The organism is Halodesulfovibrio sp., from assembly GCF_025210605.1.
GTDB lineage: Bacteria > Desulfobacterota > Desulfovibrionia > Desulfovibrionales > Desulfovibrionaceae > Halodesulfovibrio.
The window spans coordinates 1-50,893 of sequence record NZ_JAOARI010000030.1 but is presented as its reverse complement, the minus strand read 5'-3'; the positions used below and the strand labels follow the sequence as shown (position 1 = coordinate 50,893).

General features: G+C 44.3%; 35 protein-coding genes, 4 tRNA genes, 3 pseudogenes and 2 CRISPR repeat arrays. Of the genes and pseudogenes, 26 read left to right on the top strand and 16 right to left on the bottom strand.

Annotated elements, in window-relative coordinates; all coding sequences use genetic code 11:
• From N4A56_RS11505 to N4A56_RS11485, 5 genes and pseudogenes are all read right to left on the bottom strand, one after another.
• The coding region (locus N4A56_RS11505; protein ID WP_295547432.1) for a flagellin at positions 1-393 on the bottom strand (393 nt) is incomplete at its 3' end.
• Positions 394-1,440: 1,047 nt separating this feature from the next.
• Positions 1,441-1,863, bottom strand: a pseudogene (locus tag N4A56_RS11500) (flagellin); the annotation flags it as partial.
• A 431-nt stretch (positions 1,864-2,294) separates the two neighbouring features.
• Positions 2,295-2,600 (bottom strand): annotated as a pseudogene (locus N4A56_RS11495) (flagellin); the annotation flags it as partial.
• A 1,218-nt stretch (positions 2,601-3,818) separates the two neighbouring features.
• A pseudogene (locus N4A56_RS11490) lies at positions 3,819-4,241 on the bottom strand (flagellin); the annotation flags it as partial.
• Between the two features lie 236 nt (positions 4,242-4,477).
• Positions 4,478-5,077, bottom strand: coding sequence for an RNA polymerase sigma factor (locus tag N4A56_RS11485; RefSeq protein WP_295547431.1), 600 nt, complete (start codon positions 5,075-5,077; stop codon positions 4,478-4,480).
• Positions 5,078-5,360: 283 nt separating this feature from the next.
• Between N4A56_RS11485 and N4A56_RS11480 the strand changes: the two genes are divergently transcribed.
• The 9 genes from N4A56_RS11480 to N4A56_RS11440 all read left to right on the top strand — a co-directional run bounded on the left by N4A56_RS11480 (position 5,361) and on the right by N4A56_RS11440 (position 14,975).
• Positions 5,361-6,071: a response regulator transcription factor gene (locus N4A56_RS11480; protein ID WP_295547428.1), complete on the top strand. Its 711-nt coding sequence runs from the start codon at positions 5,361-5,363 to the stop codon at positions 6,069-6,071.
• A gap of 577 nt (positions 6,072-6,648) precedes the next feature.
• Positions 6,649-6,978, top strand: a complete 330-nt coding sequence (locus tag N4A56_RS11475; protein WP_293668327.1) for a 4Fe-4S binding protein — start codon at positions 6,649-6,651, stop codon at positions 6,976-6,978.
• A 2-nt stretch (positions 6,979-6,980) separates the two neighbouring features.
• Positions 6,981-8,126: a 2-oxoacid:acceptor oxidoreductase subunit alpha gene (locus tag N4A56_RS11470; RefSeq protein WP_295547425.1), complete on the top strand. Its 1,146-nt coding sequence runs from the start codon at positions 6,981-6,983 to the stop codon at positions 8,124-8,126.
• Positions 8,127-8,133: 7 nt separating this feature from the next.
• Positions 8,134-8,949 (top strand): 2-oxoacid:ferredoxin oxidoreductase subunit beta, encoded by an 816-nt coding sequence (locus tag N4A56_RS11465; protein ID WP_293668331.1) that lies wholly within the window; start codon positions 8,134-8,136, stop codon positions 8,947-8,949.
• A 5-nt stretch (positions 8,950-8,954) separates the two neighbouring features.
• On the top strand, positions 8,955-9,581 hold the full coding sequence (locus N4A56_RS11460; RefSeq protein ID WP_293668333.1) for a 2-oxoacid:acceptor oxidoreductase family protein: 627 nt from the start codon (positions 8,955-8,957) through the stop codon (positions 9,579-9,581).
• A 192-nt stretch (positions 9,582-9,773) separates the two neighbouring features.
• Positions 9,774-10,064 (top strand): hypothetical protein, encoded by a 291-nt coding sequence (locus N4A56_RS11455; protein WP_293668335.1) that lies wholly within the window; start codon positions 9,774-9,776, stop codon positions 10,062-10,064.
• A gap of 141 nt (positions 10,065-10,205) precedes the next feature.
• Positions 10,206-10,823, top strand: coding sequence for a TetR/AcrR family transcriptional regulator (locus N4A56_RS11450; RefSeq protein ID WP_293668337.1), 618 nt, complete (start codon positions 10,206-10,208; stop codon positions 10,821-10,823).
• A gap of 12 nt (positions 10,824-10,835) precedes the next feature.
• Positions 10,836-11,921, top strand: coding sequence for an efflux RND transporter periplasmic adaptor subunit (locus N4A56_RS11445; protein ID WP_295547422.1), 1,086 nt, complete (start codon positions 10,836-10,838; stop codon positions 11,919-11,921).
• Positions 11,922-11,930: 9 nt separating this feature from the next.
• Complete coding sequence (locus N4A56_RS11440; RefSeq protein WP_295547419.1) at positions 11,931-14,975, top strand: efflux RND transporter permease subunit; 3,045 nt, start codon at positions 11,931-11,933, stop codon at positions 14,973-14,975.
• A 160-nt stretch (positions 14,976-15,135) separates the two neighbouring features.
• On the opposite strand, the gene N4A56_RS11435 is transcribed toward N4A56_RS11440, so the two are convergent.
• On the bottom strand, positions 15,136-16,944 hold the full coding sequence (locus N4A56_RS11435; RefSeq protein WP_295547416.1) for a DegV family protein: 1,809 nt from the start codon (positions 16,942-16,944) through the stop codon (positions 15,136-15,138).
• Positions 16,945-17,346: 402 nt separating this feature from the next.
• Between N4A56_RS11435 and glpA the strand changes: the two genes are divergently transcribed.
• The 4 genes from glpA (at position 17,347) to N4A56_RS11415 (ending at position 22,415) form a co-directional block, all read left to right on the top strand.
• The gene (gene glpA / locus N4A56_RS11430; protein ID WP_293667870.1) at positions 17,347-18,891 is read left to right on the top strand and encodes an anaerobic glycerol-3-phosphate dehydrogenase subunit GlpA; all 1,545 of its coding nucleotides are present in this window, start codon (positions 17,347-17,349) and stop codon (positions 18,889-18,891) included.
• A gap of 8 nt (positions 18,892-18,899) precedes the next feature.
• On the top strand, positions 18,900-20,183 hold the full coding sequence (gene glpB, locus N4A56_RS11425; protein WP_295547413.1) for a glycerol-3-phosphate dehydrogenase subunit GlpB: 1,284 nt from the start codon (positions 18,900-18,902) through the stop codon (positions 20,181-20,183).
• 61 nt (positions 20,184-20,244) lie between these two features.
• Positions 20,245-21,756 (top strand): glycerol kinase GlpK, encoded by a 1,512-nt coding sequence (glpK, locus tag N4A56_RS11420; RefSeq protein WP_295547411.1) that lies wholly within the window; start codon positions 20,245-20,247, stop codon positions 21,754-21,756.
• A gap of 128 nt (positions 21,757-21,884) precedes the next feature.
• Positions 21,885-22,415, top strand: a complete 531-nt coding sequence (locus tag N4A56_RS11415) for a type 1 glutamine amidotransferase domain-containing protein (RefSeq protein WP_295547409.1) — start codon at positions 21,885-21,887, stop codon at positions 22,413-22,415.
• Between the two features lie 54 nt (positions 22,416-22,469).
• On the opposite strand, the gene N4A56_RS11410 is transcribed toward N4A56_RS11415, so the two are convergent.
• The 5 genes from N4A56_RS11410 to N4A56_RS11390 all read right to left on the bottom strand — a co-directional run bounded on the left by N4A56_RS11410 (position 22,470) and on the right by N4A56_RS11390 (position 28,811).
• Positions 22,470-23,642, bottom strand: a complete 1,173-nt coding sequence (locus N4A56_RS11410) for an MFS transporter (protein WP_295547407.1) — start codon at positions 23,640-23,642, stop codon at positions 22,470-22,472.
• Positions 23,643-24,084: 442 nt separating this feature from the next.
• Entirely contained in the window at positions 24,085-24,687 is a 603-nt protein-coding gene (locus tag N4A56_RS11405; RefSeq protein ID WP_295547406.1) for a 3D domain-containing protein, read from the bottom strand.
• 403 nt (positions 24,688-25,090) lie between these two features.
• Positions 25,091-25,513 carry an rRNA maturation RNase YbeY gene (gene ybeY / locus N4A56_RS11400; RefSeq protein ID WP_295547405.1) on the bottom strand — a complete coding sequence of 141 codons (423 nt, stop codon included), beginning with the start codon at positions 25,511-25,513 and terminating at the stop codon, positions 25,091-25,093.
• A gap of 5 nt (positions 25,514-25,518) precedes the next feature.
• A complete protein-coding gene (locus N4A56_RS11395) occupies positions 25,519-27,801 on the bottom strand; it encodes an HDIG domain-containing metalloprotein (RefSeq protein WP_293667858.1) in 2,283 nt (760 codons plus the stop codon).
• Between the two features lie 11 nt (positions 27,802-27,812).
• On the bottom strand, positions 27,813-28,811 hold the full coding sequence (locus N4A56_RS11390) for a PhoH family protein (protein ID WP_293667857.1): 999 nt from the start codon (positions 28,809-28,811) through the stop codon (positions 27,813-27,815).
• A gap of 419 nt (positions 28,812-29,230) precedes the next feature.
• On the opposite strand from N4A56_RS11390, the gene N4A56_RS11385 reads away from it, so the two are divergent.
• From N4A56_RS11385 to cas6f, 12 genes are all read left to right on the top strand, one after another.
• Positions 29,231-30,331 carry a glycosyltransferase gene (locus tag N4A56_RS11385; RefSeq protein ID WP_295547402.1) on the top strand — a complete coding sequence of 367 codons (1,101 nt, stop codon included), beginning with the start codon at positions 29,231-29,233 and terminating at the stop codon, positions 30,329-30,331.
• 84 nt (positions 30,332-30,415) lie between these two features.
• Complete coding sequence (locus N4A56_RS11380; RefSeq protein WP_295547400.1) at positions 30,416-31,438, top strand: low specificity L-threonine aldolase; 1,023 nt, start codon at positions 30,416-30,418, stop codon at positions 31,436-31,438.
• A gap of 474 nt (positions 31,439-31,912) precedes the next feature.
• Entirely contained in the window at positions 31,913-32,860 is a 948-nt protein-coding gene (locus N4A56_RS11375) for a J domain-containing protein (protein WP_295547398.1), read from the top strand.
• Between the two features lie 37 nt (positions 32,861-32,897).
• The gene (locus N4A56_RS11370; protein ID WP_293667851.1) at positions 32,898-33,227 is read left to right on the top strand and encodes a chaperone modulator CbpM; all 330 of its coding nucleotides are present in this window, start codon (positions 32,898-32,900) and stop codon (positions 33,225-33,227) included.
• A gap of 44 nt (positions 33,228-33,271) precedes the next feature.
• On the top strand, positions 33,272-35,884 hold the full coding sequence (gene clpB, locus N4A56_RS11365) for an ATP-dependent chaperone ClpB (RefSeq protein ID WP_295547396.1): 2,613 nt from the start codon (positions 33,272-33,274) through the stop codon (positions 35,882-35,884).
• Positions 35,885-36,044: 160 nt separating this feature from the next.
• On the top strand, positions 36,045-36,539 hold the full coding sequence (locus N4A56_RS11360) for a peptidylprolyl isomerase (RefSeq protein WP_293668138.1): 495 nt from the start codon (positions 36,045-36,047) through the stop codon (positions 36,537-36,539).
• Between the two features lie 373 nt (positions 36,540-36,912).
• A complete protein-coding gene (cas1f, locus tag N4A56_RS11355) occupies positions 36,913-37,869 on the top strand; it encodes a type I-F CRISPR-associated endonuclease Cas1f (protein WP_295547394.1) in 957 nt (318 codons plus the stop codon).
• Between the two features lie 140 nt (positions 37,870-38,009).
• Positions 38,010-38,938: direct repeats of the CRISPR family, unit length 28 nt; unit sequence GTTCACTGCCGCACAGGCAGCTTAGAAA.
• Between the two features lie 351 nt (positions 38,939-39,289).
• Complete coding sequence (gene cas3f / locus N4A56_RS11350; protein ID WP_295547392.1) at positions 39,290-42,538, top strand: type I-F CRISPR-associated helicase Cas3f; 3,249 nt, start codon at positions 39,290-39,292, stop codon at positions 42,536-42,538.
• 14 nt (positions 42,539-42,552) lie between these two features.
• Positions 42,553-43,884 carry a type I-F CRISPR-associated protein Csy1 gene (gene csy1 / locus N4A56_RS11345; protein ID WP_295547390.1) on the top strand — a complete coding sequence of 444 codons (1,332 nt, stop codon included), beginning with the start codon at positions 42,553-42,555 and terminating at the stop codon, positions 43,882-43,884.
• Positions 43,881-44,795, top strand: a complete 915-nt coding sequence (csy2, locus tag N4A56_RS11340; RefSeq protein WP_295547386.1) for a type I-F CRISPR-associated protein Csy2 — start codon at positions 43,881-43,883, stop codon at positions 44,793-44,795. The genes csy1 and csy2 overlap by 4 nt, the downstream gene beginning before the upstream one ends.
• Positions 44,796-44,816: 21 nt before the next feature.
• Positions 44,817-45,809 (top strand): type I-F CRISPR-associated protein Csy3, encoded by a 993-nt coding sequence (csy3, locus tag N4A56_RS11335; protein ID WP_295547384.1) that lies wholly within the window; start codon positions 44,817-44,819, stop codon positions 45,807-45,809.
• Between the two features lie 3 nt (positions 45,810-45,812).
• A complete protein-coding gene (cas6f, locus tag N4A56_RS11330; RefSeq protein ID WP_295547383.1) occupies positions 45,813-46,370 on the top strand; it encodes a type I-F CRISPR-associated endoribonuclease Cas6/Csy4 in 558 nt (185 codons plus the stop codon).
• 128 nt (positions 46,371-46,498) lie between these two features.
• Positions 46,499-47,848: a CRISPR direct-repeat array (repeat unit 28 nt; unit sequence GTTCACTGCCGCACAGGCAGCTTAGAAA).
• A gap of 238 nt (positions 47,849-48,086) precedes the next feature.
• On the opposite strand, the gene N4A56_RS11325 is transcribed toward cas6f, so the two are convergent.
• The 3 genes from N4A56_RS11325 to N4A56_RS11315 form a co-directional block, all read right to left on the bottom strand.
• Positions 48,087-48,163 (bottom strand) — tRNA-Pro (locus N4A56_RS11325).
• A gap of 181 nt (positions 48,164-48,344) precedes the next feature.
• Positions 48,345-48,421 (bottom strand) — tRNA-Pro (locus N4A56_RS11320).
• A gap of 181 nt (positions 48,422-48,602) precedes the next feature.
• Positions 48,603-48,679, bottom strand: a tRNA-Pro gene (locus N4A56_RS11315).
• Positions 48,680-49,087: 408 nt separating this feature from the next.
• On the opposite strand from N4A56_RS11315, the gene pcp reads away from it, so the two are divergent.
• Positions 49,088-49,756, top strand: coding sequence for a pyroglutamyl-peptidase I (pcp, locus tag N4A56_RS11310; RefSeq protein WP_295547380.1), 669 nt, complete (start codon positions 49,088-49,090; stop codon positions 49,754-49,756).
• Positions 49,757-49,912: 156 nt separating this feature from the next.
• Here pcp and N4A56_RS11305 read toward each other — a convergent pair whose 3' ends face one another.
• On the bottom strand, positions 49,913-50,596 hold the full coding sequence (locus N4A56_RS11305; RefSeq protein WP_295547377.1) for a DUF554 domain-containing protein: 684 nt from the start codon (positions 50,594-50,596) through the stop codon (positions 49,913-49,915).
• A gap of 160 nt (positions 50,597-50,756) precedes the next feature.
• Positions 50,757-50,833: transfer RNA gene (locus N4A56_RS11300), tRNA-Pro, on the bottom strand.
• Between the last annotated feature and the right edge of the window lie 60 nt (positions 50,834-50,893).

Genomic DNA, 50,893 nt, shown 5'->3' with positions numbered 1-50,893 from the left:
CTGCTGCTTGTTGAATTCAGTCATTTCAGTTGCGACATCTACATCAGAAATGCGTGATTCAGCAGCCTGAAGGTTTTCTTTCTGGATAGAGATGTTTTCAATAGTAGCGGTCAGGCGGTTCTGGGTAGAGCCGAGTTGAGCACGGATTTCATCTTTTTTGCTAATTGCAACTGTGATATTTTCCAAAGCCTTTCTAGCATTTTCTTGAGTTTCGATATTGTCACCTGCTTCTTGTCCAACACCAAGAGATTTTGCTGTAGCGGTGTTGATCTCAGCATCGTAACTATCTGTTTCTTGACTGCTTGTTCCAAAGTGCAGGCTAACTGTTACTAAATCTTCGGATTTAACTTCCAATTGAGTTGAAGATTTTTGTGCTTCTGAACCACTTTTCATGCCAATGGAAAGACCGTTGTTTGTCTTGGTGAGTGTAAATCGACCACCAGTGTTGTTGGAAATAGTGTCGCGGGTTTTTTGACCATCAGCATACTCTGCAGTGATGCGGAATTTGTTAGCGTCATCCATGATGTCAACTGTGGAACCAGTTTTTTCACCAAGAACAACTTCATCCCAAGTGTTTGTTTCGTCATTGAAGACTTCTATTTTGTAATCTTGAACTGGTTTTTTTTCTGTGCCGTAAGTATTCTTAAGCTCAGATTCAACAGATTTGATGTCGGTGATTTTTCCTGTTTTAATATTATGGGTAAACTCAGCTTTTGCACCAGCGACAGATGCAGAGTTGTCTTCAAAATGAGTCACTGCATCCGTAGTAACTGTTAAGCCAGACTGTGCAGTGTGTTCAAATGCTTTTGTTGCTGCGACTTCAGAGTGTACCTGAATTGCTGTGGTAGAGGCTGTGGCTGTTTCGATTGTAAAGTGGTTGGGTGCAGCTTTTTTTAAGGTGAATTTGCTGGAGGTGTTTGTGAATGTGTCACGAAGTAATTCCCCATCGTTGCTTTCTACTGTAATTCTTACCTCGTCACCTGCAGTTGCAGTTGCAGTGCCTGCGGCAGTGATGGTGGCAGTGATGTCCTTCCATTCGCCACCAGATGTGCGGGTTTCAATTATAACGTTAGCACCTTTATAAACGTTTGATGCAGCAGCCATAGTCGAACCTGTTGCAGAAAGGTCGATGTCTTTTATTTCTCCAGTCTTTGTGTCAATAGTACCTGTATCAATTGCGGCTTTCATACTGTTAACAACTGTCGCAAGCCCACTTCTTGATTTGTAAGTGAGTGTGTCGATTGTGCCGTCAGAAGTTACAGTTTGGATACCGTTTTTATCGGAGGGGCCACTTTTTTTGACATGTGTACTTTCAGTCACAGCTTCGTTTTTAAGCTGTTGGTTTCTCCATGTTTCGGTGTTGCCATAGGTCGAAACAGTATTTGCTTCGCGGGAACCTCCATTTTGGGCAACGCTTTGTTCAACTTTAGTTTCTTGGCCGCTTCCTGCTAGAAGCTTTCTGCCGTTGAAGTCAGTGTCAGAGGCGATACGCGTAATTTCGTCTGCCATCAACTGGTATTCTTTATTGATCATTTTACGTTGAACGTCAGTATATGTTCCGGAGGATGCCTGTTCGGCAAGCTCTTTCATACGGATGAGTTTTGCGTCAATAACACCGAGTGCTCCATCAGCTGTTTGAATCATGGAGACACCGTCGTTAGCGTTTCGAACACCTTGACCAAGGGCGGCTATATCAGCACGCATGAGTTCGCGGATTGCGAGACCTGCTGCATCATCTGAAGCAGAGCTAACACGAAGACCGGAAGACAAGCGCTGGGTAGATTTATTAAGCTTACCGTAATGTGTCTGGAGGTTACGGGTAACGTTGTTAGACATCAAGTTGTTGTTAATTGCTAAAGCCATAATAACTTCCTCCGTGAAGATATTAAATAATATTAGGTTTTTGACTCTCATCCATGAGCGCCGTGTTATGTACCTAATCGTCTATCGTTGGAAAAGGTTTAAGGAAAATAGTATTTTTTTTATTGATTATTGAAATTGATATAAAAATCACGTTTAAAAGTTTTAAAGTAAAACTTTTTGTTAATCAAACAAAAAAGATGTGTCTCAGGTTTTAAAGTAGTAAATTCAGAGTATTAAGACAGTATAGCTGATGTTTTGATAGTGATTTTAAAACAACATAATGAGCTGTAGTTATTTTGTGGGAAAGTGTTATCTAATAAATGTTATCAGATGTTGTTCTCCTTTTGCCGTTGTACCGTGCAATAAAAAAGAAGACCCCCTGTCTCATTCGAGACAGGGGGTAGGCTAGCATGTAAGAGAACTAAGGCGTATTAGCCAAGAAGTTTCTGAGCCATTTTTGGCAAGTTGTTTGCCTGAGAAAGCATGGATACTGCTGCGTTAGCAAGAATCTGCTGCTTATTGAATTCAGTCATTTCAGTCGCTACGTCTACATCAGAGATGCGGGACTCAGCAGCCTGAAGGTTTTCTTTCTGGATAGAGATGTTTTCAATGGTAGCTGTCAGGCGGTTCTGGGTTGAACCAAGCTGTGCACGAATTTCATCTTTTTTACTGATTGCAACTGTGATGTTTTCCAATGCTTTTCTAGCATTTTCTTGAGTTTCGATGTTGTCTCCTGCTTCTTGTCCAACACCGAGAGCTTTTGCAGTTGCTGTATTGATTTCAGTATCGTAGCTATCTGTTTCCTGGCTGCTCGCCCCGAAGTGCAAGCTAACTGTGACTAAATCTTCGGATTTAACTTCCAGTTGAGTTGAAGATTTTTGTGCTTCTGAGCCAGTTTTCATGCCAATGTCAAGACCATTGCTTGTCTTGGTGAGTGTGAAACGGCCACCAGTGTTGTTGGAAATGGTATCGCGGGTTTTCTGGCCGTCAGCATATTCAGCGGTGATGCGGAATTTGTTTGCGTCGTCCATGATGTCAACAGTGTCACCGTCTTTTCCACCAAGAACAACTTCATCCCAAGAGTTTGTTTTTTCGTTAAAGACTTCAATTTTGTAGTCTTGAACTGGTTTTTTCTCTGTTCCGTAGCTGTTTTTGAGTTCGGATTCAACGGTTTTGATACCGTCAATCTTCCCAGTTCGAGCATTGTGAGTTAACTCAGCTGTTGCACCTGATACAGACGCGGAGTTATTTTCGAAATGTGTTACTGCATCTGTAGTGACTGTTAATCCAGACTGTGCAGTGTGCTCAAATGTTTTTGATGCCGCAACTTCTGATTTTACCTGAATAGAGGTGTTAGATGCCGCTGTTGTTTCAATTGTAAATGTATCAGCAGCTGTCTTTTTTAAGGTGAATTTGTTGGCATTATTTGTAAATGCATCACGAATTATGCTACCATCAGCTTGTTCAACAGAGATTCTAACGTCGTCCCCGTTGTTGGCAGTGTCAACGCCTGCTGCTGTGATGGTGGCGGTGATGTCTTTCCACTCGCCGCCTGCTGTGCGAGTTTCAATTTTAATGTTAGCGCCCTTGTAAGTGTTGTCAGCGGCTGCCATTGTTGACCCACCAGCAGCAAGTGTAAGGCCTTTTACCTCACCGGTCTTAGTGTCAATGCTGCCTGTAGCTGCTGTTGTTCCGATATTGTTTACAACTTTTGCCAGACCACTTCTTGAGTCGTAAGTAAGTGTGCCTGCAGTGCCGTTTGCAACAATGGTTTGTATACCGTCTTTATCAGTGGCGCCGCTTTTTGTAATATTGGCGTCACCTGTTACTGCTTCTTTTTTAAGCTGCTGGTTTCTCCATGTTTCGGTGTTACCATGTGTAGAAACTTTGGTTGCTTCGGCTGTTCTAGTAGTGCTGTCTTGTGCAACACTTTGCTCAACTTTAGTGTCTTGGCCACTACCAGCAAGAAGCTTTCTGCTGTTGAAGTCAGTGTCAGAGGCAATTCGAGTGATTTCATCAGCCATCAACTGGTATTCTTTGTTGATCATTTTACGCTGAACATCGGTGTAAGTACCGGATGATGCCTGTTCGGCAAGCTCTTTCATGCGAATGAGTTTTGCGTCAATAACGCCGAGTGCGCCATCAGCGGTTTGGATCATGGAAATACCGTCGTTAGCATTGCGAACTCCCTGACCTAAAGCAGCAATGTCCGCACGCATCAGTTCGCGAATTGCGAGACCTGCTGCGTCGTCAGAAGCAGAACTAACGCGAAGACCTGAAGATAATCTTTGCGTGGACTGGTTGAGTTTGCCATAGTGCGTCTGAAGGTTGCGAGTGACGTTGTTAGACATCAGGTTGTTGTTAATTGCTAAAGCCATAATAACTTCCTCCGTGAAGATATTGAATAAAGTTTATAATCGGCTCTCATCCATGAGTGCCGTACTATTATATCTTATCGTCTTCATTTAAAAAAAATTAAAAAAAAATTATTTTATTTTTAAATCCAAAGTAATTTTTAATATCAATATGTTATGTTGACGGTAACGTAAAAAAGCTCCTGTTTTATTAAACAGGAGCTTTTTTTGTAAGATGACGTAATCGAGAAGTTTAATTTTTAATGAAACATGGTCGCACGAAGCTTTTGTAGAGCCGTGTGGTGGATGCTGCGAACAGTCTGAGGATGGATGTCGAGCTTTTGTGCAGCCTCTACTGCGGTAAGCTCCTCTCCGTATAAGCATCGAAGAACACTTTTTTGCCGAGTTGAAAGAATGTGAAATGGCACTTCCGGAAGATCAAGCAGGTTTGACATCTCTGTGCTAAGTTCTGGCTGCTCGTCAATTGCATCATATAAATAAGTGCGGTCTGTCCGGATGAAATCAATAGCTGCGCTTCGGGATACAACCGCAAGCCATGTCTTTAAACTACCGCGTGAGCTATCCCAGCTTTGTAAGAGTTTGCATTCAGATTTAATGAGGCGGAAAAAAATGTCCTGTACAACATCATCCTTTGCGGCTGTTGATGCACCATGATGATTCAGAGTCCATGATACTGCATGATTGATGATAGCGCTGTAATCAGCCACAAAACGATTCCATGCGGTTTGGTTACCCTCAAGGCATAATTTAACAAGACGCTCATCCGCTGTATTGTTTTTAGCGGTTGTGGTGCACTGAGTAGGAGCAGCAGGCTGTCTCGCAATAATAGTAGTTTCCATATAAACCTCCAAGTGTGTTCTTTCCTAAGAAGGCGGCGGAAAAATTTGCCACACGAGAGGTGAAATTTAGAATTACTGTGAATAAAGCATAGAGTGTGCCAAAAATGAGGGTTCTTTCTCTTTTCTTTTTGTTAAGACTTCATTACAAGCCTAACTCAGTGGTTATCGAGATGTTTGCGTATATATAATGATACGATAATGTGCTTGAAACCACTTGGCATCGATTTTGTATAATTAAACATAGAAGGCGGGTGACGGAAAAAAGTGCCCACAAGGAATAAATATGTACTCTCTATTGTTGGTTGATTCAGAAATCGAAGCGCGGAACGCTTATGTCCAATCATTAAAGGATGAGCGTTTTACTTGTACCATATGCGAAAGTGCGACAGAGGTTGCAGCATTGGAGCTTACCGGTGCGTATGATCTGCTGATAATGGATATGGATTTACCAGATACGAATGGATTTGACTTTTTGGCATCGTTACGTAGTCAGTCGCATATTCCTATTGTTGCCTTGTCATCACGATCTGAACTTGTTGATAAGATTGTCGCGCTGGAAATGGGAGCAGATGAGTATCTACTGAAGCCTGTTCACGAAAGGGAATTAATTGCCCGCGTTCGAAGTCTTCTTCGAAGAAGCCGTACAAAATATGTTGGCTCAGTTGCCCGCAGCCGTACTTACGTATTCGATGGTGTCGAAATTGATACCAGTGCACGGCTTGTTCGGCGTGATGGGGAGAGTATCGGGCTGACGCAGGTTGAATATGTTATTTTTGAAATGTTGATTGATGCTGCGGGGCAAACTGTTTCTCGTGAGATGATTTCTCTTAAAGCTTTAGGAAAAGAGCTTGAGCCATATGATCGCAGCATTGACGTCCATATAAGCAAGCTTCGAAAAAAACTCGGAAACGTTTCGGATCGATCCGAACGTATTGTAACCGTTCGCGGTGTCGGCTACTTTTATAGCATGCCACAAGAAAAAGCTGCTGGATAGCTGCGCATGGAAGCCTGTCTGGCTTGCATGTTTCTCAGGTGGAGCAACTTGCTGCTTCGTACATATAATTACCTGTGCTTGTTGCTTCACGTTACAGCAATAGTTTATCTCTTTGAATTTTCATTAAACTGAAGGCTTGATAATTTTTATAATCACGCCTGTATATATAATGTTACAATACTGCGTATAAGCTGAGGATGATCGTCCTCAGCTTTTTTGTTTTTCTGCTTTTGGTGCGAAACAAGTAGTAAGGAGCATGAGCACAGATCGTATTTTATTGTTTGATACAGTTATCGCACTTGCATCTGGCTGGAACATGTTGGGTGTGAGTGGTTGATAGATCAAACACCATTGGGGCATGTGCTTAGGTATAAAAGTGTATTATGACTGACAAAAATACATGAATTTTCTTGCAGTGAATGTAAGCAGCATGTAACTGCCTAAGTAAGTATTTTATTTACCCTGTGTAAGATAAGGCTGTTAGCCTTGAGGCATCTTTCTACTTGCACACGGCGGGTGGAGAGCGTGGGTGTAACGGTGGCGATGCCACCACAATTTACAGGTTTCCGGTGCGGCAATGCCAAAGAAGAATAAAGGCCAAACTCTTGTGTGTGTGTATCCGGATTGGTGTAAGGGATGCGGACTATGTGTTGCATTCTGTCCGGGTAAGGTTCTTCAACTTAATGCGCTTGGCAAGGCAGAAGTAGTTCAGCCGGAAGAGTGTATTAACTGTGGTTTTTGTGAACTTCATTGTCCTGATTTTGCAATTGCGGTCAGACCAAAATGTAGCAGTAACGGTATGCATTGTAGAACCAGCTGTGAGCCGGGTGAAACTGGTGGTGCTGGGGTGGCAAGCGAATCGAGCGAATCCGAGAAAATTCCACAAAAAGCAGTAGCAGAGGGCTAGGTATGGCTCACAAAAGGCGTAGAAAAAGAAAAGAATTATTCGCACAAGGCAACGAGGCTGTTGCTCAGGGCGCATTACTGGCAGGGTGCACATTTTATGCGGGATACCCTATTACACCGTCGACAGAAATAATGGAGATTATGGCGCAACGCCTGCCACGGACTGAAGACGGTGTTTTTTTACAAATGGAAGATGAGATTGCCAGCATGGGAGCGGTAATTGGCGCTTCTTTGACTGGTCGCAAAGCGATGACAGCAACGTCTGGTCCGGGGTTTTCCCTTAAGCAGGAGCTGATCGGATACGCGTGTATGGTTGAAGCTCCGCTTGTGATCGTCAATGTTATGCGTGGCGGACCAAGTACTGGCTTACCGACGTCACCTGCTCAGGGAGATGTACAGATGGCGCGATGGGGAACCCACGGTGACCATCCAGTCATTGTGCTTTCAGCCTCAACCGTTCCTGAATGTCTGGAAATGACAGTCGTTGCTTTTAATATGGCAGAGAAATATCGCACTCCTGTAATTCTGCTTATTGATGAAGTGACTGCCCATACAAGGGAAAAAATTACCATCCCGTTCGAAGATGAACTGGAAGTGTTGTCCCGCATGCAACCAGCTGTGCCGCCTGAATGGTTCAAGCCGTATGCGGAAGCTGCTCGTGGTGTGCCTGCCATGGCTGCCATCGGGCAGGGATATCGCTGTCATGTTACTGGGCTTACTCACGATCAAATGGGCTACCCGACTTCACGACCAGATGAGGTTAATGAGTTTATGACCCGTTTGTTCCGAAAAATTGATAATTACTACCATGATGTCATTTTAGTTGATGAATATTGCCTTGAGGACGCTGAATATGCTGTTGTCGCGTATGGCTGTGTTGCCCGCTCTGCTCATCATGCTGTGGATCAGGCTCGTGAACGAGGGTATAAGGTGGGATTGCTGACACTAAAAACGCTGTTCCCGTTTGCCCGTCCGGCTGTAGAAAAGCTGTGTATGCAGTGTGGGCATTTGCTGGTTCCTGAAATGAATATGGGACAGATTTCTCGTGAAGTGAAACGAGTAAACAACGGACATACCCGTATCCGTACACTTAATCGTGTAGATGGGCAGATTATTACTCCGTCTGAAATTCTTAAAGCAATATTGTAGGTATGATATGTCTGACGTTACAAAACTTATTCACGACTATTTGCGGCATAACAAAAAGTTTCCGCATGTGTTCTGTGCTGGTTGCGGACATGGCATTGTTCTTGGGTCACTTGTACGCAGCGTACATGCCTTGCAGCTTCATAAAGACAATGTGGTCATAGTTGCCGGTATCGGCTGTTCTGGTCGCATGGCGGTGTATGTTGATTTTAACACTGTGCATACCGCACACGGGCGTGCTCTTACTTTTGCCACTGGTATTAAAATGGCAAACCCAGAACTTAATGTAATCTGTGTAATGGGAGACGGCGACGCCATGTCTATTGGCGGGAACCATCTCATTCATGCAGCACGCAGAAATATCGGTGTGACTGCTCTAATTTTGAATAACCAGATTTACGGAATGACAGGGGGGCAGTGTTCTCCTGCTACACCTCAAGGTGATTTGTCTATGACTTCTCCTTTTGGGTCACTAGAACAGCCTTTTGATACAGTTGAACTTGCAAAGGCTGCTGGAGCTAACTTTGTTGCCCGCAGTACTTCGTTTCATGCAAATCAATTAGATAAACTGATGCAGCAAGCCATCATGCATCCGGGATTTTCTGTGCTTGAAGCACTGTCGCCATGTCCGACGCAGTATGGTCGAAAAAATAAATTCCGTAGTGTTGTTGATATGTACAACTGGTTAAAAAAGAACACTGTCAAAGTGGAAAATTTGAAAGAAGGCGATACCCGTATCCCGACAGGCGTATTCCAGAATCTCGATAGACCGGGGCTTGAAGAGCGTTACGATGAGTTGCGTCAGTCCTTGCAGGCGAAGGAGTAAAGCACATGAAAGAGCTACAGCAGATAGATCGTTTTGAAATTCGGTTGTCTGGCACTGGCGGTCAGGGGCTGATTACTCTCGGGCGCGTACTTGGACATTCTCTTGCGTTGGGACATGGGTATAATGTGACCCAGACACAAAGTTACGGACCTGAAGCCCGTGGTGGTTCCAGCCGTGCGGATGTCGTTATTAGTAGTTCAGCTATTAGTTTTCCAAAAACAGAAAATTTGGATTTGCTTGTGGCATTGTCTCAACCCGCGTGTAATGCTTATTACCGCTTTTTAAAACGTGGTGGTGTGTTGCTGGTTGATTCTGAGCTGGTACAGCATGCGCCAACAAACCAATTTGTGGGGCTGCCTTTTACGAAGCTCGCTAAGGATAAGATTGGTAACGAATTAACGCTAAACACAATTGTTCTTGGGGCAGTGACTCATTTACTTGCGTTTGCAGAGCCGCGAATTGTCCGCAAATCGTTAGAAGAAACGTTACCTCCTAAAATTCAGGCATTGAATGTCAAAGCATTCAATCTTGGACTGCGTGAGGCAAAGCGTCATCTTGGTGAAGCTCCTAAAATCTGGCAAACAGCAGCAGAGAATGGAGTTGAGGATGAAGCGGAAGGATTTGAAGATTAGGGTGTTATGTTAAAAATTCTACATGCTTTTGTTGCTGCGACACGTAAAGGTTGACTTTGTTTGTGCGTTGTCGCCGTGGCATAACTGTATGAGTGGATGCGTGGTGATGAGACTTCGCTTTCTGTATTTTCTTGCACCAAAGCCAATAGCGTAGTACGCAGACCTCAATATTTTTAGATTGCGAGGAGTAGTATGAGCAGTACAATTGAAGAACTCACTATTAACTATGAAGAAGGTGACCTCCTTATTGTAAAAGAACTTGATAAAGAAGTTCTTACCAAGGGGGCATGGACCACTATTATTTTCCGTTACCAGCAGTGGGACAACAAAAAAGATGATTACGGACCGGAAAAATATATGATCCGCCGTTACCGTAAGATGAACGGTGAGTATCGTGCTCAGTCTAAATTCAATATTTCCAGCCCGGATCAAGCTAGAAAAATCATAGCGACATTAACCAAATGGGTTGAAGACGTCGAATAGACCGTACCATATATCTATCTAGAAGCTCTCGCAGGATGTTCTCCAGCGGGAGCTTTTTAATTGTCTTGAATTGATATTTCATTTATGGGAAATATCTTGTTAAAAAAATGAATATTAATTCATAGAATGAATGAGGAATATATGAGTACAGGTTCGACTGCACTTTCTCGTAAAGAACGCGAACGAGAGCAGCATAGAAAAGATATTATTGATGCCGCAATGCGCCTGTTTGCGAAGCAGGGATACCACTCGGTGTCGATGCAGGAAATTGCCGCAGAGGCAGAATTTGCGACAGGAACGCTCTATAAATTTTTCCCGGGTAAGCGCGAGTTATTTAGAGAGATTATGGTCGGCGTGATTGCAGATATCACGAGCGAATTGCGCCCTGTTTGGAGTAGCGAAGGCGACCCCATGGCGATAATAACAAAATTTTTGCAGGCGAGACGAGTCGCTTTTAACAAGCGGCATGAATATATTTTGTTGTACAACATGGTCGGTAACGGTTTTGGCTCCTCCGGTGATGAAGTTGTTGATGCACTGATTGCTGAGCGCCGAAAGGAAGTTGAAAACAACTTGATTACGTTGTTTACAAAAGGGATAGAGCAGGGGCTTTTTAAGCCGGTGAATGTAGAAGTTCTTGCCCGCTTATTTGAAGATTTTTGTCAGACAATCATTCGAAGTGAAGCTGTTCGCGGTGAGCTTGATGAAGAGACAATGGCTTCTATAAAAGATTTATTTCTTAATGGGATATTAGCTTAGCAGGATAGTAATATGTTTCGAAAAATACTAGTTATTGCTTTATGTATTGTGCCGTTGCTGACCGGTTGTAAGGAAGAAAAGGTTGCAGATGTTATTAGACCTGTAAAAGCCATGAAGATTGCACCAGCAGATCAGGTTGCAACACGAGTTTTTCCTGGCAAGGTAGAAGCTACATCTGAGGTCGCGTTGGCGTTTCGTGTAAGTGGACAGTTGATTAGCTATCCAGTGACAAGAGGGCAGTATGTGAAAAAGGGCAGCTTGATTGCTGCGCTTGATACCACCGACTACCGCATACAAGTACGTAGACTTGAAGCACAGTTGGTGGGTGCAAAAGCTGCTTTAAAAGAAGCGCACTTGCGCTATACGCGCTATGGTAAGCTTTTCGAAGAAGATAATGCCGCGAAAGCATCGTTTGACCAAGCAGAAGCCACATACAAGACTACTGAAGCTAAGGTTAAGTCTTTAGCTGAACAGTTGAATAAAGCTAAAACCGATCTTGCATATGCTTCGCTGAAAGCGCCATTTAGTGGATATATTTCTACTAAATACATGGATAATTATCAGACAATCAAAGCTGGTCAGCCTGTTGTTAAATTGCAGGATATTGAGATGCTCGAAGTGACTATCGGGTTACCAGATAACCTGATTATCCGTCAGAATGAGCTGCAAGGTATAACAGTAGACCTTGAAGCATTCCCCGGTAACCACATTGAAGCACAGGTCAAAGAACTTGCATTCGATGCAGAGCCGGAGACCCGCACATACCCTCTGACAGTGCAGTTCAAGCGTCCGAAAGATATTAGCTTTCTTCCGGGGATGGCAGCAAATGTGACATTACATTTCGCAAAAGAAAATACGAGCGCTCATTATATTTTGCCAGAAACCGCAGTGGTAGCGGACAAAGAAGGTTTATCAACAGTGTGGGTGTACAATACAGAATCCACTTCTGTTGAACGCCGTTCAGTTAAGGTCGGTCAGGTCTTTTCGAGTGGGATCGAAGTTATCAACGGATTGCAGCAGGGTGAGTGGGTTGTAATTGCTGGTGCACATTACTTATCTGCTGGGCAAAAAGTTCGTCTTCTCGATTCTGGAAAGTAGGGTGCTGCAATGAACTTAGCTGAGTTATCTATTAAAAAGCGCGCCATAACACAGTTTGTGGTGTTGCTGCTTTTCATTGCTGGTGCGTACTCATATTTCCAAATGGGTAAACTGGAAGATCCAGAATTTACGCTTAAAACAGCTATTGTTATTACACAATACCCTGGTGCCAGCACCGTTCAGGTGGAAGAAGAGGTCACAGACGTACTGGAAACAGCTATCCAGCAGATGGAAAGCTTGAAGCATGTACGCTCTATGTCCCGTCCGGGGCTTTCGGTTGTTTGGGTTGATATTCAAGAAAGCAAACGCGCGAGAGAACTACCGCAGATATGGGACGATTTACGCAAAAAAATGCGTGATGTGACTCCCACCCTTCCACCGGGCGTACGAGCACCAATGGTCAAAGACGACTTTGGCGATGTGTACGGCGTGTTTCTTACAGTCACTAGCGATGGTTTTTCCTATGCAGAGCTGAAAAAACAAGTCGATGAGCTGCGCAAAGAGCTTTTGCTGGTGAAAAACGTAGCAAAAGTGGAAATATGGGGCGCACAGCGAGAGTGTATCTATGTAGATATGTCCAGTACATCTCTTGCCGAACGCGGTATTCCACCTGCATCTGTTTTTAATGCATTAGATAAACAAAATATCGTTATAGATTCCGGTAACATTAATATCGGACGCGAACGATTACGCCTTGCCGTTAATGGAGAATTCAACAGCGTAGAGGCTGTAGGTAACCTTATCATCAGCCGTGGTGCTTCTGATAAAATGGTATTGCTTCGTGACATTGCAACAATCCGTAAAGGATATGTTGAGCCAGTCTCAAAGCAGATGCGATTTAATGGAATGCCGTCATTGGGCATTGCTGCATCTACAGTATCAGGCGGTAACGTTATTAAGATGGGTGAAGCGGTTAAAGCTCGCATTAACGAGTTGAAGCAATTTTTACCTATCGGGATGGAAATTTCCGTCGTTGCAATGCAGTCTGATCTTGTTCAGAAATCTATCGACGAATTCATGATGAACCTTGGCGCAGCGCTACTTATTGTTGTTGCCTTATTGTTTATTTTCATGGGCGTACGCAGCGGTATGTTGATCGGCTTAGGTTTGCTGCTGACGATTGCGACAACCTTTCTTGTCATGCGCATGCTTCATGTTGACCTGCAACGAATTTCGTTGGGTGCATTAATTATTGCATTGGGGATGCTGGTAGATAACGCCATTGTTGTTACCGAAAGTATGCTTATCAAGCTTCAGCTGGGTAAAAGCAGGCTGGACGCTGCAAAAGAAACCTATTCCGAAACAGCATGGCCGTTACTTGGCGCGACTATTGTTGCTGCGTTGGCATTTTTGCCAGTGTATCTTGCAGACAACAACACAGGTGAATTTTGTGAATCATTGTTTGTTGTTGTAGGTGTCTCTTTGCTGGTGAGTTGGCTGCTGGCGATGACGGTATCAGCACTGTGGTGCTATATTGGCTTAAAAGTACCTGAAAACTTGCAGGGCAAAGATCCATACGCGGGAATTTTCTTTACAGTTTATAGAAAAATGCTGGATTTCAGTATCCGCTTCCGATGGGTAACGCTGGCTACTATGGTTGTGTTGCTCTTTTTAGCTGTAACCAACTTTAAATATGTTGATAAAACATTTTTCCCTGAATCTCGTCGTCCGCAGTTGATTGTGGATTACTGGCTACCTGAGGGAACAAACGTTGATATAGTATCGGAAGATTTATACGCACTGGAAAAATCGCTGTTGCAGTTTCCTACAATCGCAGATGTTGCTTCATTCGTCGGCGGTGGCGGAACTCGTTTCTATCTTTCGCTGGAACCTGAGTTTGCAAATTCATCGTACGGGCAGCTGATCCTTAACATCAATGATGCCGAACGGCTTGATGAAACAATTGAGTTTATTCAAAAAGAATTAGATGAAAAATTCTTGTACGCGGAGCCGCGAGTACGCAAGTTTCCGCTTGGTGCTGCTGCAAAATTTAAAGTTGAAGCTCGGTTCAGAGGTCCAGATAGAAAAGTACTGCATGACCTTGCAGAACAGGCAAAGGCAATTATGCTTGCCGAGCCTACAACAAAATATGTTCGTGATGACTGGCGCCAGCCTGTGAAAGTGATTGAGGCAGAATATTCTCAGGCACGTGGTCTGCGTGTCGGGGTGACTCGTGCTGATGTTGCTCAGGCGTTGAAGCGTGGGTACGATGGCATCACAATGGGAGTGTATAGGGAAGAAAACAAATTACTTCCTATTATTATGCGTCCTCCGGCAACAGAACGCCGTCGTGTCGAAGACATGCAGATGCTTCAGGTCTATAACAAAATGTCACCGCAGGGAATTCCTATGGGGCAGCTTGTTTCTGATGTAAAGACAACTTGGGAAGAATCTACGGTTCGTCGTAGAGATCATCAGCGCGCAATTACGGTTCAGTGTGACCCTCGCGTTGGGACAGCAGAGACGCTGCGCCGTAAACTTCAACCTGCTATCGAAGCATTGACTCTGCCTCCTGGGTATACTCTTGAGTGGGGCGGTAGCTGGGAGAAGTCAAACGAATCCCGTTCTTACGTTGGCAAAGGGCTTCCTGTAACATTTTTGCTGATGGCACTTGTCGTTGTTATGCTGTTTAACGCGTATCGCCAGCCGCTGATTATTGCCTGTGTCATTCCGCTTTCAATTATCGGTGTTACAAGCGGGCTGTTGCTTACAAGGCAGCCATTCGGCTTCTTAGCTTTGCTTGGTTTCTTATCCTTGTCAGGCATGTTGATTAAGAACGCGGTAATTTTGATCGACCAGATTGATGCAGAGATTGCTGCTGGTAAAGAGCCATATGCAGCTGTGCTGGATTCATCCGTAAGTCGTATCCGCCCTGTACTCATGGCAGCTATGTCAACAGTACTTGGGATGCTTCCTCTTGTTATTGACAGGTTCTGGGCATCCATGGCGGTAACAATTTGCTTTGGTCTTACCTTTGCGACTGTACTTACACTGATTGTTGTGCCGGTTCTGTACACCTTGTTCTTCAGAATTACTCGTACTGTTAAGAGTTAATTCGGGTTTATGAACATCTAACTGCCTCGTCTTAAAACGTTTATTTGTACTAATGTAAAAGACGGGGCAGTTTTTGAACCTACATTAGAAAGAAAATAGACGTAAAAAAAGCCGCTCATATCCATGAGCGGCTTTTTTTACGTGTGTATAATCTCGGCTATTATGAATCACAAAGAACTGAAACAGCACATGCCCCAGGTCCACTGTAGCAGCCAAGTACGGGAGCTGCTTGCAGTTCAAATTCAATATCGGAATGAAATTCTTTTTTAATCATGTCTGTAAGGCGCTTTGCCTTTTCAGGTGCTTCAACATGTGTAATTGCAAAACGCAGGTTGGTTTTGCCTTGAACACGTTTTTTGAGAAGCTTAATGAGACGTGCTTCTGAATGACGAACGCCGAAGCATTTTGCGACAATACCACACAAGCCTTCGTTGCGGGTTGCAAACTCAAGGACAGGCTTAATGTTGAAGAGCTTAGCAATGGTACCAATGTTTTTGTTCAGACGACCGCCTCTTACTGCGAAGTCCACAGTATCCATTGCAACCAGTACAAAAACATTTTTACGCATCTCTTCAACTTTCTCTGCAATCTCTTTGGCACCTTTGCCTTGCTGGGCAAGTTTTGCCGCTTCAAGAGTAACAAGACCGAGACCGCCTGTTACTGTGTAGGTGTCGATAGCATGCGGATCATCAAGAATAGAAGCACCCATGTTTTTAGAAGACTGGAAGGTTCCGCTATGGATTGCCATAACGTGCATTGCCAGTACTTCTTCGTAATCTGCGTTAAGTTTTTCGTAGAGTGCTTTGTAATGCCCTGGAGAAGGCTGGGAGGTTTGTACTGATTTAGAATCAGCAAGCTTTTTATTAAATTCTTCAGTAGAAATATCTACTTTATCCAGCAGTTCGTTACCGTCCATGTACAGTTTTAACGGTGCTACGTGGATGTCATATTTCTTGATTAACTCATCAGGAAGGTCACAAGTTGAGTCTGTAAGAATGCCTGTGCGCTGTTCTTTCACCGTGAGAAGGTTTCTGTGCTGTTCCAGCATATCTTCTTTTTTATGGTGAGATACTTCGCCGTATTCCGCTGCAATTTGGAAAACGGTTTCAGGCTCGTTTGTATGTACATGCACACGAACTTTTGAAGATGTGCCTGCAACGACAAGAGAGTCGCCAAGTTCACCGACTTCTTTACGCAGTGCATCTCTGTCAATGCCTTCACCGGAAATCATACATTCTGTGCAGAAGGAGTAGGTAAGGCTATCAACAGCTACACGGTCATGTACGCCCGCGGACGGTTCAGGAATGATACTTTGCTCTTCTTGTCTGTTAAGGCTTCCGCGTTCTGTAAATTCAACAATGCCTTCAAGCAGGTATACAAAGCCCAACGCTCCGGCATCAACAACGTCCGCAGCTTTTAAAGAAGCAAGTTTTTCTTTAGTGGCGAGAACGGATTCTTTTGCATGCTCAAGTGAGTCATACAAAAGATCATGGAAGTTGTTGTAATTTTGGTGGTTGGCGGAGAGATGATCCGACCAGTCACGAATAACAGTAAGGATAGTACCTTCTTTAGGTTCGGAAATAGCTTCGAGAGCACGCTTTGATGCATTGGAGGCAGCATCAGAAAAATCTTTAAGAGTAACGCGCTGAAGTCCTTTCACGCCTTCAGAAAAACCGCAAAAGAATTGAGCAAGAATAACACCGGAGTTGCCACGGGCACCGAGTAAAGCACTTTCTGCAATTACTTCACTCATTTTGCCAATAGACTGGTCAAGGGTGTCGGCAGATTTTTTAACAACGTTATCCATTGTTCCTGCCATGTTGCTGCCTGTGTCTCCGTCTGGAACAGGAAACACATTAATATCATTAAGATGACCATGTTTTTCAATGAGACGTTTCGCAGCAGCGTTAACAACTCGTTTGAAGCGAATACCGTCTAGATATTGAATTCGTGTAGATGATGACTTCAAGCTAATCTCCTTAAGCGGCCTGTAAAAAGCGCAATAGCCACACTCCTATAATTGAGAAAGTTTATTAAGGCAAGGTGAACAGTGTTTGCGATCCAAGAAAAAAAGTTTTTATAGTTGTGGATTCCCTCAATATCTGAAAAGTCACGGCTGGACATTATAGGTTCAATTGCATACATATGGACGGTACTGGTCGAGGAGTGTCTTTTTTGTAGTTTTGCAGGCTGGATATCAGGCTGCGATTTTTTTCGGCTGTTTTATGTCATTAGTTGACCAGTACAAATGTAAGACTGCGCGGTAGATACTAAAATTTGTGCCGCTGGTTAGCAGGGGGTATGACTCCTTGCACTGGAATTTGTTTATTTGTGTTAAATGTTTAGTGTTACATGATGTCTGGAGGTTTTTTTGCAGACTCAAGTACTTATTATCGGTGCAGGCGCAACCGGCACCGGTATATTCCGTGACTTAGCCCTTAGGGGCGTAGAATGCATGCTTATTGAGCAGCGTGATGTCAATGCTGGTGCATCCGGCGGCAACCACGGTTTGCTTCACAGTGGTGCCCGTTATGTAGCCACTGACCCGCATTCTGCAAATGAGTGTAAGGTTGAAGGGGACATCATCAAAGAATTTGCCCCTCACTGCGTTGAAAATACAGGCGGCTTGTTTGTCGCAGTGAAAGGTGATGATGAAGATTATGTCAAACAGTTCCCTATTAACTGTGAAAATGCTGGAGTACCATGCAGGGAAATTAGCCCTGAAGAAGCATTGGAACTTGAGCCAAACCTTAACCCTGATGTTATTGCAGCCTATGAAGTAGAAGACGCATCTATCGATCCGTTTAAGCTTTCACTGGAAAACGTTGCAGACGCTGAAGCACACGGGGGTGTGTACAAGCGTTATGTAAAACTGCTTGGCTTTAACAAAGAAGGTGGAAAAATTACCGGCGCCCGCGTGATTAATACACGTACCGGTGAAGAATCTGTCATCGAAGCTGAACAGTATGTAAACGCAACCGGTGCATGGGCTTCACATGTCGCAGAAATGGCAGGTGCCACTATTCGCATGACATATGCGAAAGGTAGCTTGCTCGTAACCCTTTCTCGACTGAACCATCGTGTTATTAACCGACTGCGTCCTCCGGGAGATGGCGATATTCTCGTTCCTGGCGGTACAGTTTCCGTATTAGGTACCACTTCTGTTCGTGTTGAAGATCTTGATAACGTGGCTCCGTCCATCGAAGAGATCAACCGCAACATCGATCAGGGCGCCCAGATGGTACCTGCTTTGGATACCTGCCGTTACGTTCGTGCATATGCCGGTGTTCGCCCGCTTGTGCAGCTTGGTGAATCTTCAAGTGACCGTGCTGCTAGCCGTGGCTACGCACTTATTAATCACGAAGAAGAAAACCTTGAGAACTTTATCACCATTACAGGTGGTAAACTTACAACATACCGCCTTATGGCAGAACGATGTGCTGACCTTGTTTGTAACCGACTTAAGGTTGATGCTCCTTGTCTTACTGGTGGTAGTGTCCTTCCTGATTATGTACAGACCGAATGGGCAGAACCTTCCATCCTTACTAAACGTGAGTGGATGCGTCGCCATCAGTCTGATGACTACCTTCTTTGCGAATGCGAAATTGTACCTAAGAGTGCTGTTGACGCTATCCTTGATTCCTTCGGTCCAGATGAAAAACCGCGTATTCAGGCGGTTGGTCTGCGTAGCCGTGTAGGTAAAGGCTCTTGTCAGGGTGCATTCTGCGGTGCGCGTATTGCTGCTCACATGTACGACCGTGGTCTTTTCGAAGGCGACGCAGGCGTAGACAGCATGCGCGATTTCCTTTCTAAGCGTTGGAAGGGACAGCGTCCTATCCTTTGGGATGCTCAGTTCAATCAGGCAGAACTTAAAGAAGCACTGTACTTCGGTCTTCTTAATCTGGAAATGGATTAGAGGGTGATATGAGCAACTTGCCAGTCACTGAACGTGATCTTTTTGTAGTAGGTACCGGCATTGCCGGTATGTCCGCTGCTGTGTATGCGGCAAAGCGCGGTGTGTCTGTTTGTCAGGCAGGCAGTACCGGCGAAATCGTATTCTCCAGCGGCTTGTTTGATGTAATGGGTGTTCATCCTGTAGCAGAAAAAAAACTGTGGGATAACCCTTGGGAAGCTATGGCAGCTGTTGCTGCTGATATGCCTAATCATCCTTACGCGCATGTGTCTCGTGAAGATGTTGAAAAAGCATATGGTGAACTGTTTGATTTCCTTTCCGAGTTCGGTCTTGAATACCGTATGGTGAAAGATGCAAACAGCAAAGTAGTTACCCCTATCGGTACAGAAAAAACTACATGGGCTGTTCCAGCTACCATGTGGGCAGGTGTGGAGGCGTTTAAAAACAACACACCTGCGTTGCTGATCGATTTTGAAGGACTTCGTGAATTTAGCGCAAAACAGGTTGCGACTACTCTTGGTGACAAGTGGTCTAACCTTAAAACAATGCGCCTTGAATTCCCAGACCCTTCTGCTATGAAGCCTATTTTGACAGGCACCATGGCACAGTCTATGGAAATCAAAGAAGTTCGTGAAAGCTTGTACGACCTTATTAAACCGCATCTTTCTGGTGTGGAAGCTGTAGGCGTACCAGCTATTCTTGGTATTTACACCCCTGGTGAAATCCTTGAAGAGATGGAAAAAGAGCTTGGCGTAAAAGTCTTCGAACTCCCGACTTTACCGGCTTCCGTGCCGGGTATGCGTTTAAAAAGCCTTTTTGAAGGAAGAATTAGTACCTTAGGTGTTGATTTAAAGCTACAACATAGGGTATTTTCTGTAACCCCACTCGAAGATGGTCGCTATGAAGTGACTCTCGGTGTGCAGGCTCCAACGGAAAAAGTGATTGCCACTGGCGTTGTGCTTGCTACCGGACGTTTCCTCGGGGGCGGACTGTTTGCTAACAGACATCACATTGTGGAGACTGTGATGGATCTGCCAGTACAGCAGCCTGCTGACCGTGAAGAGTGGCACCGTACCGATCTACTCGACCCGCGTGGACACAAAGTAAGTTCCGCAGGTGTAGAGGTCGATTCTTCATTCCGCCCAGTCGATGAAAATGGAAAAGTTGTACATGAGCGTGTATACGCTGTCGGCTCTCTGTTAGCTCATCAGGATTGGATGCGAATGAAATGTGGAACTGGCATTGCGGTTGCTAGTTCACTCCGTGCTGTTGAAGCATTTGTTGCCCAGCAGTAACATTACTGTTTAGTTTCATTCAGTTTTATTGTTAGCCTTACCTTAAAAGTGGAGGATCACTATGGCTAAGTACATTGGCGCTGTTGACCAGGGAACTACAAGCTCACGTTTCATTATTTTTGACAAAAAAGGTCGCATTGTCGGCATGGATCAAAAAGAGCATGAGCAGATTTTCCCTAAGCCGGGCTGGGTAGAGCATAACCCAATGGAAATTTGGGAGAATACTCAGGAAGTAATTAAAGGTGCTTTGCAGAAGTCTGGATTGAAAGGTTCCGACATCGCTGCCATCGGTATTACCAACCAGCGTGAAACTACTGTTATCTGGGACAAAGCTACAGGTAAACCTTACTATAATGCTATTGTTTGGCAGTGCACACGTACTGACCAGATTTGTAAGGAGTTGATGGCTGAAGGTGGACAGGATCGCTTCCGCGAAAAAACTGGGCTTCCTATTGCTACCTACTTCTCCGGTCCTAAAATGAAATGGATCATGGATAATGTACCTGGCGTTAGAGCTGCTGCTCGTAATGGTGACGCTCTTATCGGTACCATGGAAACTTGGATTATCTGGAACCTTACTGGCGGCGCACAAGGCGGCGCACATGTAACAGACGTATCCAACGCTTCCCGCACCATGCTTATGGATCTTGAAACTCTCGAATGGGATAAAGAAATCCTTGATATCATGGATGTCCCTGCAGAAGGTCTCCCACGCATCGTATCTTCTTCTGATAATGATACTTGGGGTACTACTGAAGAGAATGGTCCTCTTGGTGCACGCGTACCAGTTTGTGGCGCACTTGGTGACCAGCAGGCTGCACTTGTAGGGCAGGCTTGCTTTGACACTGGTGAAGCTAAAAACACTTACGGTACTGGTTGCTTTATGCTTCTTAATACCGGTACCAAGCCTATCCAGTCTAAACAGGGTCTTCTTACTACCGTTGGTTACAAATTCGGTAACGAAGAAACTGTATATTGTCTGGAAGGTTCTATTGCTATCGCTGGTGCTCTTATCCAGTGGCTGCGTGATAACCTTAACCTCATCAGCGCTGCACCTGAAGTTGAAGAACTTGCTAAGTCTGTGGAAGATAACGGCGACGTTTACGTTGTTCCTGCCTTCCAGGGCTTGTTTGCTCCGTACTGGCGTTCCGACGCTCGCGGCGTAATCGCAGGTCTTACTCGTTTCGCTAACAAAGGTCACATTGCACGTGCTTGTCTCGAAGCTGTTGCATACCAGACCCGTGACGTTATCGAAGCTATGAACAAAGACTCCGGTGTTGCTCTTAGCACTCTGAAAGTTGATGGTGGTATGGTAATGAACGAACTGCTCATGCAGTTCCAGTCTGATTCTCTGTGCGTACCTGTTGTTCGTCCTCAGGTTACAGAAACCACTTGTCTTGGCGCTGCATACGCAGCTGGTCTTGCTGTCGGTTACTGGACTAGCATTGAAGACCTGCGTGCAAACTGGGCAATCGACAAAACATGGGATCCGCAGCTTAGCAAAGACGAACGTGAAAAAGGATATGCTGGTTGGAAGAAAGCTATTACGCGTACTTTCGACTGGGTTGAATAATCCTTATTCACCACATGTAATTATAAGCGCACAGGGCAAACGCCCTGTGCGTTTTTTTTGTTGCACAGGTTAATAACAGAATAATTACTCCTGCATGGTAAAGTAGATAGCAAAGCAGGAGGCACGTTATGGGTTTATTGGATGGAAAAAAAGTACTGATGTTCGTAGGAGATCTTTTTGAAGATCTTGAGCTCATGTACCCTAAACTTCGCTTGATTGAAGAGGGCGCGGCTGTGGTTCTTGCCGGTCTGGATACAAATGCTACGTACAAAGGATATCATGGATATCCGGTGAAGGCAGATGTTCTGCTTTCGGATGTTAATCCGGACAATTTTGATATTTTGGTTCTTGCCGGTGGGTTTGCGCCTGATAAATTACGCCGTGATATGGATGTAAAAAAAATTACCCGTAAAATGCATGAGCAAGGCAAAACACTTGCATTTATTTGTCATGCAGGCTGGATACCTATTTCTGCGGGAATCGTTAAAGGCTATACTTGTACCTCTACGCGTGGAATTATTGATGACTTGGAAAATGCCGGTGCAAAATGGGTGAATGAATCAGTTGTTGTCGACCGTAATATGGTAAGCAGCCGAGCGCCCGATGATCTTCCAGCCTTTTGTAGAGCTATTATCCAGCATGCTAGCAGTCAGCAATAGGCATAAAAGAAAAAAATCCTCTGTAAGTTACTTGCTTACAGAGGATTTTTTCTTTTAATTTTCTGTCTGTTCGTCGGGTGGACAGTTCAGTGCTAGAAAGAACATGCCAACGCCTATGAGTGTCGCAGTGTAAAAAACGGCGGAAACGCCGCTGAAAACGAACGGGATTGAAAAGAGCGGAGGACTGATTGTCTGGGCAATACGTAGCACGCTGCCGTTAACAGCCATCACTGCCCCGCGTTTTTCCATAGAGGCAATTCCAGTTAATTTTGCAGCTAAATTAGGGAATGAAAGTCCTTGCCCCATGCCGAAGAAGCTGATTGGTATGGCAAGCATCCAAAAACTTTTTGGCAAAGGCATGGTTGCCATAGCTGCAAAAAAGAATACGGCAGCAAAGCATAGCATTGTCCGGACAGATACAAAACGGCGTAAGCGCCCAAGTTGCGAAGCTGCAACTCCAGTGAACAATGAAGAAACGCCAAACAAAAGACCAATACGGGATGGGCTGGCATTGAACGCATTATCAGCAAGAATTGGCACATATGTGATAATTGGACCGTACAAAATAGCGAACGTGCAGAGTGTCATTCCGAAAAGGACAAGTGCTTTTCGTGATGAAATGATGTGCGCAGTTTTTTTGAAGTAGCCAGAAATTGTTTCAGTGGATTTCGGGTTCGGCAGGTCAAGGTGCAAAGCGCAGAGTAGGGCAAGCGGCAGAGCCAGAATAGGCAACATAAATGGATACTGCCAGCCCAGTTCACCAAGGACACCGCCGATGAAAGGAAAAAGCGCTGTGCCGAGGCTTAAAACAGTTGCGTTGTAGCCCATTATTTTAAGGCGTTCTCTGCCCGTGTACAGATCGCCTGTGATGGTGGTGTATAAAAGGCTGATTGGCGCTGCGCCGATGCCTTGCAGCACACGTAAAAAAAGAATGGTTTGGTAATTTGTTGTGAGCGAACACGAGAATCCTGCAAGTCCAAAAAGTACGAGTGCCGGGATAAGGACAGCCTTTCTGCCGTATCTATCAGCAAGGATACCTGCAAGAGGCGTGAGAAAAATTCCCGGAAAAGTAAAGCTTGTGAGGAGTAAGCCGATTTCTGACATTGGGATGTGTAAAGAACGTCCAGCGCTTGGCAGAACAGGAAGGATGCTTGAAACACCCATGACAACGAAAAGGGTGATGCCAAAGAGCAAGAAGAGATTTTTATCTTTGAAAGAAAGTTTCATGCAGTGCTCGCAGTTGAAGAATAATGAAGTGCCAGACTTGTTTAGTTCTTGAGGTGCATAAGGTCAAGGTTGACGCAATTACAGAAAGCCTTGCAGAGCGAGCGTTTTGCTAATCTAGCAAGTGTTCTAGTGTTTTACAGTTGCATCTGTGAGTATTCCTTTATATTCTAGAGGCGGGGGAAAGACAGGAGAAAATGTATATGGAAAAGAAAGTCCGATGTCCTTATTGTCGAAAAGTTTTTCGGTGCAGAATCCGTTCAGTCCATGGAGACGGGCGCGTGATAGACATGGTTTGCCCCTATTGCAACGAGCAATTGATTTTGAAAAAGGATATGGTAGACCACAGTATTTAATAATAGTGGCTACTTGTTGTACAGGCAAAACGCCTCAGAAACATTTCTGAGGCGTTTTGTTTGGCGTGGTTAGGATGAGTTAGCTGTGTTTATGGTCTTCTTTTGCAAAAGTCATCAGCAGCAAGCAAAAAATCTGGCGTAGGTGAGCGGTAGAGATGGGTGTACGTTTCTTGTTGTGTTCTTGGCTGCGCAAGTAAGTGTGCTTCCATGTTTTTTCGCCCGAATGCGATGGCTTTTGTTGTTTCTGGAATGAATATATCAATCTGATTTTTTTTACGTTTTGCCATTAAGTCTTCTATTGTAAATACTCCCAGAGACTTGATGTAAACCTTTCTTCCGAATGTCCAGCCTTTGGCAAAAAGATCACGGGATACTGCAATTATTCCAGGGCGCACCTTGGTGTTATAGGCAGTTGTAAACGGAGTAGAGTCGGTCTCTGCCTTTCGCGGACTATATGCAGTGACTTTTACAATGCGTTTAGTACGGGAGTCATGTAGTGACTGCTGTGTGTTACGACCTATTGTAAGAGCTAGTTTTGTTTGTACAGATATATTACGCTGAGAAATTTGCATAGCACTAATTAGTTGATTCTGTGATTCAACTAAGTTTTTTAGTGTAGATATCTCTCGTTGGTGTTGATTAACAATGGTTATAACAACTAGTGAGATAATTATGTAGATGCAGTGTTTCATTTTGCGCTCATATATGTAAAAAGTATAGTGTGCGAGTTTTTACTATACAATAAAAAAAACGTCGGGCAACGTTCTTTTTACATTAAATTGTATATAGTTAGCAGTTGTAAGTGCACTAAACTATACTATGCATATAATGAAGAGCATGTAGAAGCTGTGTCCCCCAGTTGTTCGAGAGTATTTCAATTTTCAGTTTCAGAAAGTAAAAAAACGCCATGTAATTTTATTACAAGGCGTTAGCTTTAGACTTAAGTATCTTAGGTATATGTCTAGAGAATTAATAGAGTATGTAATCTTCGCAGGATACGATTTATCTTGGAATATAATCTCTATTGTATCCTTAAAGCACTATATAAAGGTGTGCTCGTGGAATTTTTTTCGCAACGAGAGCGTCACGAGTGTATTAATGGAGAGTGGCGATTCCGGCATCAAGGGCAACATCAGTTAACGCGAACATCTCCTCGCCGTGGTCGTATCCTGCAAGGTGTAGTGTGCCGTGCGCAATGAGGCGTAGGGCATGCTCAGCCCGCTCTTGACCATATAAAAGGCATTCCCGCTCTAAAGTGTCCATGGAGAGTGCCAACCAGCCGATGCCTTGTGTACTACCGTCGTCAGAAGCTGGAAATGAAAGAATGTTGGTAGGACCATCACATTGAAGGAAAGACGCGTTTAAATCTGCAATGGTTGCGTCATCGACAAGATTAATTTCAACGTCTTTACCGCTATGTCCGATGGCGGAAAGCATAGCTTCCATTGCATTGCGTAATTCACTGCGCGAAAAGGGAAGAAGCCAGTCAACAGACTGGCTTTTTTTTATCGTAATCATAGAGTTTATGCTGCTTCTGGAGCAGGACCGTTTTTAGGTTTATCGCCGTTACCGTTTTTTTCTTCATGGTTCTTGATGCACCCCGCACGCTGTTCTTCAGGGTACTCAATTCTTCGGTGGAAAATACCGGTAAGAACTCGGTGGAAGCTCTCCCCGACTTTGGTTAAGTCGGCAAAAGTAAGTTCGGAATCGTCCAGTTGTCCTTCAGAGAAGATTCCTTTGATGATGGTGTCAATATGCCCCTTCAAGCGGCTTGGCGTCGGGTCAGCAAGAACACGACTCGAAGCTTCAACTGCATCAGCAAGCATAACAATTGCGGCTTCTCGGCTTTTAGGTTTTGGACCCGGGTAACGGAAGTCATCTTTGCATAGGCTATCATCCTGTTCAGCTGCTTTTGTATAGAAATAGCGGATAACAGATGTGCCATGATGCTGTTGAATAATATCTTCGATCTCGTGTCCAAGGCGATACTTGCGAGCAAGCTCAACACCTTTTTTTACGTGCGAAATAAGAATAAGGGTACTCATGGCTGGCGTTAATTTGTCATGAGGATTTTTTGCACGTCCCTGATTTTCAATGAAGTACTGAGGCTTTATAAGTTTACCAATGTCATGGTACAGCGCTGCGACTTTACAGAGCAGGCTGTTTGCACCAATGGACTTTGCACCAGCTTCAACAAGGTTGGAGAGAATAAGTGAATGATGATAGGTGCCGGGGGCGTTCATCATAAGTTCCTGAAGCAATGGCTGCTCAAGGTTCATCAACTCCATTAGCTTAAAGCGGGTTGTGTAGTTGAAGACAAGTTCAATAATAGGGCTTAACGCAAACACAACTAGCAACGATATAATACCGTTTGCTGCCGCAAAGGTTGCTCCAACAATGATGTCAGGCATGTCCAACTGTTGATACAACGCTAAGCCAAGCCACGTAATTACCAGCCCGCCCATGAGAGGAAGTCCGCTAAGAGCAATGTCTTTACGGCTTTCTGCGTGTTGAACCAGCCATACATTAAGCATGCTGCCAATAAAATAGAAGAGGAACATTTCAATTGTTCCGCCTAGCATGACAGTGCAAAGGAAGCTGATAATAAGCGAAATGACGCTACAACGTCTGATGCCGAATATAAGTCCAGAAAGCCCTAGTGCACCTGCAACTGGATATAAGATAGGAAGCATGGCAACAGCCTGCTGCGTCCCATCAAAGTGTCCCTGAAGGAGTGTGAACGCTTTAGCACCACCCGCAAAAAGGATGATAACGAGCGTGGTGAAGAACAAATCTTCATTACGCAACGAGCTTAGCCTGCGTCCACTGCGCTCAAACGCAAGTCCTGCACCGAGCAACAGGGTTGTCATAAACACCCCAAGCATTTGATACGGGAAGAAGCGTTGGTTTTTATGCGCTAACAGCGCTTGCAGTTTAATTTGGATCGGTAGCGTGACTCGTTCGCCTTTGCGAACGATGCTCTCACCTTTTTTGATACTGTAATATACAGGGTCAATTGACTCGACTGCCAGCTGCTCTCGCTGCTGTGTTTCAACTCTGTTTGGAGTGATTGTCGGAGTGAGCACTGGTGAAACAAGAGATAAGACCGCATTACGTGTACGGAGCGGTGCTTTTCCCTTTTTCCGTAGCTCCTTAACAAGACCTTTTTTTATAGACGCAAGATCACCCAATTTGAACGAAACAGAGTGAAGCGTTTCATTGTTATGTGCAAGGTCACGGATGAGATATCCGTTTCTATTTTGCAACATCAATGTACTGTCTGCCACAATCCCTTTGTTCAACTTGTCGATAAGATATGGAAGTGCTTGCGTGTAGAAAATACTCTGGAACCGTTCTTCTTTCCAGTGGCTGAAAGTCTTACGAGAGACTTCAACGTTAAGGATCTCTTCAATTTGCCAGCGGATAGAATCTTCTTCACTTGCAGAAGCAATAGGTGAGTTAATCAAGTCGAAAATGAGTCGGAATTTATCTTGAATCTTTGAAATAGGGGAGCGGTCAAGATCATAGATTGGTGGTTGCAGTGCGGCAACCTGCTTACGTTTAGCAAGTGTTGAACTGGTGTCTTCAAAGAGTAAGTTCTGTGTGGCAAGCACATCCTGCGCTGCAACTTCGCCTGCAACGTAGAGTGGCAGAGGCGGACGCAAGTTTGTTCCGCTAAGAATTGCAAGTCCGATCAGTGCAGTAAGAAAAACGAAAATGCCCAATCGTGGATAAGCTGATCTGCAATGGCGTTTTTTCGTAGTTCCTTTTTGCCCTGAACTGCGTGCTTTACTTTTAGAAGTCATAGCCTGCTCGGTTATTCTTTGTTTGTCAGTTCTGCTGTATAGCGCTCATACGCATTAACAACTTTTGCAACTAAAGGATGACGGACAACATCATCCTGATGGAAGTGTAGAAAACGGATTCCCTCTATGTTGGACAACACTCTTTGTGTCTCAATAAGACCAGAACGCGGGGCACGCCCCTGTCCACATACAGGTAAATCAATCTGGGTAACATCGCCAGTAACTACCATGCGGGAACCGTAACCCATACGTGTTAAAAACATTTTCATCTGCTCAGGGGTAGTATTTTGCGCTTCATCCAATATAACGAATGCGTTATTCAAGGTGCGTCCACGCATAAAAGCTAACGGAGCTATCTCAATTATTCCGGTTTCGATCATGTGGGATACTTTTTCAGAATCCAGCATGTCATGCAGGGCATCGTAGAGAGGACGCAAATATGGATCAACTTTTTCCACAAGATCACCGGGGAGAAATCCTAATTTCTCACCCGCCTCAACAGCCGGTCTTGTCAGGATGATTTTTTTCACTTTCTTAGTGAGAAGCATTGATAATGCCATCGCAACAGCAAGATATGTTTTACCGGTTCCGGCTGGTCCAATGGCAAAAACCATTTCGTTTTTACGCAATGCAGCTACGTAGTCACGCTGGCTTAATGTCTTAGGCGCGATAGTTTTTTTAGGAGAAACCACAAAGACTGAATCTTTGAAAAGCTTCTGCAAATCAACGCCCGGTTCACGCAAGAGCATGCCGTAAGCGTATGTGATATCCTTCGCGTATATTGGATTGCCGGATTTGAGCAGACCGTATAGCTGTGTGATCAGATTTAGAACAGTGTGCAATGCTCCCTCATCGGCTGAGCTTGCATGCAGGGCGGTGCCTCTGGTGTCCAGATCGACGCCGCTTTCTTTTGAAATAATTGTGAGGTTTTTGTTTTGCGGACCAAAAAGCTCGTTCGCAAGTTGAATGTCATCAAAGTCTAAAGTCTTTGTCACTAATGTTTGTGTCATATACGTTCTGGCCGCCTGCGTGCGGAAAAAGTTAATGTGTATAGTCTGCCCGTGTGGTAGCCTGTTTTTTGAAATGAGTCTACTCAAGGTATTTTACAACAGAATTTTACAATTTTCTCGTATAATGACAACATAAAATACATAGTTACGGTGTATTGACGCAGTGGCATACGCAATGGCATTTGTGGGGCTTTACAATTGCAGCTGGCAGTTTTGGGAGTGGTGCTCTGCGGTGTTTTCAAAACAAAAGCATCATACCATGCCATGTTTTTCAAGCTGGTAAAAACAAGGTGTTATAGTTTGGTAGATTGCGTATTGTTGCCCTGTGACAATCGATTTGTTTTAGCACAATTCTCTTTATTAATTACATATAAGGCAGCTTTTATCTTCCGAGCGGAGCTGTTGGTACGAGTCCATAGATGAAAACAATACAGATAATTAACGTACGCTGGTTCAATGCAACTGCATGGTACGGGTTGTACTTAGCCCGCCTTTTGCGTGAAGCAGGTCATGAAACTCTTGTTATAACAGAACCGGATACCGATGCGGATCGAAAAGCAAAAGAGTGGGGCTTTACTCCGCTGCACTTCGATTTGAACTCTTCGAATCCGATAAAGCTGATGCGAGCGTATGCCCAGCTTCACAAGCTGATTGCTGAGTTTGCTCCAGATATCGTTAATTGTCATCGTGGTGAAGGTTTTATTCTGTGGGGTTTGTTGCGTAAGTATCTTGAATCGTTCAAGCTGGTTCGCACAAGGGGTGACCAACGCTTACCGAAGAATAATTTGCCCAACAGGTGGTTGCATACAAATGTTGCTGACGCTGTAGTTGCCACAAACAGTGTTATGGCGAACCATTTTACTTCCAAACTGAATGTTCCAGCGCACAAAGTATCAACCATTCTTGGTGGAGTGGATACGGATACGTTTATTTTCACCAAAGAAGGGCGGGACGATTTTAGAAAGCAGCTGGGATATGATGATACAAACTTTGTTGTCGCCATGCTTGGGCGTTTTGATGAAGTTAAAGGGCAAAAAGAGTTGATTGAAGCCGTTGCTGAGTTGTATCATGCAAAGGGAATGAAACACTTGCGGTTGATGCTTCTAGGCTTTGACTCTGCGACATCGCAAAAAGAAGTTGAATCTTGGATTGCAGCGAATAATCTGCAAGAAGTCTGCTGCATCACAGGAAAGGTTGATGATGTTGCAGCAGCCATATCCGCAATGGACTTAGGCGTTATTGCATCAAAGTGGTCAGAAACAATTGCCCGTGCTGCTTTTGAAATAATGGCGTGCCAGCGTCCTCTCATTTCGACAGGTGTAGGTGTAATGCCCGATTTTATGGATGAAGAAGCCATGTTCACTGCTGGAGATGTTGATGCATTGGCGGCAGCTATCGAGCGCGCAGCCAAAGACGAAGTGTATCTTAAACGCATTAGTGCATCACAGCAGCATGAAATTGCTGCATTATCCGGTCAGAAATTTTTAGAAAAAACGCTTACGTTGTATTCGTCATTATAACTTGTTTTTTATTGAAATTGTATCGTAACGAACAGCTGCTTTTTGAGCGGCTGTTTTTATGTTTGGTAGCAAAAGGACTAGATCATGATTAATTTTGCCAGTGACAACTATTCTGGTGTGCACCCGCGTGTTATGCAGGCGTTAGCCGCTGCAAATACTGGCTGTGTTAGCTCTTACGGGGATGACCCATATACAGCTGCAGCTGACGCTGCGTTTAAAAAAATATTTGGCGACGATATTGCGTCTTATATAATGATTAACGGAACTGGTGCAAATGTGCTTGGTTTGTCTTCGATTATGAAGCCGTACCATGCGGTGATTTGCTCAACGATAGCACATATCAATGTTGATGAAACAGGTGCTCCAGAGAATGTGCTGGGCAGTAAATTGCTTACGGTGGATTGTAAAGACGGTAAGCTGACGCCTGAAGATGTTGAGCCATTTCTTTTAGCGAAAGGTGTTGTTCATCACAGTCAGCCTAAAGTTATTTCGATCACACAGTCCACAGAATATGGTGCTGTGTATACGCCGCAAGAGGTCAAAGCGTTGGGCGACTTTGCGCATGAAAATGACATGTACCTGCATATGGACGGCGCTCGAATTGCGAATGCAACGGCTGCGTTAGGTGTGGATGTTGCGTCGTTTACACGAGATGCCGGAGTCGATGTGCTTTCGTTTGGCGGCACAAAGAACGGTATGATGTTTGGCGAAGCGGTGGTCTTTTTCGACTCTACGCTTTCAGAAGGATTTGAATATCTTCGTAAGCAAAATCTTCAATTGCTTTCAAAAATGCGCTTTGCATCCTGTCAATTTACAGAGCTGCTGCGTGATGGTCTTTGGCTTGAAATGGCAAGCCATTCTAACGCAATGGCAAAACGTCTTGCAGAAGGGTTAGCTGGTGTTTCTGGCTTGACTGTCTGCAATGAGGTTGAAGCAAACGAAGTGTTTGTGCTCATGCAGCCAGAGCATCAGGATGAGATGCACAAGCAATTTGCATTTTATGAATGGGATGAACTTACGCACGAAGTACGCCTTGTTTGCTCTTTTGATACCACAGAGCAGGAAGTGGACAGTTTTATTGCTGCCGCGCGCACAATTTGTAGATAGGGTGTGTTGCTACCTTGTAATCGTGTGATACTGCCACCTTTTTCTCCCTACTGTGCTATCAGCAAAAAATCTCCTTTGTAAGAAGCAATCGCTGGCTAGACCCCTTGCGCGTACAATAGTAGAAGCATATCGCAATCTTTTGTATAAAAATAAATAAGTTAGATTTAACAGGCACATTGCCCTGAGTATTTTGCAGGGCAATGTGCTGTTTTTTATTATCAATATTACAATAGGGCAGGGTTGACTCAAACGATCTTGAACCTATTGTAGTGTTGTATGTGTCTGTTCAGCATATGAAAAGTAGCTGTGGTTTTTTGAAAAAGAATAACCGCAGCATTCTTATGTATCGATTGCGCCGTGGGAAAATATAAGAGTCCCCGTACTGGCTTTGGGTAATACTAAACCGGTGTGCACGGCGCCCATATCGAATTTGATAGTCAAAAAAATACGTATTTTACATAGATAGGGGTGATCATGTCTGTTGAATATAAAGATTATTATAAAATTTTAGGTGTTTCCAAGACCGCAGAGAAAGATGAGATTTCTCGTGCGTTCAAAAAGCTTGCACGAAAATACCATCCTGATTTGAACCCCAATGATGACGAAGCAGAAAAGAAATTTAAAGAAGTGAACGAAGCACACGAAGTGCTGAAAGATCCGGAAAAGCGCCGTATGTACGACCAGCTTGGTCCAAACTGGCAGCAAGGTCAGCACTTTGGTGGCGGCGGAGGCGGCTACCAGAATATGAACTTTGGTGGTTTCCAAGGTGGCGGCGACTTTAGTGATTTCTTTGAAACCATTTTCGGTGGAGGCGGTGGCTTCCAAGGTGCAGGTGGTTTTCAGGGATTTGGTGGTCAGGGTGGCGGCTATGCTAACCGTCCGCAGAGAGGTCGTGATGTGGAAGCTTCTTTATCATTAACATTAGAAGAAGCGTATCACGGTGGTCGTAAGTCTATTACGCTTTCCGACGCTGGCGGCGGAACGAAATCACTGGAAGTCAATATTCCTGCGGGCATTAAAGATGGTGCGCGCATTCGTTTGTCCGGTCAGGGCGATCAGGGCTACGCAGGCGGTGGTGCCGGTGACTTGTACTTGAAGGTTATGATTGCAGCACACCATAGATTCACCCTTGATGGGCTGAACGTTATGCTTGAGTTGCCGCTTTCTCCTTGGGAAGCTGCTCTGGGTACAGAAGTAACAGTGCCGACGCTGGATGGAAATGTGAATTTGCGTATTGCTGCGGGCACAGCCAGTGGGCGAAAGCTTCGCCTGCGTGGTAAAGGGCTTGGTGGCAGCTCTAACAAAGGCGATCAGTTTGTGCGCATTAAAATTGTGGTTCCTGAAGCTGCAACCGATAAGCAAAAAGAACTGTGGGAAGAGCTTGCAAAGGAATTTGAAGACTTTGCACCGCGTGATTTTTAACATGACGTAATATCTTCGCAAATACGGGAGGCTTGCAATGGCACGCACTATTCTGGATTTACAAGCGATATCGGAAGAATTACCTGTTCAATCTGACCGCATTGCGTGGGCTCAATTCATTGAGCTTACAGGGGTTCATCCTTCCAGACTAGGGGAACTGCTTGAGATGGAATGGATTATTCCTGTCAAAGCTGCTGACAAACATTATCTTTTTACGCGTAAAGATGTTTTTCGTGTTCGTAAGCTTATCCGTATTTGCGACGATTTCAGTTTAAGTCCGACTGGCGGTTCAATCATAGTAGATTTGCTTGAACGTGTTGAAGACTTAGAACGTAAAGTTCAAGAACTAGAATCCGGTACGGACTAATACCGAAATTTTTTCAGAATGCTCAATGATTCGGAGAGTGCAATATGGATTTAAATCAGTTTACTGAAAAATCTCAGGCAGCCATTAGCGAGGCACAGAACATTGCAATTCGTTTCGGACATCAGCAAGTTGATGTCGACCATCTTGTACTTGCCTTGGTGGATCAGGAGAACGGGCTTGTACGGCGTATTTTAGAGCGGGTGCATGTAGACCCTTCCCGTTTCGGGTTGGCGCTAGAAAAAGAAATCCGCAAAAGACCTTCAGTAAGTGGACCCGGTGCTGGGCATGATACTGTATTGGTCACGCAGCAGTTGAATCAACTGCTGGTTCGCGCTCAAGATTTTGCTAAACGCATGAAAGATGAATACGTCAGCGTTGAGCACATGTTCTGTGTTGCTTTGGAGCCGCCTATGGCTCCTGCCGTTGCAACTGTCGTGAAAGACATGAATGTTTCATACGAAGATGTGCTGAAATCTCTTAACGAAGTTCGTGGCGCGCAGCGAGTGACTTCACAAAATCCTGAAGACACATATGAGGCGCTGGTAAAATATGGTCGTGACCTTGTTGATGAAGCACGCAGAGGCAAGCTTGACCCTGTTATCGGGCGCGATTCAGAAATCCGTCGAACCATTCGTATTTTGTCTCGTCGTACCAAAAACAACCCAGTACTCATTGGTGAAGCTGGTGTCGGTAAAACTGCGATTGTAGAAGGGCTGGCACATCGTATCCTTAACGGTGATGTGCCGGAAAGTCTGAAAGATAAAAGTTTGTTTGCGCTTGATATGGGCGCACTGATTGCCGGTGCAAAGTATCGCGGCGAATTTGAAGAACGTCTTAAAGCAGTGCTTTCAGAGGTGGAAAAATCTGAAGGTCGAATTTTGATGTTCATTGATGAACTGCATACTATTGTGGGCGCTGGTAAAACAGAAGGTGCAATGGATGCGGGCAACTTGCTCAAGCCTATGCTTGCGCGTGGCGAGTTGCATTGCATCGGTGCGACGACTCTTGATGAGTATCGTCAGTATATCGAAAAAGACCCAGCGCTTGAACGTCGCTTCCAGCCGCTTGTTGTAGAGCAGCCATCCATAGAAGATACCATTTCTATTTTGCGTGGACTAAAAGAGCGCTTTGAAGTTCACCACGGTGTGCGAATCAGCGACTCTGCTCTTGTGGAGGCTGTGACGCTATCTGATAGATATATTGCAGACCGCCAGCTACCGGATAAGGCGATTGACCTTATTGATGAAGCTGCCGCAATGATTCGTACAGAAATTGATTCCATGCCTGCGGAACTTGATGAAGCAAACCGCAAGATTATGCAGCTTGAAATTGAGCGTGAAGCGTTGCGAAAAGAGACAGATGAAGCTTCCCGCGAGCGTTTAGATAAACTTGAGAATGAACTTTCAGAACTGCGAGTTACTCATGTTGACCTTATGTCGAAATGGGAAAGCGAAAAGGGCGCGATTGATTCACAGCGTGAATTGAAAGAGCAGATAGAAGAGACAAAGCGCAAAATTGAAGAGGCTGAACGCAATTATGATTTAAACACAGCGGCGCAGCTTAAATACTCTGTCCTTAACGATCTGGAAAGACGCCTTGAACCTGAAGGTTCTGAAGAGGGCGGCGAAGAGCGGTTGTTAAAAGAGGAAGTTCGTCCAGAAGATGTTGCAGGTATTGTAGCACGTTGGACTGGAATTCCTGTTACCCGCCTTGTAGAAGCTGAACGCGACAAGTTGCTTCGCTTGCCTGTGGAATTGCATGAAAGAGTCGTTGGGCAGGAAGAAGCGGTGGATGCTGTTTCAGAAGCTGTTCTCCGTTCTCGTGCCGGACTTTCTGACCCGAATAGACCTATAGGCTCTTTTATCTTCCTTGGGCCTACAGGTGTGGGTAAAACGGAGCTTTGTAAGACTTTAGCCGAAGCGCTGTTCGACTCTGAAGATAACATTGTGCGCCTCGATATGAGTGAGTACATGGAAAAACACACTGTTGCGCGTCTTATCGGAGCGCCTCCGGGATATGTCGGGTACGATCAGGGCGGACAACTTACCGAGGCTGTGCGTCGTAAGCCATACAGCGTTGTGCTTTTTGATGAAGTTGAAAAAGCGCACCCAGATGTATTCAACACGTTGTTGCAGATTTTAGATGATGGACGCTTGACTGATAGTCAGGGACGAACTGTCAGTTTTAAAAACACTATCATAATTATGACTTCGAATATTGGTGCAATGCATTTGCTTGAAGGAATATCTCCTGACGGACATCTTGCTGAAGGAATCCGCGAGACTGTTATGCAGGAACTGCGTAAGCATTTCCGACCGGAGTTTTTGAACCGCGTAGATGAAACGGTACTCTTTAAACCATTGTCGAGAGAGCAGATCAAAGAAATTATTGAGCTTCTTCTTGGTAGACTTCGCGGAAGATTGGAAGATCGTAAAATAACTCTGGAGCTTACAGATGCTGCCCGTAATTTTATAGCGGACAATGCGTACGATCCTGTGTACGGTGCTCGACCTTTGCGACGGTATTTACAGCAGAAAATCGAAACTACGCTTGCCCGTCAGCTTATAGGTGGCGAATTGCGCGAAGGTCAGCATGTTATCATTGATGTTCATGTAAATGATGACGATTTTGAAGACCTGCAATTTACAATTTCATAATCCGGTTATTGCAGAGCCACGCTGCATTTGATAATGCACCTGCAATCATTTTAAAAATATGGAGAGAGTGCACATGCGACTTTTACATTTACTTGGCGCAGTAGCGCTTCTTTTAGCAACATTCACCTCCAGCGGTGCGCTGGCTAAAGGGGAACCTGTTTTGATTAAATTTGAAACTACAATGGGCAACTTCGTTGTTGAACTCGATACAGAAAAAGCTCCAGAAAGCTCTAAAAACTTCGAGCAGTACGTTCGCGATGGCTTTTACGATGGAACTATCTTCCACCGTGTAATCGACAACTTCATGGTACAGGGCGGCGGTTTTGATGCTGATATGAACCAGAAGCCAACTCGTGAGCCAATCAAAAACGAAGCTGACAACGGTCTTGCTAACGACAAATACACTCTTGCAATGGCACGTACTCAGGACCCAGATTCTGCAACTGCCCAGTTCTTTATCAACGTTAAAGACAACGCATTTCTTAACCACTCCGGTAAAACTGTGAGCGGCTGGGGTTACGCTGTGTTCGGTAAAGTTGTAGAAGGCACTGAAGTTATCGACGCTATGAAAGGTGTTAAAACTGGCAGCTTCGGCTTCCATCAGGATGTGCCAGCAGAGCAGATCGTGATTCTTAAAGCACAGGTTGTAGAATAGGACTATATATCCATGCCGCACCTGTTGCGGCGGGGTGTGAATCCTAGCATAAAAAAAGAGCTTCAGAGTTATCTGAAGCTCTTTTTTTATTGGTGAATGTTTTTATCTTGAATGCAAGGTGTTAACTGTATTTTACGATAGTAGAGCTAGTTGTACCTGTTGTAAGTTGAAGGGATAAAACATGGGGTGGGATATTGGGTTGGAAAATGCAATTTGTGACAAATTAGCATACACTACACGAGAGGTGTTGGAATAATTATAAAAAAGATCTATCGAGTGGTATCTATGAGTCTTATTATATTCGCAATGTGGTGGAATAGCTCCATCGACATCGTTTAAACGCATAACGTTAAGTTAGATTGTAGGACAAGTAATGAAACATTTTTCTTCATCTGAACTCAAAACAATTATTCATTCTAAGCGCGCTAATTTATATTACCTTGAGCACTGTAGGGTTCTCGTTAATGGTGGTCGTGTTGAATACGTAACAGAAGAGGGAGCGCAATCATTATATTGGAATATACCTATCGCCAATACTACTTGCATGTTGTTAGGAACTGGAACTTCCATAACGCAAGCTGCCATGCGTGAATTGGGTAAGGCGGGAGTTTCGGTAGGGTTTTGTGGTGGTGACGGTAGCCCTCTTTATACCGCAGGCGAAATGCAATGTGATATTTCGTGGATGTCACCGCAATCAGAATATCGCCCCACAGAGTATTTACAACAGTGGGCTTCGTTTTGGTTTGACGATGAAAAGAGATTCCAAGCCGCAATTCTCTTCCAAAATCAGCGAATTAAAGAAATTAGCAAACACTGGAAGGTGTTAGAAAAAGAATGCTCCCTCGATTTGGAAGAGCTTTCCGCTATTCTTGAAACATCACAAAGTGACCTGCTTGCTTGTTCATCACAAACGGAAATACTTTCTGTTGAAGCTCGAATGACTAAAAAGCTCTATAGGCAAATTGCACAGAGCGTGGGATATGGTTCGTTTACCCGAGCAAAACAAGGAACGGGAATTGATCTTGCCAACAAGTATTTAGATCACGGAAATTATTTAGCGTATGGGTTAGCCGCCACAACATGTTGGGTTCTAGGTTTGCCTCATAGCCTCGCTGTTCTTCATGGCAAAACTCGTAGAGGTGGCTTAGTTTTTGATGTCGCTGATATCGTAAAAGATGCGTTAGTGCTTCCACAGGCATTTATTGGCGCAATGGAAGGAGATAGCCCGCAAGAATTTAGGCAGCGCTGCCTTTCTAACCTTAGAAAAGCAAATGCACTTGATGTTATGATTGAAACTGTGCAAGCAACAGCTAAGACTGTTTCGAAATAATTAGGCAGCTACCCTTTTAAAAAGTCAATTTCATAATATATTGTTTTTAATGTAAAATTTTTGAGGACTGAAAAAAGGGGTAAAAAACCTTTTTACTTATAACCTCTTTAAATATTATGTGATATCTTTAAGAGCTTACAGTTCACTGCCGCACAGGCAGCTTAGAAATTGAATTAGAACTCGACGGTGTGAAAGCGATTGTTCACTGCCGCACAGGCAGCTTAGAAACCATATAAACGGTTCTGGTACACGTCCGTGTAGTTCACTGCCGCACAGGCAGCTTAGAAACACCGGAATGATGGGTGGAATGGCGGGTGGTTGTTCACTGCCGCACAGGCAGCTTAGAAAATGGGGGCATAAACCAACTAAGCGAGTTAGGTGTTCACTGCCGCACAGGCAGCTTAGAAACTAAAAGTCTTGCTGAAGTAAAAGACCTGAAAGTTCACTGCCGCACAGGCAGCTTAGAAATCAAAGCAGTGCAGTCACCGCGCCAAGCGCAAGTTCACTGCCGCACAGGCAGCTTAGAAAATGAAAGGTGGGGCGATTGTTCGGGACAACGGGTTCACTGCCGCACAGGCAGCTTAGAAATCCATAGCAGAGTTTTTACCGGACTGAATTGCGTTCACTGCCGCACAGGCAGCTTAGAAATGAATATTTCCTTCCGGAGAAAGAAAAAGAATGTTCACTGCCGCACAGGCAGCTTAGAAATGCGTTTTGAATATGTGTTTTTTGACAAATTTGTTCACTGCCGCACAGGCAGCTTAGAAAGATAAATACGTTCCGAAAACATGGTTCTATGAGTTCACTGCCGCACAGGCAGCTTAGAAATACGCCGCGTGGTGTGAGAAACATGGTTTTCTGTTCACTGCCGCACAGGCAGCTTAGAAATATTGAACTAAATGTGTCGCTAATCCAGTTGCGTTCACTGCCGCACAGGCAGCTTAGAAAATCTAAAAAATATGCAGATGCAGAGATAATTATGTTCACTGCCGCACAGGCAGCTTAGAAATGTCGGCGAAATGGAAAAAATGCTCAAAAATCGTTCACTGCCGTACAGGCAGCTTAAAGACAAATTTGTTTGTTAATAATAGGTGATTGGTGGGTAGGCAGGTAAAAGAATTTTCTAGTAGCGTTTGAGACTTAGGTTTCTCTGCCATACTGCCGTGCAGGCAGTTTAGAAAATATCGGAACGGCACTAGAAGAATGCCCATTATTCACTGCCGCACAGGCAGCTTAGAAGAGTTTAAGTAAAGATTAAGGTTAGATGAAGGCAGAAAATAATGGCAGGGCAATGTGTTTTTCTATAATGTATTATTCAAAATTTTTTAAGTAATAGTAATTGCCATATCTGAACGATACTAAGAATTATGGTCAAACAGATTGACCTAGTATTTTTAGCAAATGCCACACGATAAATACCATGAACATTCTTCTCATCTCACAATGTAGTAAGCAAGCTCTTTCGGAAACACGTAGAGTTCTCGACCAATTTGCAGAGCGAAAAGGCGACAGAGTGTGGCAAACGCCCATAACGTTAGAAGGGTTGAAGACTCTGCGAAAACTTTTGAAAAAAACTGCACGTCGTAATACCGCTGTAGCTTGCCATTGGGTGAGGGGGAAAAATCAAACTGAGTTACTGTGGGTTGTTGGTTCTGTTCGCAAATTTAATATTGATGGTACAGTACCGACGAATGTCACACGTACCAATGTATTGCGAAAAGAACATGAATCTGCATGGGATTCTGCATATTCATTTGCCTTGCTGGCAGGTATTGCGGGCATGTTTCATGACTTCGGCAAAGCAAATGATCTATTCCAGTGTAAGTTGCATTCCAGCAGTATTCGAAGAGAGCCACATCGACATGAGTGGCTCTCTTTTTTATTGTTCAAAGTTTTTGTACACGGCAAACAAGATCGCGAATGGCTTCAAGAGCTTGCAAGCGGAGCAGATGTATTTTCTAACCTGACGGCTTCAGTTGATTATCAGGTTGGCAGCAATTTTTTCTCTAATATGTCGCCTGTCGCCCAGTGCGTTGCGTGGCTTATTGTTTCGCATCATCGTTTACCATCATTCACTTGTTATAATCGGGGCAATGGCAGTTCAAACCGCAGACCAGAGCTTAGTGGGTTGGACTCGTGGTTAGAGAATTTCAATTATGAGTGGAATTCAAATAACCTGAAGACATTAGACAGTAATACAGCGTTAAACCAAAATTGTTTTTTTTCACATGGTCTCCCTACCGGTGCTCAATGGCAGAAAAAAATTACAAAACTTGCTCAGTGGGCATTGCGTTCCTCCGCTTTTTTTGAACAATGCACGCTGGGTTCACCGTTCCCACTGCATATGGCTCGGCTTTGTCTTATGTTGTCCGACCATTGTTACTCCGCGTCTGCTCCAACAGAAGGTTGGCAAGATCCCAATATACAGCTTTTAGCAAACACAGATAGAGAAACAGGCAACGCTAAGCAAAAATTGGATGAACACCTTGTTGGTGTAGGTTTTAATGCATTCAGCATTGCACGAAGGCTACCTTCGTTACGACAGTATCTACCTGCTATTGCCCGTCATTCTTGCTTCAAAAAGCGTAATAAAAATCAAAAATTTCGATGGCAGGATAAAGCGTATGATCTTGCCTGTGGTGTGCGCCATGCCGCAGAGCAAAAAGGCTTCTTCGGTGTGAATATGGCATCGACAGGCTGCGGAAAAACCTTTGCCAATGCCCGTATCATATATGGCTTAAGTAATCCGCAACGCGGATGCCGAATGAGTATTGCCCTTGGCTTGCGGACTCTCACACTTCAAACAGGCGATGCTCTTCGGGAACGTCTGAATTTAGATTCTGAAGATATTGCTGTCACTATAGGGTCTCAGCAGATTGAAGAGCTGCATTCTGCTATGCGTGATATAGATAAAGCGGATGGAATAAATGAGTCTGCTGAAGAATTGGCAGAACATCTTTATGTTTCGTATGGCGGTGCGTTGGACAAAGGCTACCTCGCGGACTGGCTTAAGCGAAGCCCTCGGCTACACAGGCTTGTTAGTGCCCCAATCTCCATAAGCACTATCGACCACCTTGTTACTGCTACTGAAGGAATTCGAGGGGGAAGGCAGATTGCGCCTATGCTGCGCCTACTCACCAGTGACCTTGTTTTGGATGAGCCGGATGACTTCGGACTTGAAGATTTGCCCGCATTATGCCGATTAGTACACTGGGCTGGATTACTTGGTTCCAGAGTACTTCTTGCGTCAGCGACACTTCCGCCTGTTCTCATAGAAGCCTTATTTGAAGCCTACCAGCAAGGACGATCTCACTTTAGTGGAAACATTGATGGGAAGTCGTCCGAAGTCGTCTGTGCGTGGTTTGATGAGTTTCGTGCCGAGACTGTAGAATGTGCAGATCGAGCTAACTTTACCAGACATCATGAACGGTTTGTTGATAAGCGCGTTGCGAGTCTTAAGAAAAAATGTGCTTCACTACGCAAGGCACGTATTCATGCTTTGGAACCATCATTAGCTCAGTCGAAGTTTGAAGCAGTCTCGACTGTAGCAAGCGCTATCCGTGATGAAGTGCATACACTGCATGATGCACATTTCTTACAGGCTGCAAACGGTAAGCGTGTTTCATTTGGTGTGGTACGCATGGCGAATATTAAACCAATGGTTGCCGTGGCAGTCAATTTGCTCGAACAAGCACCCGAAGAAAACTACCGTTTTCATTTTTGTATTTACCACAGCCAACTGCCGCTTGCTATCCGTTCTCATATAGAAAAAAGGCTTGATGCCACGCTGCAACGCAACCAATCAGTTTCCGTCTTTGAGCAAGAAGAAGTTGCGGCGGCTTTAGAAAAGTATCCCGAAAAAAATCAGGTTTTTATTGTTCTGGCGACACCTGTTGTAGAAGTAGGGCGCGATCATGACTATGACTGGGCGATTGCAGAGCCAAGCTCCATGCGTTCCATCATTCAGCTTGCAGGGCGCGTTCAACGACACCGTGAAATTGAACCGGAACAAGAGAATATTGTGATGTTAAGTCATAATATACAAGGGGTAATGGGCGAAAATGTTTGTTTTAAAGACCCGGGTTTTGAATCAAAAAAAGTGCCTCTACCTTCTCATGATTTATCGAAAATACTTCAGGAAGCTTCGTATAAGCATATTTCGGCTGCACCGCGAGTTGTGAAACCAAACTTTGCCGATAAACAGAACGAGTTTATCAATATCGAGCATACCGCGCTTAATCAGTTTCTTTTTACTAATAAAAACAAAAACGCATCACCGTGGTGGCTGCATATGCATGCCCATCTTTTTGGTGAAATCCAAGTGCAGCAGCCGTTTCGTAATTCTAAGCAAACATGCGACTATTTTCTTTTTGTAGACGAAGGTGGTGATACAAGTTTCCAAAGCTTTGATGTCACTTCGTCTAAATATGAAGAAGATGGTCGTATTATTTTTTGGGATGACTTTGATATTGATGAACGTAATCAGGCTTGGCTAACTATTGATCCAAGTGAAATCTACGCTGACGTTGCAACGATATTTTCTAACACACTTGATTACGTGAATGTTCGATACGGTATTGTTTCGTTACGTGTTGAAAAAGATGGTCAACAGTACCTGTATCATCCGATGCTAGGCATTTTTTCAGGGGATTATTTGGACTATGTATGACTTAAGGAGGAGGTATGAGTGCTGCATTAGCAGAGAAAATAAGTAGTTATGTGTCTGATCGAAAGGAAGTAAAGCTTGCTGCTCTTTATAAAGAACGAGATAAAAAGCGTAAAGCTGCTTCTAGCCCTGAAGTTCTTGCAGAAGTAGATAGTGAGTATTCACTAAAAGAGGAAGGGCTAGTTGAGAAGTTTACTGTTCCTGCATGGCTTACCGATGCAGCCAAACGAGCTCATCAAACCAATATTGTAACGCATGCTCTCAAATTTACACATCCGTCTGCTAAGGGGAGTAGTTTACTGGCTCTTTCATCTTGCAAGGAAGATGCATACGTATCCACAGATGCATTGGCACAGTGTCGTGTAGATGCTGTAGGCAATGCTGCTGCGCTAGATGTAGCAAAACTGCTACAACTTGAAGCAGGTGGAGTCACACTTGCCAGCATGCTTGCAGAGCAAGACTATTCTGCACTTGAAGGTTTTACAGACGATAAAGCTCTGGCGAAAGAATGGGGCGAGGGGCTTTCTAAAGCCTTGCTGCTTTCGTCTCCAACAAGCCACACTTATGCAAAACAGTTATATTTTCCTGTTGCAAAAGGGGAGTATCATCTAGTTAGCCCGTTGTATTCTTCTGCGCTTTCGCAAAGCCTTTATGACGCTATACATCACTCAAGATACAGTGAGGAAGCGAAGGAGGCGCGCGAAGCAAAGAAAAATAACGCCCAATCTGATTTCAAAATTACGTACTTTCCGGATTTAGCTGTAATGAACCATGGTGGTACTAAGCCGCAAAATGTATCGCAAAAAAACTCTGAACGCGGCGGCAGGTCATACCTTCTGTCTTGTAAACCACCACAGTGGAAAAGCAGAAATAGATTTCCTGCAATGCAGAACAGTTTTTTTGCATCGTATCCAGTCTGGAAAGCGACAGATCATCATATCAATAGATTAGGAACGTTTCTGTGCTCTGTATTTGAAAAAGAAAGCAACAAGCCTATGCGTGCTTACAGGGAAAGAATTGTGGATGAAATTATCGACCATATTCTTGTTTGCGCTATTCAGGTGCAGCAGCAGAACCCAGCAGGTTGGAGCAGCGCGAGCAATCTTCCTGCCGCCCAAAGGCTGTGGCTCGATCCATTTAATACTAATCCTAAACATCAGATGCGGTATGAGCAGGCAAAATGGAAAGATGCTGTTGCAGGTAGCTTTGCACAATGGCTTAATGACAAGCTGATGAAATTGACAAAAGAAAAAAACATGCACTTTGCAATGGTTGAGGCATCTGTGTGGAAAAAAGCTTTTCTTCAGGGACTTCGTGAAACAGGTACTCCAGAAGGGGGCGACGTATGAGCTCGTTACTCATCCTGAAAAATATACGTGTTGAAAATGCTAACGCGGTTGCAGGGTTCACGTATGGTTTTCCTGCTATCACACAGTTTTTAGGTTTTGTGCATGCATTATCCCGCTCTACAGAAAAAACACACGGTGTAACGTTAACTCGATGCAGTGTAATGGCGCACGACCATCAGATACACGCACATCAGGCTGGTTATTGGAGTGACTGGGCTTTTTCGCAAACCCGTAATCCTCTTCTCAAAACAGGTGCCACAGCTCCAATAGTAGAAGAAGGACGCATGCATATGACGGTATCGCTTATTATCGAATGCGAAAATCTGTCTGCTGGTAATACTGAAAAAGAAAATGAATTTTGTTCACATCTTTTCGAGTTGGCGCAGCAGCATAAACTGGCAGGAGGAAGAATCACCACAATTGGTCGTTGTTATGCTTCTGCTATGCCAGACGAAGATACAGATATTCGTAAATTGTTGCGTCCGTTGCTTCCGGGGTTTCTTCTTGCAGATAGGACAGACTATCTTCAAAAGCATTTTCAGGAGCATGCACATTCAAAAAACATGCTGGAGGCTTGGCTAGATTTTGTCACAATTCAGCGTGAATGCGTAGAGCACCCAGACAACGAGATAGAATGGAACCGGCTAGAAAAGCCTGAAAAAGGGTACCTCGTTCCAGTTACTATTGGTTACAAGCGGCTTACTGAGTGTTGTGAACCCGGTAGCGTACTAAATGCACGCAATGCAACAGTTCCCTTCAGCTTTGTTGAAGCCGTATTTAGTATTGCCGAATGGCTTAGCCCTTCCAGAATTAACTCTATGGATGAGGTCCTTTGGGAATATAAATACGACGACCCATATTACGTTTGCACCTGTGCTCCTCATATAACTACCGAACCTACAGAAGACTAATCATATTAAGGAGAATATCTCATGGCTACTAAGAAATTATCTACTCCATCTGTGTTAGCTTTTGAAAGTAAACTCGCTTGCTCCGATGCGATATTCAGTGCTGGCGATTGGGATGCTCGTGATACGGCATCTGCATGGCAGCCCATTCTGGTTACAGAAAAAGCTGTACGCGGTACTATTTCTAATAGGCTGAAAAAAGCTATTGCGAGTGACTCTGCAAAGCTTGATGCTGAAATTCAAAAAGCCAATTTACAAACTGTGGATACCGCAGCACTTCCTTTTGATGCTGACACGCTGCATGTTCATTTTTCTTTACGCGTGCTTGGTGGATTAGAAGTACCATCTACTTGCAATAGCCCAGAGTACCAGCAAGCGCTTTCTTCTCTTATAGAAGGCTATGTTGCGGAACACGGATTCAGTGAACTTGCTTCCCGCTATGCACAAAATATTGCTAATGGGCGTTTCTTATGGCGCAACAGAGTAGGGGCAGAAGAGGTTGAAGTCAGGGTGTCGCTGGGTGATGAAAAATGGGTTTTTGACAGCCTTTGCTATTCATTGCGTAGTTTCGGTAAAGAGGAAGCCGTGAAAGAGCTTGCTCTTGCTATTGAGAAAGGCTTGAAGGGCGAAGAAACTGTATTACTTCATGTGCATGCTTTTACTAAGCTTGGTGCTGCACAAACGGTATTTCCTTCTCAGGAATTAGTGCTTGAAAAGGGTGATAAGAGTAAGCATCTATACCAGCTTAATGGCGTGGCAGCTATGCATTCTCAGAAAATTGGGAATGCTCTTCGCACCATTGATACATGGTATCCTGAAGCTGAAGAAGTCGGTCCCATTGCTGTAGAGCCGTTTGGCTCAGTTACCAACAGGGGTAAGGCATACCGGCAGCCTAAACCTAAGCAGGATTTTTATACTTTGCTGGATAACTGGCTGCTTAAGGATAAAGCTCCTTCTGTAGAGCAGCAGCACTACATTATGGCAATGTTCATTAGAGGTGGAGTTTTTGGAGAGTAAGTAATGGATTATTACCTTGACTTCACGGTGCTTCCAGATTTGGAATTTTCTTCCCCCATGCTTATGAATAATCTTTTTGCTAAACTCCATCGACAAATTGGAGCATATGGTGAAAAGCAAATTGGAGTAAGTTTTCCTGAAGTAACGGCATGTTGTTTGGGGGCTGTTCTACGTTTGCATGGCACACAACAGAAGCTGGAACTTTTATTGTGTGATAATTGGATGAAGGGTTTACGTGACTATGTAGAACAATCTTCCATTAAACCAGTCCCGAAAGATACTGTACGGTATAGAACAGTAAGGCGTGTGCAGAAAAAAAGTGCACACAATAAACGTAAGCGTTCTGTAGCAAAAGGGTGGCTCACAGAAGAGGCTGCACAGGAAGCAATACAAGAGCGTGGTAGTGATATGCTGACGCATCCGTATATCCAACTACGTAGCCTTTCGACGAATAGCATGATGCGAATTTACATTGCCCACGGAGCTATTCAAAAAGAAGCTGTTTCTGGAGCGTTTAGTTCCTATGGACTTAGCTCTACAGCGACGATCCCTTGGTTTTAACCCTTTTTTTATCGCATTTTGTAACATGCTTAATTTAAAGGGTATTTTGAATGGCGTTTAAAAAAGGGTAAAATGATGTTTTTTCCCTAATCTGTTGATACACTAAGGGATATACAAAAGGATTTACAGTTCACTGCCGCACAGGCAGCTTAGAAACACTTGCTGCACTCGCTAAAGCACTCCCTGAAGTTCACTGCCGCACAGGCAGCTTAGAAAAATTTTACATCATCCCCTGAGGCTAAATCGGGGTTCACTGCCGCACAGGCAGCTTAGAAACTGACGGAACACTCACAGCGCGTATTCCGGTTAGTTCACTGCCGCACAGGCAGCTTAGAAAGATAAAATCAATCAATACGATTTCGTGTGTTTGTTCACTGCCGCACAGGCAGCTTAGAAAATCGCTGCCAATGTCGTAATGTGTCCCGTCACGTTCACTGCCGCACAGGCAGCTTAGAAATATAGGACTGACCTACCACCGTGTTATTTTTCGTTCACTGCCGCACAGGCAGCTTAGAAATCGCGCACAGAAAAAGGTTGTACTCATGCTGAGTTCACTGCCGCACAGGCAGCTTAGAAAATGAAAAATACCAGTTTTAAACGGAGTTACACGTTCACTGCCGCACAGGCAGCTTAGAAACGAACGTAGAGCGCTCTGTAGCGGTGAATGGTGTTCACTGCCGCACAGGCAGCTTAGAAAATGGCGGAGTATCTGTCAATGTGACAACCCATGTTCACTGCCGCACAGGCAGCTTAGAAATCAGGAATAGGGCGCGAAATGAGTTTTTTATTGTTCACTGCCGCACAGGCAGCTTAGAAATGTAAAGGCGCGCGTTTGAGTGCGTCGGAAATGTTCACTGCCGCACAGGCAGCTTAGAAACAACAAAAGCGTTCATTAAATATATAAAAAATGTTCACTGCCGCACAGGCAGCTTAGAAATCGAACGAAATTCCATCTCTAAAATGGTACCCGTTCACTGCCGCACAGGCAGCTTAGAAACTGAATTGCCTGCTATGTTACCCCCTGCTGGTGGTTCACTGCCGCACAGGCAGCTTAGAAACAATCCTGAAATCACTCAATCGTCCATTGATTGTTCACTGCCGCACAGGCAGCTTAGAAAATTAACGTAATCCACTAATTCCTGCCGTGTTTGTTCACTGCCGCACAGGCAGCTTAGAAAAACGGTAGGTGTCAATGATTTTCTTATTAGGAGTTCACTGCCGCACAGGCAGCTTAGAAAATTAGATGTGGAACGCCCGTTCTATAGTCATGTTAACTGCCGCACAGGCAGCTTAGAAAAGCGAACGCAACGCACGGTTCAATTCATCGGGGTTCACTGCCGCACAGGCAGCTTAGAAAGCGAGGACTGTTCTTAATGTACGCAACAAGAGGTTCACTGCCGCACAGGCAGCTTAGAAATGAAGGATGGGCGCAACAAGGGTGGGAGTGTCCGTTCACTGCCGCACAGGCAGCTAAAAATGTCTTTTCGATTAAGACAGATAGACAAAAAAACTGTTGGTAATTTCTTACAGTTTTTTAATTCGTATATTTTCTCATTTCGAGAGTGCAAAAATTTCATCTTGAGTGTCAGCTTATAGAACTGTAAAAAAGTAGGGTGCTGATAGAAAAGTAGATTGGCGGGATGGACGGTTATTTGGTGTCCTTTGGTTGTTGCATACAAAAAAAGCTCACAGTGTGTACTGTGAGCTTAAAATTCGTGGTCGGAGAGACAGGATTCGAACCTGCGACCCTCTGGTCCCAAACCAGATGCGCTACCAACCTGCGCCACTCTCCGTCGGAGAAAGTAAGTAAGGAAAAGTTAAAGGACTTGCAAGTAAAAAATGCAAATTTATAAAATTTCCCTCATTTTTCTATGATTTGTTCTGGAAAAGGTGAACTGCATGCTGCTCTTTTTGATACTGTTGAGCGGTTCATACAAAAAAAGCTCACAGTATGTACTGTGAGCTTAAATTTCGTGGTCGGAGAGACAGGATTCGAACCTGCGACCCTCTGGTCCCAAACCAGATGCGCTACCAACCTGCGCCACTCTCCGTCGCGAGAAAGTAAGTAAGGAAAAGTTAAAGGACTTGCAAGTAAAAAATGCAAATTTATAAAATTTCCCCCATCTTTCTGTGACTTGTTCTGGAAAAGGTGAACTGATGCTGCTTTTTTTGATACTGGGAAGCAGTTCATACAAAAAAAGCTCACAGTGTGTACTGTGAGCTTAAAATTCGTGGTCGGAGAGACAGGATTCGAACCTGCGACCCTCTGGTCCCAAACCAGATGCGCTACCAACCTGCGCCACTCTCCGTCGCGAGAAAGTAAGTAAGGAAAACTGAAAAGACTTGCAAGTAAAAAATGCAAAAAAGATAAAAAAGATGCAAAAAATGCAGATAGCTTTGAAGGTCAATGTAAGTTGTATTGTAACGAAGTACGTGTTGCTAAGTAACTACTTTTGAACTTTTAAAAAATAAAGAAGCCGTAGGAAGAAAAAAATGAGTAAGCCATGCATGATACTTTGATTATTTTATAGTTATAATTCGCTTAAATAGGATCATTCGTTTTTTCAAAGCCGTATTTGGAAGTTATAGATTGGGTAGTGTTCTTGTAACGAAATTTTGTATGCTCTAGTGTTACTATTGGTGCAGAGGTGATCTTAGAATACCGCACTAAAGTGTGGCGGGTGTGTCTGGGGATCAGTGCAACAAGGAGCAATTAGATGGATACAATCTTAGTTACAGGCTTCGGACCGTACGGAATTACGCCTGTGAATCCTGCGAATCAATCAGCAAGAGCTTTGGATGGTATGAATATAGCTGGTGCGCGTGTTGTTGGTATAGAAGCGCCGAGTTACTGGTTTAAATGCATTAATACGGTGATAACGGCGATTAAAGAGTTTGAACCTGTGATGGTTATAATGCTTGGTGAGTTTGGCGGTAGGGCTATGCTCACAATTGAGCGTATTGCGCAAAATATCAGTGATTCAACTCGGTATGGGCTTCAGGATAACGACGGCTTAAAGCAGCAGGGTGAGCCTGTGGTTCCCGGAGGACCAGCGGCGTATTATTCAACGTTGCCATTGCGTGCGATGGTCTTGGCGATGCGAAAAGCGGGATTTCCGGCAGATATTTCTGATGCCGCTGGAACCTTGATGTGCAACCATCTTATGTATGGTGTTCTGCACTACATAGAAGCGAGTCACCTTCCTATAAGAGCTGGTTGGATTCATTTGCCTACGTTGCCGGAAGTTGCTGCAACGGACGCGTTTCTTGGCAAGCCAAGTATGTCATTAGAAACGACTGTTGGCGGGCTGACAGTGGGGATTAAAGCTGCAATGGAGCATGAGCGGGATGTCGATGCCCCAGTGCTTTCGTGCTGGCAGATTTAATATGTATTTTCGGTAATGCTCGACAGGGTAAGTGTGATGAAACTTCAATAGAAAAGAGTGCATAGGGCGCACGGCAACATATACCTCTGTGGTTTTTCTGCACATGAGAAAAGAGTTGTGCCGTAATTGTGCGTAGAGCTAGAAGGCAGCCCTGCATTAACAAAATGCAGCTAACAACGGGGCAAACAGTAAGGCGGGGAGCATGTTTGTCAGGCTGATTTTTCGAAGCTCAAGCAGATTTATTCCTATCCCGATGATAAGTGCGCCACCGGTGGCTGTAAGTTCTGTCATCATGGTGTCGGTCATAATTGGTTGCAGATAGGTTGCCAGCTCAGTGAGGCTGCCTTGATAGACAAAAACAGGGATGGCTGAAAAAAGTACGCCTGCTCCATATGTTGCGGCGAACGCCATAGCTGCGAAACCGTCAAGAATTGCCTTTGTGAACAAGATGGTGTGGTCGCCGCGTAACCCTTCTTCAAAAGATCCTAAAATAGCCATTGAGCCGATGCAGAAGAGAACAGAGGTGGAAACAAAGCCTTCTGTGAACTTTGAATTATTTGATCGAATAAGGTTCTTAAGTTTGTCGGCGGCTTGCGTAAGCTTTTTTTCGAGATTTAAGAGTTCGCCAGTGATAGAGCCAAGTAATACACTGAATACGAGCACTAAGAGGTTTTTGCTTTGCATTCCCATTTGGATGCCAATGATGAGAACACATAATCCGAGTCCAGAAAATACAATGTTTCGAACGCGTTCTGGAAGTCGACCACCAAGAGCAAGACCGCACACGCCCCCAAGGACAATACAGGCAACATTAAAAAAAGAACCGATAGGCAAAACCACAGTGAATACTCCCGAAAAATGACAAGATTGTAACAAAGAGAGTAGATACGCCGTATTGTTTCGAAATAAAAGCTTTTTATAGGAAGGAGTGTGAATTATTCGATGTGGTGAGAGTGGAAACAAAAAAAGCTCACAGCATGTGCTGTGAGCTTAAAATTCGTGGTCGGAGAGACAGGATTCGAACCTGCGACCCTCTGGTCCCAAACCAGATGCGCTACCAACCTGCGCCACTCTCCGTCGCGGAAAAGATTACTAAGGAAAACTTGAATGACATGCAAGTAAAAAATGCAGAAAAAT

Coding starts and splice junctions, on each gene's coding strand:
- N4A56_RS11485 (WP_295547431.1), bottom strand. CDS start 5,077: ATGGAAACTACTATTATTGCGAGACAGCCTGCTGCTCCTACTCAGTGC.
- N4A56_RS11480 (WP_295547428.1), top strand. CDS start 5,361: ATGTACTCTCTATTGTTGGTTGATTCAGAAATCGAAGCGCGGAACGCT.
- N4A56_RS11475 (WP_293668327.1), top strand. CDS start 6,649: ATGCCAAAGAAGAATAAAGGCCAAACTCTTGTGTGTGTGTATCCGGAT.
- N4A56_RS11470 (WP_295547425.1), top strand. CDS start 6,981: ATGGCTCACAAAAGGCGTAGAAAAAGAAAAGAATTATTCGCACAAGGC.
- N4A56_RS11465 (WP_293668331.1), top strand. CDS start 8,134: ATGTCTGACGTTACAAAACTTATTCACGACTATTTGCGGCATAACAAA.
- N4A56_RS11460 (WP_293668333.1), top strand. CDS start 8,955: ATGAAAGAGCTACAGCAGATAGATCGTTTTGAAATTCGGTTGTCTGGC.
- N4A56_RS11455 (WP_293668335.1), top strand. CDS start 9,774: ATGAGCAGTACAATTGAAGAACTCACTATTAACTATGAAGAAGGTGAC.
- N4A56_RS11450 (WP_293668337.1), top strand. CDS start 10,206: ATGAGTACAGGTTCGACTGCACTTTCTCGTAAAGAACGCGAACGAGAG.
- N4A56_RS11445 (WP_295547422.1), top strand. CDS start 10,836: ATGTTTCGAAAAATACTAGTTATTGCTTTATGTATTGTGCCGTTGCTG.
- N4A56_RS11440 (WP_295547419.1), top strand. CDS start 11,931: ATGAACTTAGCTGAGTTATCTATTAAAAAGCGCGCCATAACACAGTTT.
- glpB (WP_295547413.1), top strand. CDS start 18,900: ATGAGCAACTTGCCAGTCACTGAACGTGATCTTTTTGTAGTAGGTACC.
- glpK (WP_295547411.1), top strand. CDS start 20,245: ATGGCTAAGTACATTGGCGCTGTTGACCAGGGAACTACAAGCTCACGT.
- N4A56_RS11415 (WP_295547409.1), top strand. CDS start 21,885: ATGGGTTTATTGGATGGAAAAAAAGTACTGATGTTCGTAGGAGATCTT.
- N4A56_RS11410 (WP_295547407.1), bottom strand. CDS start 23,642: ATGAAACTTTCTTTCAAAGATAAAAATCTCTTCTTGCTCTTTGGCATC.
- N4A56_RS11405 (WP_295547406.1), bottom strand. CDS start 24,687: ATGAAACACTGCATCTACATAATTATCTCACTAGTTGTTATAACCATT.
- ybeY (WP_295547405.1), bottom strand. CDS start 25,513: ATGATTACGATAAAAAAAAGCCAGTCTGTTGACTGGCTTCTTCCCTTT.
- N4A56_RS11395 (WP_293667858.1), bottom strand. CDS start 27,801: ATGACTTCTAAAAGTAAAGCACGCAGTTCAGGGCAAAAAGGAACTACG.
- N4A56_RS11390 (WP_293667857.1), bottom strand. CDS start 28,811: ATGACACAAACATTAGTGACAAAGACTTTAGACTTTGATGACATTCAA.
- N4A56_RS11385 (WP_295547402.1), top strand. CDS start 29,231: ATGAAAACAATACAGATAATTAACGTACGCTGGTTCAATGCAACTGCA.
- N4A56_RS11380 (WP_295547400.1), top strand. CDS start 30,416: ATGATTAATTTTGCCAGTGACAACTATTCTGGTGTGCACCCGCGTGTT.
- N4A56_RS11375 (WP_295547398.1), top strand. CDS start 31,913: ATGTCTGTTGAATATAAAGATTATTATAAAATTTTAGGTGTTTCCAAG.
- N4A56_RS11370 (WP_293667851.1), top strand. CDS start 32,898: ATGGCACGCACTATTCTGGATTTACAAGCGATATCGGAAGAATTACCT.
- clpB (WP_295547396.1), top strand. CDS start 33,272: ATGGATTTAAATCAGTTTACTGAAAAATCTCAGGCAGCCATTAGCGAG.
- cas1f (WP_295547394.1), top strand. CDS start 36,913: ATGAAACATTTTTCTTCATCTGAACTCAAAACAATTATTCATTCTAAG.
- cas3f (WP_295547392.1), top strand. CDS start 39,290: ATGAACATTCTTCTCATCTCACAATGTAGTAAGCAAGCTCTTTCGGAA.
- csy1 (WP_295547390.1), top strand. CDS start 42,553: ATGAGTGCTGCATTAGCAGAGAAAATAAGTAGTTATGTGTCTGATCGA.
- csy2 (WP_295547386.1), top strand. CDS start 43,881: ATGAGCTCGTTACTCATCCTGAAAAATATACGTGTTGAAAATGCTAAC.
- csy3 (WP_295547384.1), top strand. CDS start 44,817: ATGGCTACTAAGAAATTATCTACTCCATCTGTGTTAGCTTTTGAAAGT.
- cas6f (WP_295547383.1), top strand. CDS start 45,813: ATGGATTATTACCTTGACTTCACGGTGCTTCCAGATTTGGAATTTTCT.
- pcp (WP_295547380.1), top strand. CDS start 49,088: ATGGATACAATCTTAGTTACAGGCTTCGGACCGTACGGAATTACGCCT.